At 68.6% G+C, this 53,946-nt stretch carries 50 protein-coding genes; 18 read left to right on the top strand and 32 right to left on the bottom strand.

The window, feature by feature from the left end; translation table 11 throughout:
* The 6 genes from FJV41_RS14995 to FJV41_RS14970 all read right to left on the bottom strand — a co-directional run.
* Positions 1-1,683: complex I subunit 4 family protein (locus tag FJV41_RS14995; protein ID WP_141643160.1), on the bottom strand; the 1,683-nt coding region annotated here is incomplete at its 3' end.
* On the bottom strand, positions 1,680-3,908 hold the full coding sequence (nuoL, locus tag FJV41_RS14990; RefSeq protein WP_141643159.1) for an NADH-quinone oxidoreductase subunit L: 2,229 nt from the start codon (positions 3,906-3,908) through the stop codon (positions 1,680-1,682). The genes FJV41_RS14995 and nuoL, both read right to left, overlap by 4 nt.
* 22 nt (positions 3,909-3,930) lie before the next feature.
* A complete protein-coding gene (gene nuoK, locus FJV41_RS14985; RefSeq protein ID WP_141643162.1) occupies positions 3,931-4,233 on the bottom strand; it encodes an NADH-quinone oxidoreductase subunit NuoK in 303 nt (100 codons plus the stop codon).
* A 76-nt stretch (positions 4,234-4,309) separates the two neighbouring features.
* Complete coding sequence (locus FJV41_RS14980) at positions 4,310-4,819, bottom strand: NADH-quinone oxidoreductase subunit J family protein (protein WP_141643158.1); 510 nt, start codon at positions 4,817-4,819, stop codon at positions 4,310-4,312.
* Positions 4,816-6,156 (bottom strand): NADH-quinone oxidoreductase subunit NuoF, encoded by a 1,341-nt coding sequence (gene nuoF / locus FJV41_RS14975; RefSeq protein WP_141643157.1) that lies wholly within the window; start codon positions 6,154-6,156, stop codon positions 4,816-4,818. Before nuoF ends, FJV41_RS14980 begins: the two co-directional genes overlap by 4 nt.
* Positions 6,157-6,191: 35 nt before the next feature.
* Positions 6,192-6,680, bottom strand: a complete 489-nt coding sequence (locus FJV41_RS14970; RefSeq protein WP_141643156.1) for an NADH-quinone oxidoreductase subunit NuoE family protein — start codon at positions 6,678-6,680, stop codon at positions 6,192-6,194.
* Between the two features lie 105 nt (positions 6,681-6,785).
* Between FJV41_RS14970 and FJV41_RS14965 the strand changes: the two genes are divergently transcribed.
* The 3 genes from FJV41_RS14965 to serB all read left to right on the top strand — a co-directional run bounded on the left by FJV41_RS14965 (position 6,786) and on the right by serB (position 10,443).
* Positions 6,786-7,535, top strand: coding sequence for a TIGR02266 family protein (locus FJV41_RS14965; protein WP_141643155.1), 750 nt, complete (start codon positions 6,786-6,788; stop codon positions 7,533-7,535).
* 67 nt (positions 7,536-7,602) lie between these two features.
* Positions 7,603-9,174, top strand: coding sequence for a serine/threonine-protein kinase (locus tag FJV41_RS14960; RefSeq protein ID WP_141643154.1), 1,572 nt, complete (start codon positions 7,603-7,605; stop codon positions 9,172-9,174).
* Between the two features lie 69 nt (positions 9,175-9,243).
* Entirely contained in the window at positions 9,244-10,443 is a 1,200-nt protein-coding gene (gene serB, locus FJV41_RS14955) for a phosphoserine phosphatase SerB (RefSeq protein WP_141643153.1), read from the top strand.
* A gap of 3 nt (positions 10,444-10,446) precedes the next feature.
* Here the strand turns inward: serB and FJV41_RS14950 are convergent, their stop codons facing one another.
* Entirely contained in the window at positions 10,447-11,316 is an 870-nt protein-coding gene (locus FJV41_RS14950) for a GspE/PulE/PilB domain-containing protein (protein WP_141643152.1), read from the bottom strand.
* 81 nt (positions 11,317-11,397) lie between these two features.
* On the opposite strand from FJV41_RS14950, the gene FJV41_RS14945 reads away from it, so the two are divergent.
* Positions 11,398-11,592 carry a CPXCG motif-containing cysteine-rich protein gene (locus FJV41_RS14945; protein WP_141643151.1) on the top strand — a complete coding sequence of 65 codons (195 nt, stop codon included), beginning with the start codon at positions 11,398-11,400 and terminating at the stop codon, positions 11,590-11,592.
* A 249-nt stretch (positions 11,593-11,841) separates the two neighbouring features.
* The gene (locus FJV41_RS14940; RefSeq protein WP_141643150.1) at positions 11,842-12,294 is read left to right on the top strand and encodes an Hsp20/alpha crystallin family protein; all 453 of its coding nucleotides are present in this window, start codon (positions 11,842-11,844) and stop codon (positions 12,292-12,294) included.
* 114 nt (positions 12,295-12,408) lie between these two features.
* Here FJV41_RS14940 and FJV41_RS14935 read toward each other — a convergent pair whose 3' ends face one another.
* From FJV41_RS14935 to FJV41_RS14910, 6 genes are all read right to left on the bottom strand, one after another.
* Positions 12,409-13,029, bottom strand: a complete 621-nt coding sequence (locus FJV41_RS14935) for a response regulator (protein ID WP_015346747.1) — start codon at positions 13,027-13,029, stop codon at positions 12,409-12,411.
* A gap of 35 nt (positions 13,030-13,064) precedes the next feature.
* On the bottom strand, positions 13,065-13,646 hold the full coding sequence (locus FJV41_RS14930; protein WP_141643149.1) for a KdsC family phosphatase: 582 nt from the start codon (positions 13,644-13,646) through the stop codon (positions 13,065-13,067).
* A 32-nt stretch (positions 13,647-13,678) separates the two neighbouring features.
* Positions 13,679-14,518 (bottom strand): 3-deoxy-8-phosphooctulonate synthase, encoded by an 840-nt coding sequence (gene kdsA / locus FJV41_RS14925; protein ID WP_141643148.1) that lies wholly within the window; start codon positions 14,516-14,518, stop codon positions 13,679-13,681.
* Complete coding sequence (gene pyrG / locus FJV41_RS14920; RefSeq protein WP_141643147.1) at positions 14,515-16,149, bottom strand: CTP synthase; 1,635 nt, start codon at positions 16,147-16,149, stop codon at positions 14,515-14,517. Before pyrG ends, kdsA begins: the two co-directional genes overlap by 4 nt.
* A gap of 84 nt (positions 16,150-16,233) precedes the next feature.
* Positions 16,234-16,467 carry a hypothetical protein gene (locus FJV41_RS14915; RefSeq protein ID WP_141643146.1) on the bottom strand — a complete coding sequence of 78 codons (234 nt, stop codon included), beginning with the start codon at positions 16,465-16,467 and terminating at the stop codon, positions 16,234-16,236.
* A gap of 316 nt (positions 16,468-16,783) precedes the next feature.
* On the bottom strand, positions 16,784-18,550 hold the full coding sequence (locus FJV41_RS14910) for an ABC transporter ATP-binding protein (RefSeq protein WP_141643145.1): 1,767 nt from the start codon (positions 18,548-18,550) through the stop codon (positions 16,784-16,786).
* 94 nt (positions 18,551-18,644) lie between these two features.
* On the opposite strand from FJV41_RS14910, the gene FJV41_RS14905 reads away from it, so the two are divergent.
* Positions 18,645-19,493, top strand: coding sequence for an aldo/keto reductase (locus FJV41_RS14905; RefSeq protein WP_141643144.1), 849 nt, complete (start codon positions 18,645-18,647; stop codon positions 19,491-19,493).
* Here FJV41_RS14905 and FJV41_RS14900 read toward each other — a convergent pair.
* Together FJV41_RS14900 and kdsB are read right to left on the bottom strand one after the other, a co-directional pair.
* Positions 19,486-20,379, bottom strand: a complete 894-nt coding sequence (locus tag FJV41_RS14900; RefSeq protein ID WP_141643143.1) for a hypothetical protein — start codon at positions 20,377-20,379, stop codon at positions 19,486-19,488. The genes FJV41_RS14905 and FJV41_RS14900 overlap by 8 nt on opposite strands.
* A 2-nt stretch (positions 20,380-20,381) precedes the next feature.
* Positions 20,382-21,122: a 3-deoxy-manno-octulosonate cytidylyltransferase gene (gene kdsB / locus FJV41_RS14895; RefSeq protein ID WP_141643142.1), complete on the bottom strand. Its 741-nt coding sequence runs from the start codon at positions 21,120-21,122 to the stop codon at positions 20,382-20,384.
* 105 nt (positions 21,123-21,227) lie between these two features.
* Here kdsB and wecB point away from each other — a divergent pair, with 105 nt between their 5' ends.
* The 3 genes from wecB to FJV41_RS14880 all read left to right on the top strand — a co-directional run bounded on the left by wecB (position 21,228) and on the right by FJV41_RS14880 (position 23,827).
* Positions 21,228-22,358, top strand: a complete 1,131-nt coding sequence (gene wecB, locus FJV41_RS14890; protein WP_141643141.1) for a non-hydrolyzing UDP-N-acetylglucosamine 2-epimerase — start codon at positions 21,228-21,230, stop codon at positions 22,356-22,358.
* A gap of 100 nt (positions 22,359-22,458) precedes the next feature.
* Complete coding sequence (locus FJV41_RS14885) at positions 22,459-23,502, top strand: RluA family pseudouridine synthase (protein ID WP_141643140.1); 1,044 nt, start codon at positions 22,459-22,461, stop codon at positions 23,500-23,502.
* 88 nt (positions 23,503-23,590) lie between these two features.
* Positions 23,591-23,827: a hypothetical protein gene (locus FJV41_RS14880; RefSeq protein ID WP_141643139.1), complete on the top strand. Its 237-nt coding sequence runs from the start codon at positions 23,591-23,593 to the stop codon at positions 23,825-23,827.
* Between the two features lie 185 nt (positions 23,828-24,012).
* Here FJV41_RS14880 and purF read toward each other — a convergent pair whose 3' ends face one another.
* Positions 24,013-25,401 (bottom strand): amidophosphoribosyltransferase, encoded by a 1,389-nt coding sequence (gene purF / locus FJV41_RS14875; protein WP_141643138.1) that lies wholly within the window; start codon positions 25,399-25,401, stop codon positions 24,013-24,015.
* Between the two features lie 144 nt (positions 25,402-25,545).
* On the opposite strand from purF, the gene FJV41_RS14870 reads away from it, so the two are divergent.
* Positions 25,546-26,856, top strand: a complete 1,311-nt coding sequence (locus tag FJV41_RS14870; RefSeq protein ID WP_141643137.1) for a neutral/alkaline non-lysosomal ceramidase N-terminal domain-containing protein — start codon at positions 25,546-25,548, stop codon at positions 26,854-26,856.
* Between the two features lie 151 nt (positions 26,857-27,007).
* Positions 27,008-27,796 carry a crotonase/enoyl-CoA hydratase family protein gene (locus FJV41_RS14865; RefSeq protein ID WP_141643136.1) on the top strand — a complete coding sequence of 263 codons (789 nt, stop codon included), beginning with the start codon at positions 27,008-27,010 and terminating at the stop codon, positions 27,794-27,796.
* Between the two features lie 21 nt (positions 27,797-27,817).
* Here the strand turns inward: FJV41_RS14865 and yhbY are convergent, their stop codons facing one another.
* The 3 genes from yhbY to FJV41_RS14850 all read right to left on the bottom strand — a co-directional run bounded on the left by yhbY (position 27,818) and on the right by FJV41_RS14850 (position 31,995).
* Positions 27,818-28,108 (bottom strand): ribosome assembly RNA-binding protein YhbY, encoded by a 291-nt coding sequence (gene yhbY, locus FJV41_RS14860; RefSeq protein WP_141643135.1) that lies wholly within the window; start codon positions 28,106-28,108, stop codon positions 27,818-27,820.
* 62 nt (positions 28,109-28,170) lie between these two features.
* The gene (locus tag FJV41_RS14855) at positions 28,171-30,183 is read right to left on the bottom strand and encodes a J domain-containing protein (protein WP_438616743.1); all 2,013 of its coding nucleotides are present in this window, start codon (positions 30,181-30,183) and stop codon (positions 28,171-28,173) included.
* 999 nt (positions 30,184-31,182) lie between these two features.
* Positions 31,183-31,995 (bottom strand): hypothetical protein, encoded by an 813-nt coding sequence (locus FJV41_RS14850; RefSeq protein ID WP_141643133.1) that lies wholly within the window; start codon positions 31,993-31,995, stop codon positions 31,183-31,185.
* Between the two features lie 144 nt (positions 31,996-32,139).
* Between FJV41_RS14850 and FJV41_RS14845 the strand changes: the two genes are divergently transcribed.
* Complete coding sequence (locus FJV41_RS14845; RefSeq protein ID WP_141643132.1) at positions 32,140-32,913, top strand: TSUP family transporter; 774 nt, start codon at positions 32,140-32,142, stop codon at positions 32,911-32,913.
* Positions 32,914-32,936: 23 nt separating this feature from the next.
* Here the strand turns inward: FJV41_RS14845 and FJV41_RS14840 are convergent, their stop codons facing one another.
* Both FJV41_RS14840 and FJV41_RS14835 read right to left on the bottom strand, forming a co-directional pair.
* Positions 32,937-33,452: a YfbM family protein gene (locus FJV41_RS14840; protein ID WP_141643131.1), complete on the bottom strand. Its 516-nt coding sequence runs from the start codon at positions 33,450-33,452 to the stop codon at positions 32,937-32,939.
* A 110-nt stretch (positions 33,453-33,562) separates the two neighbouring features.
* Entirely contained in the window at positions 33,563-33,979 is a 417-nt protein-coding gene (locus FJV41_RS14835; RefSeq protein WP_141643130.1) for an EamA family transporter, read from the bottom strand.
* Positions 33,980-34,080: 101 nt separating this feature from the next.
* On the opposite strand from FJV41_RS14835, the gene FJV41_RS14830 reads away from it, so the two are divergent.
* Both FJV41_RS14830 and FJV41_RS14825 read left to right on the top strand, forming a co-directional pair.
* Positions 34,081-34,563, top strand: coding sequence for a hypothetical protein (locus FJV41_RS14830; protein WP_141643129.1), 483 nt, complete (start codon positions 34,081-34,083; stop codon positions 34,561-34,563).
* 72 nt (positions 34,564-34,635) lie between these two features.
* Positions 34,636-36,723, top strand: a complete 2,088-nt coding sequence (locus FJV41_RS14825) for an MXAN_5453 family MXYO-CTERM-anchored protein (RefSeq protein WP_141643128.1) — start codon at positions 34,636-34,638, stop codon at positions 36,721-36,723.
* Between the two features lie 77 nt (positions 36,724-36,800).
* On the opposite strand, the gene FJV41_RS14820 is transcribed toward FJV41_RS14825, so the two are convergent.
* Positions 36,801-37,079, bottom strand: a complete 279-nt coding sequence (locus tag FJV41_RS14820; RefSeq protein ID WP_141643127.1) for a hypothetical protein — start codon at positions 37,077-37,079, stop codon at positions 36,801-36,803.
* Positions 37,080-37,349: 270 nt separating this feature from the next.
* On the opposite strand from FJV41_RS14820, the gene FJV41_RS14815 reads away from it, so the two are divergent.
* Positions 37,350-38,978: an LVIVD repeat-containing protein gene (locus FJV41_RS14815; RefSeq protein WP_141643126.1), complete on the top strand. Its 1,629-nt coding sequence runs from the start codon at positions 37,350-37,352 to the stop codon at positions 38,976-38,978.
* 186 nt (positions 38,979-39,164) lie between these two features.
* Positions 39,165-42,266 (top strand): amino acid adenylation domain-containing protein, encoded by a 3,102-nt coding sequence (locus FJV41_RS14810; RefSeq protein WP_141643125.1) that lies wholly within the window; start codon positions 39,165-39,167, stop codon positions 42,264-42,266.
* Here FJV41_RS14810 and FJV41_RS14805 read toward each other — a convergent pair.
* The 8 genes from FJV41_RS14805 to FJV41_RS14770 all read right to left on the bottom strand — a co-directional run bounded on the left by FJV41_RS14805 (position 42,263) and on the right by FJV41_RS14770 (position 49,495).
* On the bottom strand, positions 42,263-42,898 hold the full coding sequence (locus FJV41_RS14805) for a hypothetical protein (protein ID WP_141643124.1): 636 nt from the start codon (positions 42,896-42,898) through the stop codon (positions 42,263-42,265). The genes FJV41_RS14810 and FJV41_RS14805 overlap by 4 nt on opposite strands.
* A gap of 69 nt (positions 42,899-42,967) precedes the next feature.
* Positions 42,968-43,774 carry a hypothetical protein gene (locus FJV41_RS14800; protein ID WP_141643123.1) on the bottom strand — a complete coding sequence of 269 codons (807 nt, stop codon included), beginning with the start codon at positions 43,772-43,774 and terminating at the stop codon, positions 42,968-42,970.
* An 87-nt stretch (positions 43,775-43,861) separates the two neighbouring features.
* Entirely contained in the window at positions 43,862-44,152 is a 291-nt protein-coding gene (locus FJV41_RS14795) for a hypothetical protein (RefSeq protein ID WP_141643122.1), read from the bottom strand.
* A gap of 135 nt (positions 44,153-44,287) precedes the next feature.
* The gene (locus FJV41_RS14790) at positions 44,288-44,797 is read right to left on the bottom strand and encodes a biotin/lipoyl-containing protein (protein WP_141643121.1); all 510 of its coding nucleotides are present in this window, start codon (positions 44,795-44,797) and stop codon (positions 44,288-44,290) included.
* A 27-nt stretch (positions 44,798-44,824) separates the two neighbouring features.
* Complete coding sequence (gene accC / locus FJV41_RS14785; RefSeq protein ID WP_141643120.1) at positions 44,825-46,348, bottom strand: acetyl-CoA carboxylase biotin carboxylase subunit; 1,524 nt, start codon at positions 46,346-46,348, stop codon at positions 44,825-44,827.
* Between the two features lie 94 nt (positions 46,349-46,442).
* The gene (locus tag FJV41_RS14780; protein ID WP_141643119.1) at positions 46,443-47,054 is read right to left on the bottom strand and encodes a hypothetical protein; all 612 of its coding nucleotides are present in this window, start codon (positions 47,052-47,054) and stop codon (positions 46,443-46,445) included.
* A gap of 120 nt (positions 47,055-47,174) precedes the next feature.
* Positions 47,175-48,737: an acyl-CoA carboxylase subunit beta gene (locus tag FJV41_RS14775; RefSeq protein WP_141643118.1), complete on the bottom strand. Its 1,563-nt coding sequence runs from the start codon at positions 48,735-48,737 to the stop codon at positions 47,175-47,177.
* 50 nt (positions 48,738-48,787) lie between these two features.
* Complete coding sequence (locus FJV41_RS14770; RefSeq protein WP_141643117.1) at positions 48,788-49,495, bottom strand: Coq4 family protein; 708 nt, start codon at positions 49,493-49,495, stop codon at positions 48,788-48,790.
* 276 nt (positions 49,496-49,771) lie between these two features.
* Between FJV41_RS14770 and FJV41_RS14765 the strand changes: the two genes are divergently transcribed.
* On the top strand, positions 49,772-50,932 hold the full coding sequence (locus FJV41_RS14765) for a site-2 protease family protein (RefSeq protein WP_246137215.1): 1,161 nt from the start codon (positions 49,772-49,774) through the stop codon (positions 50,930-50,932).
* 66 nt (positions 50,933-50,998) lie between these two features.
* Here the strand turns inward: FJV41_RS14765 and FJV41_RS14760 are convergent, their stop codons facing one another.
* On the bottom strand, positions 50,999-51,733 hold the full coding sequence (locus FJV41_RS14760; RefSeq protein WP_141643116.1) for a laminin G domain-containing protein: 735 nt from the start codon (positions 51,731-51,733) through the stop codon (positions 50,999-51,001).
* Between the two features lie 260 nt (positions 51,734-51,993).
* On the opposite strand from FJV41_RS14760, the gene FJV41_RS14755 reads away from it, so the two are divergent.
* Positions 51,994-53,184: an NADase-type glycan-binding domain-containing protein gene (locus FJV41_RS14755; RefSeq protein WP_141643115.1), complete on the top strand. Its 1,191-nt coding sequence runs from the start codon at positions 51,994-51,996 to the stop codon at positions 53,182-53,184.
* A gap of 27 nt (positions 53,185-53,211) precedes the next feature.
* Here FJV41_RS14755 and FJV41_RS14750 read toward each other — a convergent pair.
* Positions 53,212-53,946, bottom strand: a 735-nt coding sequence (locus FJV41_RS14750; protein WP_220137859.1) for a hypothetical protein, incomplete at its 5' end; no start/stop codon positions are given.

The following is a 53,946-nucleotide window of genomic DNA, read 5'->3' as shown; positions in this document are numbered from 1 at the left end:
GCTCGGAGCAGCCACGGTGGGGTGGGCCGGCAGCGCCATCACCTCCACGCGCACCTGGTCCTCCTGCACGGTGGCTCCCGGGGTGCCCACGCGAGCGCGGGCGAGGAAGCGGCCAGTGGACGGCTCGATGCGGTCGAGGAACGGCTGCGGCATCAGGCCCATCACTCCGACGAGGATGATGAAGGGCAGCACCGTGAGCATCTCCCGCAGGTTCATGTCGGTCAGGTGCTGGTTCTCGCGGTGCGTGAGGCCGCCGAAGAACACCTTCTGCACCATCCACAGCATGTACGCGGCGCCCAGGATGACGCCCAGGGTGGCGAACGCGCCGAACACCATCGTCAGGTGCGGGTTGCCGGCGGCCGCGCCCAGGTCCGACTTGAACGTGCCCAGCAGGACGAGGAACTCACCGATGAAGCCGTTGGTGCCCGGCACCGCCACCGACGAGAAGGTGATGATGACGAAGGCCACGGTGAACACCGGCATGACCTTGGCGATGCCGCCGAAGTCCGCCATCAGTCGCGTGTGGCGCCGCTCGTAGAGGAAGCCGAACAGGAGGAACAGCGCGCCCGTGGAGATGCCGTGGTTGAGCATCTGGTACGCGCTGCCCGTGGCACCCTCCGCCGTCAGGGCGAAGATGCCCAGCATGCAGTAGCCCAGGTGGCTCACGGACGAGTAGGCAATCAGCTTCTTGATGTCCCGCTGCGCCAGACACATCAGCGCGCCGTACACGATGCCGATGACGGCCAGCGTCGCCAGGAAGGGCCGGGCGTTCTGCGCGGCCACCGGGAAGAACGGAATCGCGTACCGCCAGAAGCCGAACGTGCCCATCTTCAGCATGACGCCAGCCAGAATCATGGAGCCGGCCACCGGCGCCTGCACGTGCGCGTCCGGCAACCACGTGTGCACCGGCCACATGGGCACCTTGATGGCGAACGCCAGCGCGAAGGCGGCGAAGAGCCACGGGCCATAGGTGTGCAGCGTCGCGGCCAGTCCCGTGAGCGAGTCACACGCTCCGGGGGGGCCCGCGTTGCAGGCGGACAGCTGACGGTTCGCGTCCAGCAGGCCGTTGTACATCGTGGAGTAGTCGAACGAGCGCGCGCCCGCGGGCGAGCTGATGAAGTACACGGCGATGAGCGCCACCAGCATCAGCAGCGAACCGACCAGCGTGTAGAGGAAGAACTTCACCGCCGCCATCTGGCGGTCCTCGGCGCCCCACACACCCACCAGGAGGTACATGGGGATGAGCATGGCCTCGAAGAAGATGTAGAAGAGCAGCACGTCCAGCGACACCAGCGCGCCCAGCATCGTCGTCTGGAGCACCAGCAGCGCCAGGTGGAACTCCTTGATGCGGTGGCTGATGTACGTGGTGGAGGCCATCACCACCAGCGGGCCCAGGAACACCGTGAGGAGCAGCAGGCTCACCGCCAGGCCATCCACGCCCAGGTGGTAGCTGAGCCCGAACTCCTTGAACCAGGACACCCGGTACTCGAGCTGGAACTCCGGGCCGCCCGGCTCGAAGCGCATGTACGCCCACACGCCGAACACGAGGTCCACCAGCATGGCGATGAGCGTGACGGTGCGAATCTGTCCCGACTCGCCCGCCGGCAGCATCAACACCAGCACCGCGAAGATGAGGGGCAGGAAGACGACGAGGTTGAGCAGGTGGGTGTCGAAGAAGCTCATTGCAGCACCTGGATGAGGGCGTAGGCGACTCCGCCCAGCAGGGCGAGGGCCATCACTGCGGCGTAGGCCTGGGCGTCGCCCGACTGGACGTAGCGCAGCGCGCTGCCCACTCGCGCCGTCACCCACGCCGTGCCGCGGACCGCCACGGTGTCGATGAGGAGCGCGTCCACCACGCGGAAGAGGATGAAGCTCATGAACTTCACCGGCCGGATGATGGCCAGCTCGTACAGCTCATCCACGTAGAACTTGTTCTGCGCCGTGCGGCGCACCGCCCGGGCGAACGCGGGAACCGGCTGGCCCACGCGCGCCGGGAAGAAGCGCAGGTACAGGAAGCCCGCCAGCGCGCCGCCAGAGACGGCGACGAGCCACGCGAAGACGTAGTCGCCCATGGCGGGGACGCTGGTGTCCAGCTCCACCGTCTTGCCCGACGCCACGATGCGGTTCATCGCCGCGAACACCGGGCTCAGGAAGTTCTCGAACACCGGCTGGGGCCGGCCGTCGCCCGGCGCCTTCATCAGCGGCCACGCGTACACCGCGGACACCACGCTGAGCACCGCCAGCACCACCAGGGGCAGCGTCATCTGCCACGCGCTCTCGTGAGCGTGCGCCAGCTTCGCCTCCTTGGAGCGCTGACCCTCGAAGGTCAGCAGGTACACGCGCGTCATGTAGAACGCGGTGCAGGCGGCGATGAGCAGGCCCAGGTAGTAGACGACGCTGGACACCCAGTGCAGCCCTTCCAGGTGGTTGTGGTGCACTCCGTGGAAGATGGCGTCCTTCGAGAAGAAGCCGGACAGCGGGATGATGCCGGTGATGGCCAGCGTGGCGACGAAGAACGTGCCCCACGTCCACTTCATCTCGTGGCGCAGGCCGCCCAGCTTCTTGATGTCCGTCTCGTCCCCGTTGCCGTGCATCACGCTGCCGGCGCCCAGGAAGAGGCAGGCCTTGAAGAACGCGTGCGTGACGAGGTGGAGCACCGCCGCCCAGAACACGCCCATGCCCACGCCCATGAACATGATGCCCAGCTGGGACACCGTGGAGTAGGCGAGCACCTTCTTGATGTCGTCCTGCGCGAAGGCGATGAGCGCCGCGAGCAGCGAGGTCAGCGCGCCGATGATGGCCACCGTGGCCATGGCCGTGGGGCTGAGCACCAGCAGCGCGGACATGCGGCTGAACAGGTAGATGCCGGCGGTGACCATCGTCGCCGCGTGGATGAGGGCGGAGACGGGCGTCGGGCCCGCCATCGCGTCCGGCAGCCAGACGTAGAGGGGCAGCTGCGCGCTCTTGCCCGCGGCTCCCAGCAGGAACAGCAGCATCGCCGCCGTCATCACCCCGCCGAACGTGTAGCCCTCCAACGGGCCCGCGGCGATGGGGGTGGACAGCGTCACCTTGCCGCCGCCCTCGGGCAGCGCCTCGGCCATCTTCTGCAGGCCCAGGAAGGTGACGGGGCCCTTGTCCTGGAGCGCGGACGCGTAGCGCTGGCTGCTGCTGCCCGCCACCGTGTAGTCGCGCTCGTCGGCCTGCTTGTTGAAGGCGCCCACCAGGAGCACCATCAGGAACGTGGCGATGAGGAACGCGAAGTCACCGATGCGGTTGGTGACGAACGCCTTGCGGCCCGCCCACGCCTTGGCCGGGTCCGTGTACCAGAAGCCGATGAGCAGGTAGCTGGCCATGCCCACGCCTTCCCAGCCCACGAAGAGCAGGACCAGGTTGTCGGCCAGCACCAGCGTCAGCATCGCCGCGACGAACAGGTTCAGGTACGCGAAGTACCGCCAGTAGGACTCGTCGTGCTCCATGTAGCTGGTGGAGTACAGGTGGATGAGGAACCCGACGCCGGTGATGACCAGCAGCAGGGTGCCCGACAGGTGGTCCACCATCAGCCCGAAGTTCACCCGGAAGTCGCCCACGGCGAACCAGGTGCCGTAGTCGTGCGCCAGGGCGTAGCGCACGTAGTCGCGCTCGTTGCCGAACGGGTTCACGAGGAAGGACAGGAGCCTGCGAGTCTCCGGGTCCGTGGCGCTGGTGGCCCAGAAGGCCAGCACGCTGAGCACGAACGCGCCGCCCACCGCCGAGCAGGCGACCAGGTTCACGTTGGCCCGGCCCAGCATCTTGCCGAACACGCCGCAGATGAACGCGCCGAGCAGCGGCAGGGCGATGATGAGCCACAGGGAGGGCGCCATCACGTCGGGAGCGACGGGCGCCGTCGTCAGGAATTGCGAGAGGGTCATGACAGGGCTCCTGGCGGGTCCGTCAGTGCTTCATGGTCCGGATGTCTTCCACCAGGACGCTGCCTCGGCTCCGGAAGACGGCGATGACGATGGCGAGGCCAATGGCCGCTTCCGCCGCCGCGACGGCGATGACGAAGAAGGCGGAGACATGGCCAACGCTGTCTCCGTGCATTCGGGCGAACGCGAGGAAGGTCAGGTTCGCGGCGTTGAGCATCAGCTCCACGCACATGAAGATGACCAGCGCGTTGCGGCGCACCATCACGCCAAACATGCCCATGCAGAACAGGGCGGCGGCAAGCAGGAGATAGTAGGAGATGGGGACCATGGGCCGATTCGGGGCCTCGCGGGCGACGACCTGCGCCGCCATCTAGCACAGAAAGTTGGGGGGGAGTCGGCAGCGATCAGATTCGCGACTTGGCCACCACCACGGCGCCCACCATGGCCACCAGCAGCAGCAAGCTCACCGCTTCGAAGGGAAGCAGCCACTGGGTGAAGATGACCTGACCCAGGGTCGCCATGGTGCCGAAGGTCGCCTGCCCCTCCAGTCCCAGCGAGGGCGGCGGCCCGGAAGGCAGCTTCGACAGGGCGATGCCCAGCACCACCAGCAGGCCCACCGTGGAGGCGCCACCCACGATTCGCGCCAGCGTGGGCCGGCCCCGCGTGGGGGACTCCCCCAGGTTGAGCAGCATGATGACGAAGAGGAAGAGCACCATGATGGCGCCCGCGTAGACGAGCACCTGGAGCACCGCCACCGTGTGCGCCCAGAGCAGGATGTACAGGCCCGCCAGGAAGAAGAAGGTGGAGACCAGGGCCATGGCGGAGTTGATGGGGCTCCGCGCGAAGATGACCGTCCCGGCCGACAGCAGCGTCAGGAGCGCGAACGCCCCGAAGAGGATGAGCTCGATGTTCAAGACCAGTCTCCGAACGAACCCCAGGGCTTGTCGCCGAACGGGCAGCGGTGCTCGCGGATGTGGGCCTCGAACTCGTCCTTGTACCGCATCAGGAACGAGTGCGTGGGCAGCGCCGCCGCGTCACCCAGCGCGCAGATGGTGTTGCCCAGGCCGATGGGCGGGTAGGGGGCAATCGAGGACGCCACGTTGGACAGCATCTCGATGTCGCCCGGCTCGCCGCGGCCTTCTTCAATCTTGCGCAGAAGCCGCGTCTGCCACGGCGTGCCTTCGCGGCACGGCGTGCACTGGCCGCAGGACTCCTCCGCGTAGAAGCGCGCCACGCGCCACAGGCTGCGCACCATGCAGGTGGAGTCGTCCATGACGATGACGCCGCCGGAGCCCGCCATGGTCTGCTTGACCTTGAGGGCCTCGAACTCCATCGCCACGTCCAGCTCGTCCGCGCCCAGCACCGGCGCCGAGGACCCGCCCGGAATCACGGCCTTCACCTTGCGACCCGCCGGCATGCCCCGGCCGAACTTGTCGTCGTAGATGAGTTCCGCGAGCGTGGTGAACATGGACACTTCGTAGACGCCGGGGCGGTTCACGGAGCCCGACAGGCAGACCAGGCGCGTGCCGCCCGACTTGTCCGTGCCCAGCTTCGCGTACCAGTCCGAGCCCCCCGTGAAGACGTGGGGCACGCTGGCGAGCGTCTCCACGTTGTTCACCACCGTGGGGCTGCCGAACAGGCCGACCACCGCGGGGAAGGGGGGCTTGAGGCGCGGCCAGCCCTTCTTGCCCTCCAGGCTCTCCAGCAGGGCCGTCTCCTCGCCGCAGATGTAGGCGCCAGCGCCACGGACCAGGTAGCAGTTGAGCTCGAAGTCCTTGCCCAGCATCTTCTTGCCGAAGATGCCCGCCTTGTAGGCCTCGTCGATGGCCGCCTGGCAGCGCTCCGCGGGGAACTTGAACTCGCCGCGCAGGTACACGTAGCAGGTGTGCACGCCCAGCGCGTACGACGCGATGGCGATGCCCTCCAGCATCATGTGCGGGTCGTCTTCCAGGATGTAGCGGTCCTTGAAGGTGCCCGGCTCGGACTCGTCGCCGTTGACGGCCAGGTACTTGGGCTTGGGGCTGTCCTTGGGGACGAAGCTCCACTTCAGGCCCGTGGGGAAGCCGGCGCCGCCGCGCCCTCGGAGGTTGGACTTCTTCACCTCGTCGATGATGGCCGCCGGCTGCATCTCCAGCGCCTTCTTGAGGCCCTCGTAGCCACCGCGCTTCTTGTAGCTGTCCAGGGTCCAGGACTGCGGCTTGCCCCAGGCCGCCGAGATGATCGGGTCGATCGTCTTTGCCGTAGCGGTCATGTGATGACGTCCTACCTGAGTGAAAAAGGGTGGGGCTAGCTCAGCTTGGCCAGGATGGCGTCCAGCTTGGCGCGGGTGAGGCTCTCGTGATGATCCTCGTTGATCTGCAGGCACGGTGCGGTGCCGCAGGAGGCCAGGCACTCGGTCTCGCGCAAGGTGAACTTCTCGTTGGCTTCACCTGCCTTGAGGCCGAGCTTCTCCTCCAGGTAGGCGAGCATCTTCTCCGCTCCCCAGAGCGAGCAGGACAGGTTCGTGCAGACGTCGATGACGTACTTGCCCGGCTTCTTCAGGTGGTACATCACATAGAAGCTGGCGACCTCGTAGGCGCGCTCCGGCGTGACTTCCAGGCTCTTGGCGACCAGCCGCAGTCCCTCGGGCGGCAACCAGCCCTTGATCTCCTGGAGCACGCGCAGCGCCGGGAGCATGCCCGCGCTTTTGCGATCAGGGGGGTAGTGGGAGATGATCTCCGCGATACCCGCGTCGAACTTCTTCTGCTCTTCAGGAGTGAACAGGGGCTCCGCCATGGCGGGGGGCTACGTATTGCTCCCATGGCCGCGTTGTCAACATAAACCCTCGACGGTACACTGGGCCGCCATCAGCAAATTGCCGAGCGATTTCAACCCCTTGTTATGACCCCGGGCCCAGAGAACAAGCGCCAGCACCCCCGGATCCCGGCCGTGCTGAAGGTGGAGTACGCGGACGGACGCCATGCGCGTGACGTCACGGAGAACCTGTCCCATGCGGGGCTCTTCGTGCAGACCGAGCAGGCCTTCACATTGGGGGAGGACGTCCGGCTCGCACTTTCTTTCCCGGGACTGCTGGATCCGGTAGAAGTCAGCGGCATCGTGGCCTGGGTCAGGCCGGCGAGCTTCGATCAGCCCGGAGGTGTCGGCGTCCGAGTGGAGCGCGCAGAAGACCGGCGGAGACTGGGTGACATCTTGAGTGCGGCAGGTCCAGACAGCCAGGAGTCCACCGGCGAGCACGAGGGGTACCGTGTGCTCATCGTCGAGGACAACCCGCACATCATCGAGATGTACAGCTACGTCCTGAAGAAGCTGGCCAGCGGGGAGCTGCACGGGAAGGTGCCCCTGGAGGTCCACTTCGCGCCGGACGGGCACCACGCGCTCCTGATGCTGCGCGAGGGCCGCTTCAGCCTCGTCATGACGGACCTGTACATGCCGGTGATGGACGGCTTCGCCCTGGTGGAGCGCATCCGCGAGGAAGAAGCGCTCCGGGCCATCCCCGTCATCGCCATCTCCGCGGGCGGCAAGGAGGCGCAGGACCGCGCCCTGCAGCTCGGCGTCGACATCTACCTGCGCAAGCCGGTGAAGTTCGTCGAGGTGCTGGAGACGGTGAAGCAGCTCTTGCGCATCAAGTAGCCGGCCCCCGGGTTCTGGCAGTCCCACGTTGAGTGAGGACGGGGGGACGTCGTAGAGTCGCCCACCCATGCCGAAGGCCGCCATCAACCGCGACGCCGTCAGTGGCGAGGCGCTGTTCATCCTCCGTAACCTGAGGGAGAACGGCCGACTTGGACGCTCGAACAAGCTGGCCGATGTGAAGGCCGCTCTCGAACCGTCCGTCTCGCTCGAGTTCGACAACTACTTCTTCTTCCTGCGCAAGTTCCACTACATCGCCATGGACCGCGAGGCCCAGCTCAAGCTCACCGACCAGGGTGAGCGCGTGGCGGGCGGGGAACTTGGGGACAAGTTCTCCACGGAGGTGGGCGAGTTCTTCGCCGAGCAGCTCGCCTCCGCCGAGGACGAGCCTCCGGTGGCCCAGGGCACCGAGGAGCCCATGCAGCTGCCGCCGCCCCCGCCAGAGCTGTTGCTGGACGAGGCGGAGGTGGTGCCCACCGCGGCCACGCAAATCGCGCCGCCTCCCTCGCCTCCGTCCATGGCGCCCATGCGGGCCGCGCGCTCGGCCATGCCCGCGCTGGAGTTGACACCCCCGCCCGGGGCGGCGCAGGTGCCGTCGTCCGTCGGCTCGCCTTCGCCCGTGGCGCTCATCACCCCCGCGGTCCCCGAGCCTCGCCGGGAGACGTCCATCGGCCCCGCTCCCGTCGCTCCCGCGCCGCTGCCCTTCGCTCCTCCTGCGTCGTCCGTTTCCTCCATGCCCCCTCCCGCCGCCACTCCTGTCGCCGCCGCGCCCGTCGCTTCCAAGGGCACCGAGCTGGACCTGCGCTACCAGAAGTTCGACCCCATTGGCACGGGCCCCCTGGGCACCGTCTTCAAGGGTCGCTTCACGGCGCTCGGGCTGGACATCTGCCTGAAGGAGCTCAAGGACATCTTCGGCTACTTCTCCTTCCTGCAGCGCGGGGAGGTGCTCAAGCGGCTGAAGAAGGAGCTGTGCGCGCAGGCCCAGGTGCGCCACCCCGGCATCGTCCAGGTGGTGGATCAGAACGTGGACGCGAGCCGGCCCTACTTCGTGCTGGAGTTGATGAACGGCAGCCTGAAGGAGCGGCTGGAGGCGGGCGGTGGCAGCGGCGTGCCGGTGCCCTTCGCGCTGCGCACCTTCCTGCAGATGGCCTACGGCCTGCGCGCCGCGCACGCCACGGGCCTGACGCACCACAACCTCAAGCCGGAGAACGTCCTCTTCGACGCGTACGGCAACGCGAAGCTCGCCGACTTCGGCCTGGGCCGCGTGGTGGAGGTGGACTCCACCAAGGGCATGCCCCAGGTCTTCGTGGGCACCGGCGGAATGCCCTACATGGCCCCGGAGCTGATGAACCGCGGCGCCAAGGAGCCGGGCCCGTCCGCGGACGTCTACGGGCTGGGCATCCTGCTCTACGAGATGCTCACCGGGCAGATTCCCGGCCGCCGCTCGCCCCTGCCCTCGGAGGTGAACCCCGAGGCGCCCAGCGGCCTGGACCAGCTCTTCGACAAGGCCACCCAGGACAAGCGCGAGCAGCGCTACCCGGACGTGGATGCGATGCTCGAGGACTTCTACAAGGCCTTCCCGGACAAGGAGTTCCTCGTCCGGGGCGACCTCGTCCTCTCCTCGGACGCGCCGCAGCCGTGATTCACCGGTGGGCGCGGGCCGCATGAGGCCCGCCCCGCCCGCGTGCGGTCGTGGCATCGTCGGGGGGACATGACCCCGACTTCTTCCGGCTGCGTGCTCGTCACCGTCACGGGCAAGGACCACCCTGGCATCACCGCCCGCCTCACCGGCCTGCTCGCGGAGGCGGGCGCGGAGCTGCTCGACGTGGAGCAGGTGGTGGTGCAGGGCCGCCTCACGCTCTGCCTGCTGGTGCGCCTGCCCGACGCGCGCGGCATCCCCAGCGCGCTGCTCTTCGCCGCCCGGGAGCTGGGCGTGGACCTGGACTTCCAGGCGGTGGAATCGCCGGACGCGAGCGCCCCCGCGAAGTCCGCGCCCGCGCGCTACGTCGTCACGGCGGTGGGCCGCGCGCTGGGCGCCCGCGAGCTGCATGCGTTGTCCTCGCACCTGGCGGGGCAGGGCGCGAACCTGGAGCGCATCGTCCGGCTGACGCACACGCACCTGGGCTCGGTGGAGCTGCACGTCACCCTGTCTGACTCCGTGGAGCCGGAGGCGCTGAAGCGCTCCCTGCTGGCGCTGTCCATGCGCGACAACACCTTCGACGTGGCGCTGCAGCGCGAGAGCCTGTTTCGCCGCAGCAAGAGGATGGTGGTGATGGACATGGACTCCACGCTCATCCGCATCGAGGTCATCGACGAGCTGGCGCGCGCGCACGGCGTGGGCGAGCAGGTGTCGCGCATCACCGAGCGCGCCATGCACGGGGAGATGGACTACGACGAGTCCCTGCGCCAGCGCGTGGCGCTGCTGGCGGGGCTGGACGTGGCCGTGCTGCACCAGCTCGCGGCGAACCTGCCGCTGACGGAGGGCGCCCAGACGCTGGTGCGCGTGCTGCGGCGCCTGGGCTACCGCACCGCGGTCATCAGCGGAGGCTTCTCCGTGGCCGCCGAGGCGCTCAAGGCGCGCCTGGGCATCGACCATGCCTTCTCCAACGTGCTGGAGGAGGAGGGCGGGAAGCTCACCGGGCGCACCGTGGGGCCCATCGTCAACGCGCTCCGCAAGGCGGAGCTGCTGGAGCAGCTGGCGAAAGAGGAGGGCATCCTGCTCGAACAGGTCATCGCGGTGGGCGATGGCGCCAATGACCTGCTGATGCTGGAGCGCGCGGGGCTGGGCATCGCCTTCCGCGCCAAGCCCCGGCTGCGCGAGGCGGCTGATACCTCCATCTCCGCCGGCGGCCTGGACGCCATCCTCTACCTCTTGGGGCTCACCGGTCGCGAGCTCGAGGAAGCCGGCTGACGACTACAGCCGCATCTTCGCGGCCAGCTCCCGCTGCTGCAGCTTGCCCTTCTCCAGCAGCAGCTCCAGCAGGGCGCGCAGAATCTTGGAGCTCTTCTCCTGGTTCTGCTGGAGCGTCTGCAGGCGCTGCAGGTCCTCGTCCGTCCACTCGGAGGCCGGGACGCCGCCGGCCAGGATTTCATCCAGGATGTCCGCCGCGCTGGAGGAGCCATTGGCCACGGGCGGTGCGGGCTTGTCGGCGGCACGGGGCGCGGGCGCGGTGGCGGGAGAGCCCGGCGGGACGATGTCGGCGATTCGCTTCACCACCGTGTTGCCGCTCATGTCGACGACCTTGAACTCGTCCTCCTCCTGCTGCTCCTCGTCGACGGTGGAGGGCGTGTTGGCGGACTGGCTGCGCGATGGTGCGAAGCGGCTGCTCGCCACCGGCTCCTGGTTCCGGTAGTGCCGCAGGATGGCGTGCTCGATTTCGCGCTCGCCCGCCACCATGGGCACCACGCGAGCGCGGCTGCGGGCCGCCACCTGGTCCAGCGTGGCCAGGTCCGTGGGGTCCGCCATCGCCAGCACCAGCGTCTTGCCGTTGTCCTTGAGCGACACGGGGAAGACCGCCTTCTGCTCGGCCAGGCCCACCTCCACGCGCGCCAGCGCGCTCGCGTCGCGGCTGATGTTGCCCAACTGCACCCGCTGCATCCCCAGGCCCTGGCAGATGGCCTCCGTGACGATGTCCTCGCTGGCCAGCCCCAGGTCCGCCACCACGCGCGACAGCCGCCCGCCCCACTGGTCCAGGGTGGCCATGGCGCTGCGCAGCTGGAGGTCGTCGATGACGCGGGCCTTGACGAGGATGTCACCAATACGATTGCGGGAAGGAGAAGCCATGGCTCGGGAGTCTACCGTCTGAATGCGCGGACGCTCAGTCCGCGACGCAATCGCCCGCTTCGAGGGCGAGGAGGCACCACCATGCAGCCCTTCGCGGAAACCGCCATCCAGCAGTGCCCCTACTGCGGCGAGGAGGTAGAGGTCGACGTGGACCCCATCGGCGCCAGCGCGGAGCACTACATCGAGGACTGCCCCGTGTGCTGCCGTCCCTGGACGGTGCACGTCGCCCGTGACGAGGAAGCCGTCTCCGTGTCCCTGGGCCGCGAGGACGACTGACGCCGCGGTACCCGTCCTGGAAGGCGCCTTCCCGGTGCATAGGAGGGCAGGCAGGCGGGCTTGTGGGGACGGGCGCGGCGGGGCCGGGGGCGTTGCTTGACACGTCCCGGAGCATGGTTCTCTTGAGTCTTGTGAGGCGGCGCTGGAGTGGAGCCCCGATGGGGCCCCCGAGGCGACCGCCAACTACGACAACGTCTGTGATTCACACATCGTGCACCCTGCCCAGGGTGGCACGCACAGGAGAAGACCATGCAAAGCCGAAACCCGTTCAACTCCGCCGTGGTGGTGAACCCCCTGATGCGCGACTTCGACGCGCTCTTCCGTGAGCTGGGGCAGCCGGGCTTGTTCCGTCAGTCCGCGCGGAGCACCGAGCGCGCTCCCGCGGCCGACATCCTCGAGTCCGAGGCCGGCGTCACGTTGCACCTCGACATCCCTGGCGTGGACGTGAAGGACATCCAGGTGACGGTGGAGCGCGACGTGCTCACCGTGAAGGCCGAACGCAAGGCGCAGCCGCTCGCCGAAGGCGTCAGCGTGCGTCGTCAGGAGCGCGGCCAGGGCAGCTTCACGCGCTCGTTCTCCCTTCCGGAGACCGTGGACGCCACCCAGGTGGAGGCGCGCTACGAGCAAGGCGTGCTGACGCTGACGCTGCCTCGGCGCGAGGAGTCCAAGCCCCGAGTCATCGAGGTCAAGGTCCAGAGCTGAACCGCGCGCACACCCCTCCTGGGAGGCCGCTGTTCGCCGAAAACGGCGCGGCTTCCTGCTGACTTCACCCCTGTCGAGGGCTTCCGCGAGGGGGTGGCGGAAGCCCTCCGCGCTTCAGCGCTTGGCGCTGAGCGAGATGGGCACGCGGAACAGCTCCAGCACCTGCTGTACATCCAGCGGCTTGGCGAGGCACGCGAGCGCGCCGGCCTGCTTCGACTGCTCCACCACATCGGCGGTGTGCACGGACGTCATCGTGATGAGACGCACGCCCTCCATCTGCTTGCGCTGACGAATGCGACGGCACACCTCCAGGCCATCGATGTCCGGCATGTTGAGGTCGATGATCATGCCGTGCGGCTTCTGCTCGGACACCAGCAGCAGCGCCTCCACGCCACTGGTCGTCGTCTGCAACTCCACCTGCGCCGCGAACGGCTTGAACGCGCGCTTGATGGCGTCCAGCACCGCGCGCTCGTCGTCCACCACCAACAGGCGCACCGTGCCGCTGCCCAACTCCTCAGGCACCGGCATCTGGTGGGTGATGAGGAACGTGCGCAGGTCCGCCGACCGCACCCGGCGGTGACCGCCCGGCGTCCTGAAAGCCATCAGGATGCCCCGGTCAATCCACTTGCTCACCGTGGACGGATCCACCTGAAGCAAGCGACTGATGTCGTGCGTCGTGTAGAGCTGGTCCGTCATCGCCGTACTCCCCTCTTGCTGCATCATTCCGCTGCCCATGGAATCAACCACCTACCTTGAATACGGGGTTTCCTTCAACCTCTCTGCGCACTGCGTCCATCAGTCCCCCTCATCAGACCCACGGCGTTCTCCCACCGTCCACTGGCCTTGAGGCACAGCTCGACGAGCTCTCGGGCGGCGCCACGGCCGCCCGGACTCTGGGTGATGAAGTGAACCTCCTGACGCACCTCGGGAACAGCATCCGCGGGACACGCGGACAAGCCCACCCTCGAAAGAGGGGCCAGGTCATTGTGGTCGTCACCCATGTAGGCACACGCCTCCAGGGGAACGGCCAGTTGCTGGAGCAGCTCGTCCAGTGCGGCACCCTTGTCGCGGCGGCCTTGAAACACAGCCGCCAGCCCGAGCTCCCTCCCGCGAGCCTCCACGATTCCTGAGGTGCGGGCGGTGAGGATGGCGGCGGGCAGGCCCGACAACCGGGCCATGACCAGGGCGTGGCCATCCTTCACATCGAAGCGCTTCATCAGCTCCCCGCCGTCGCCGTAATACAGGCCGCCGTCGGTGAGCACCCCGTCCACGTCGAAGACAAGCAGCCGCACGCGTGCCGCGCGAGACGTCAGCTCTTCCTTTCCAGGCTTGGAAGGTGCTTCCGTCGACATGACTCGCTCGGCTCCTCCCCTCGTCGTGTCCATCAACCGGGCTCGTGTCCCAACACCCGGCGGATGTTCAGCACATTTCGTACCACGTCCTCGAACATCTGTGGATTGAGGGAGCACGGACCGTCACACAGGGCACGATCAGGGTCCTCATGGACTTCCGTGAACAATGCATCAATCCCGGCCGCCGCGGCGGCATGGGCGAGCAGTGAGACGAACCTGCGCTCGCCCCCCGTCACTCCGTCGCCGGAGCTGGGCTGCTGCACGGAGTGCGTGGCGTCGAAGCACACGGCCAGGCCCGCCTCGCGCATGTGGGCGAGCCCTCGCATGTCCACCACCAGGTTGTTGTAGCCGAACGTGGACCCCCGCTCCGTGACGAGCACGTTGGGGTTGCCCGACTCGAACGCCTTGCGCGCCGAGTGGACGATGTCCCTGGGGGCTACGAACTGTCCCTTCTTCAAGTTCACGCCCTTCCCCGTGCGAGCCACGGCCTCCACCAGGTCTGTCTGCCGGCACAGGAACGCCGGTATCTGGATGATATCCACAACTTCCGAGGCAGGACCTACGTGGCTGGTTTCATGGACGTCCGTGAGGACCGGGACGCCCACTTCATCCCTGATACGCGCTAGAATACGCAGCCCTTCCCGGAGGCCAGGACCTCGGAAGGACTTCCCGCTTGTCCGGTTGGCCTTGTCGTAGGAGCACTTGAACGCGTAGGGCACGCCCAGTCGGCTGGTGATGCCCTTGAGCAAGTGAGCATGTTTCAGCGCCATCTCCTCGGACTCGATGCTGTCCGGGCCGGCGATGACGAAGAGCTTCTGCCCGGGGCCGACCTTGTAACCACACAGGTTGATGGGGAGGCTGCTGGCGCTCATGCGCGCACCTGACCGGCCGTGGCGTCACGCTGCTCGAGCGCCGCCTTGATGAAGCCGGAGAAAAGGGGGTGAGGAGCAAAGGGCTTGCTCTTGAACTCGGGATGGAACTGGCAGCCGACGAAGTACGGGTGGTCCGACAATTCAATCATCTCCACGAGGTTCAGCTCCGGATTATGCCCGGAGATGACGAGTCCCGCCTCCTGAAGCCGGCCCCGGTAGGCGTTGTTCACCTCGAAGCGGTGGCGATGACGCTCCTGGATGGTGTCCTGGCCATACAGTTGGTGTGCCCGTGAGCCGGGCTTGAGCGCGCAGGCGTAGCTGCCCAGACGCATGGTGCCGCCCTTGTCCTGCACCGTGACCTGGCTCTCCATGAGCGTCACGACGGGGTGCGGGGTGTGCTCGTTGAACTCCAGGCTGTTGGCCGCGGGGAGGCCCAGCACGCTGCGGCTGAACTCCACGACGGCCATCTGCAGGCCCAGGCAGATGCCGAAGAAGGGGATTTTCTTTTCCCGCGCGTAGCGGACCGCGGCGATTTTGCCCTCGGTGCCACGCACGCCGAAGCCGCCGGGCACGAGGATGGCGTCCACGCCCGCCAGCAGCTTCTCCGGGCCTTGCGCCTCCACGTCCTGGCTGTCCACGAAGTGCAGGTTCACCTTCACGTCGTTGGCGATGCCGCCGTGCAGCAGCGCCTCGTTGAGGCTCTTGTAGCTCTCCGTCAGGTTCACGTACTTGCCGACGATGGCGACCTGGACCTGGCCGCGCGCGGGCTCGTACACCTTGCGGATGATGTTCTCCCAGCGCTCCAGGTGCGGCGCGCGGCTCCAGATGTTGAGTACCTCCGCGAGCCGGTCATCCAGACCCTGGCGGTGCAGCTCCAGCGGCAGCTCGTAGATGCTGCGCACGTCCGGCGAGGTGAACACGTTGCCCGTGTCCACGTTGCAGAACATGGCGATCTTGTCCTTGATCTCCCGAGACACCTCGCGGTCCGTGCGACACACGAGGAAGTCGGGCTGGATGCCAATCTCCCGCAGCTTCATCACCGAGTGCTGCGTGGGCTTGGTCTTCACCTCGCCCGCCGCGCCGATGTACGGCAGGAGCGTCAGGTGCACGTAGACGGCGTTCTGGCTGCCCACGTCGTAGCGCATCTGCCGGATGGCCTCGAGGAACGGCAGCGACTCGATGTCGCCCACCGTGCCACCGACCTCCACAATCACCACGTCCGCGTCCTGGGCCGCCTGACGGACGCTCGCCTTGATTTCATCGGTGATGTGCGGAATCACCTGCACCGTCTTGCCCAGGTACTCGCCGCGGCGCTCCTTCATGATGACCGCGTGGTAGATGCGGCCCGACGTGAAGTTGTTGAGCCGGCTCATCCGAGCGTTGGTGAACCGCTCGTAGTGGCCCAGGTCCATGTCCGTCTCGCCACCATCCTCCGTGACGAAGACCTCGCCGTGCTGGAACGGGCTCATCGTGCCCGGGTCCACGTTGATGTACGGGTCCAGCTTGAGCAGCGTGACGGCGAGCCCACGGTTCTCGAGCAGGGCGCCGATGGATGCCGAAGCGAGGCCCTTGCCGAGGGAGCTGACCACTCCGCCCGTCACGAAAATGAACTTGGTTTTCTTGGAGCGCATATCCCGTTCTGCCAAGTAGGGCAGGGATGCGTCAATTATTCTGAGTAGGACGTGCGGCCGGTCGGCGCCCCGGCTGACACCTTCTCAGTTGCCGTCCCAACCACCCGGGCGAGACACGGCGAACTCCCGGACGTCGGGTTGTCCGACCCGGAAGGCGCGCAGATCGCAATTGCGGCAGCTCCACCCCTCCCAGCCGCGCTTGACGACCATGTGCAGGCAGGCGTCGTAGTTGGGGCAGTAGAGGTTGCGCTGCGCATCGACAGCCTCTTCGTCGCGCAGGGCGGTGGGCAGAGGGCTGGGGCACGGGGTGATGGACACGGCGAATCTCCCGGATGGGTACGAAAAGGGTCGGCCACTCCCCCCGGCGGGTCGGAACAGGTCGCTTACGACTCCATTCCCGGGAGAAAGTAAAAGACCCGTCCCCGCGCGAACGCGGAAACGGGCCCTTGAAACCTTCAGCGTCTGCCACCGCCGCGGTGACCCTCTTCAGGCCGCCGTGGCGGAGGTGGACGCCTGATTCTTGCTGTCAATCAAGGCATCACCTCCTTTCTTGAGGATGGAAGAGCTAATCACCGGCTTGATTCCGCGCCACTTTCCAGAGCGATAAGCGCGGGCTCGGGTGGTGGCCAGCCGTTCAGGCGGCGACGAACTGGCGCTCCACCAGCCGGCGGTAGAGGCCCTCCTGGCTCATGAGGCTCGCGTGGGTGCCGCTCTGGACGATGCGGCCGCCCTCCAGCACGAGCACCCGGTCCACGTTGGCCACGGTGGACAGGCGGTGGGCGATGATGAGCGTGGTGCGGCCCTTCATCAGGCGCTCCAGCGCGTCCTTCACCAGGTGTTCGCTCTCCGCATCCAGGGCGCTCGTCGCCTCGTCGAGGATCAGCAGGCGAGGGTCCTTCAGCACGGCGCGGGCGATGGCCACGCGCTGCTTCTGGCCTCCGGAGAGCTGGACGCCGCGCTCGCCCACCTGGGTGCCGTAGGCTTCCGGGAAGCGCTGGATGAAGTCGTGGGCGTTGGCGGCGCGCGCGGCCTCTTCCACCTGGGCGTCGGTGGCGTCCGGCTTCGCGTAGCGGATGTTGTCCGCGATGGAGCAGGAGAACAGCTGCGGCTCCTGCGCCACCATGCCGATGTTGCGGCGCAGCCACTCCGGCTCCAGCGTGGTGAGAGGGTGTCCGTCCAGGGCGACGGCGCCCCCTTGCGGGTCATAGAAGCGGGACAACAGTGACGCGAGGGTGGACTTGCCCGCACCGGACGGACCCACCACGGCGACGACCTCGCCGGGCCGCAGCTCCAGGTCCAGGCCCTGGAGCACCGGCACGTCGGGGCGCGTGGGGTAGGAGAAGCGCACGGCGCGGAACTCCACATGTCCCTTCACCGAGGCCAGCCGCTCGCCTCCGGCGGGAATCGCGGGCTCGCGGTCCACCAGCTCGAAGACGCGCTCGGCGGCGCCGGTGGCGCGCATGACGTCCGCCCACACCTCCGTCACGGCGCTCAGCGAGAGCGCCACCAACGAGGTGTAGATGAGGAACGACGTGAGCGCGCCGGCGCTGAGCTCGCCGTCCACCACCATCCGGCCGCCGTACCAGAGCATCGCCGCGGTGGAGCCGTACATGGCGATGGAGGCGCTGCCCATGAAGAGCGCACCCTGCCGCGCGCGCTCCTTCGCGAGTTGGAGCGCCCGGTCCACCGCCGCGCCGTAGCGTTCGACTTCATGGCTCTCCGCGGCGAAGGAGCGCACCGTGCGGATGCCGGAGAGGTCCTCCTCGGCCACCTCGCTGGAGGCGGCGAGCGCGTCCTGTGCCGCCTTGGCGAGCACGCGCACGCGACGGCCATACACCACCGCGCCAATGGCCACCGCGGGGATGAGGGCGAGCATCACCATCGTCAGGCGCGGGGACGTCAAGAAGAGCAGCACCACGCCGCCGAGCCCCTGGCAGGCGTAGCGCAGCATCATGGAGACATTGGTGGTGACGGTGCTCTGCAGGATGCTCGTGTCCGAGGCGAGCCGGCTGGTGAGCTCACCGGTGCGGCGCTCGTCGAAGAAGGCCACCTCCTGGGAGAGCAGGCTCTGGAACAGGCGCTTGCGCAGCCGCGTCACCACGCGCTCGCCCGCGTTGCTGAAGAGGTAGACGCGCAGCGCCATGGCCACCGACTGCACGACGAAGACGCCGAACATCACCAGGGCGATGGTGTCGAGCCGCGAGCGATTGCGGGCGCCGAGCGCCTCGTCCACCAGGTCTCCGATGGCGCGCGGAAACACCAGCGTGGCCGCGCTGCTGACGAGCAGGAAGAACGTGCCCACGACGAGCGTGGGGACCTCCGGCTTCGCGAGGGTGAGCAGGCGGCCCAGCGTCAACCGCGAGGGGAGATGGGGCTTGGAGGCGGTCGAGGTGGGGGACACGCGCGGAGACTAGCGCGGAGCCCCTCGCTTCGCACGGTCGCGGGCTGTCGGAGCGGGTGGGAGGTGCTAATCCTTCGGGGCACGGAGGTAGGCCATGGAGCAGCGTGTTTTCGGTGGCACCGGGAAGCAGGTCCCCGTCCTCGGTCAGGGCACGTGGCAGATGGAGGAGGATGACCGCGAAGAGGCCATCCGCTCCCTGCGCGCGGGGTTGGACCTGGGGCTCACCCACGTCGACACCGCCGAGTTGTACGGCCACGGCCGCGTCGAGGAGTCCATCGTCTCCGAGGCCATCGCCGGACGACGCGAGGAGGTCTTCCTCGTGTCGAAGGTCATGCCCTCCAATGCCACCTACGCGGGCACGCTGACCGCGTGCGAGCGGAGCCTGAAGCGACTGCGCACCGACTGGCTCGACTGCTACCTGCTGCACTGGCCCGGCTCGCACCCGCTGGCGGAGACGGTGCGCGCCTTCGAGAAGCTGGTCGCGGACGGGAAGATTCGCTCCTGGGGCGTGAGCAACTTCGCGGTGTCCGATTTGGACGAACTGCTGACGCTCACGAAGCCCGAGCGCATCGCCTGCAACCAGGTCCTCTACCACCTGGAGGAGCGGGCCATCGAACACGCCGTCCTCCCGTGGTGCGAGGAGCGCGGTGTGGCGGTGGTGGGCTACAGCCCCTTCGGCAACGGCCGCTTCCCCAAGCCCCAGAGTCCGGGAGGGCGCGTGCTGGAGGCCATCGCCCGGGCGCATGACGCCACGGCCCGGCAGGTGGCGCTCCAGTTCCTCGTGAGGCGGCCCTCGTTGTTCGCCATTCCCAAGGCGAGCCGCGTGGCCCACCTGCGCGACAACGCGGCCGCCGTGTCGCTGAAGCTCTCCGCGGACGAGCTGGCGCGCATCGACGCCGCGTTCCCCAAGGGCGCCTACAGCGACGCGCTGCCAGTCATTTGAGGCCGGAGGCGAAGGCCTTGCGGAAGGCGGACACGGTGGGCTCTCCCTCGCCCACCGTCACCGTGCCCGTCTCGCCCTCCAACGCGGCTCGCATGCCCTTGCCCCGGACGAAGCGCACCGTGGCGATGCGGCGCATCACCTCGCGTCCCTGCTCCTGCGCGAGCGCGCGCAACGCGTGGCCCGTGACATTCACCGCGGCCTCCAGCGCGCGACGTCCGGGCTCGTCATCCAACCCCACCCAGTCCACCTCGAAGCGCAGCGGCCTGCCACCCAGCGCCTTCTCGCCCGGCCAGAACTGCTCGGTGAGGGCGTGCGGCAGCTTCTCCACCAACGTCACCACGTCCTGACGCGTGGGCGTGGGGCGCACCAGTTGCGTCAGCTCGAGCAGCTTGCTGGCCTGGCCCACCGTCACCGCGACCACCGTCGCCAGGTCCACGTACGTCACCGACTCCGAGCCGAGCAGGCCCTCCTTGCCGAGCGCCAGCAGCACCGAGTCTCGCGGCGCGTAGTCCACCACCGTGCCCGTCACGGTGTGCCCGTGGGCCAGGTGCAGCGTGACGGTGACGGTCGGGACCTCCTCGCCCGTGCGGGCTCGTATCGCGAGCGTCCCGAGCTGCTCCAGCACCCGCTCCACCTTGCGCGACACCAGTCGCTGCACGCCCTCCATCTGGTGCTCCTCGTCGTCCGCCCACTTGCGTCGGCGCGGGTCGTTCTTCGGCGTCGGTGCGGGCGCGGGCGTTGGCGCGGGCGTCGGTGCCGCCGCCGCGACGTGGGGATTCGCGGGGACTTCCTTCGCGGGCTCCGGGGGCGTGGCTGCGGGGGCCTCCGGCGTCTCGTCCTTCGCCTTGGTGTCGTTTCCGCCGAACAGGTCCTGGAAGATGCCCATGGCTACAGTCCTTTCTCGCGCATGACGGCTTCAACCTTCGCGACGTCTCCGGGGACATCCACCGCGACCGTGCGCCAGGAGACTCGGGCGCAGCGGATGGAGATGCCGTGCTCCAGCGCGCGGAGTTGCTCCAGCTTCTCCGTCTCCTCGAGCGGCGTGGGCGCCAGCTCCGCGAGCCGCAACAAGACGTCCCGCCGGTAACCATACAGGCCGATGTGGCCCCAGCGGGGGACGGGAGTCCCGGTCTCCCGCGCGTGGGGAACGAGGCTGCGGCTGAAGTAGAGCGCGTCGCCGTTGAGCGCGAGCACGGCCTTCACCACGTGCGGGCTGTCGGCTTCGTCCGCCTCCAGGGGCCTGACGAGTGTGCCCATGCGCACGGTGGTGTCCGTGAAGAGTCCGGCGAGCGACTTGAGCGCCTCCGGGTCCACCAGGGGCTCGTCACCCTGGACGTTCACCCACACGTCCACGTCGGGCCGCTCGCGCGCCACCTCCGCCACCCGGTCCGTCCCCGTGGCGCAGGCGGGGCTGGTCATCACCGCGCGGCCTCCGAAGCCCTCCACGGTGGCGCGGATGCGCTCGTCGTCCGTGGCCACCCAGACCTCGTCGAAGACGCCCGCCTCCTGACATCGGAGCCACACGTGCTCCACCATGGTCTTGCCGGCGATGAGGACGAGCGGCTTGCCGGGGAAGCGGGTGCTGGCATGACGGGCGGGGATGACGGCGATGGTGCGTGAGGAGGGCATGGCACACTCGGTCTATCAGATTCAGGACGGACGCTGGCTCCGCGGAGGCGAGTCGCCCCGCAGCCACTAGGCATCCGACTCGCCGTGCCTAGCTTGGCTGGCGACATGAAGAAGGTCATCCATATCGTCGGTGCGCGGCCCAATTTCATGAAGGTCGCGCCCATCCACCGGGCCATCGCCGCGCGCACCCCGCTCCAGCAGATCCTCATCCACACGGGGCAGCACTACGACGTCAAGATGAGCGACGTCTTCTTCTCCGACCTGGGCCTGCCCGCGCCGGACGTGCACCTGGGCATCGGCTCCGGCAGCCACGCACAGCAGACGGCCCGGACGATGGTGGAGCTGGAGAAGGTCTTCCTGGAGCACAAGCCGGACCTCGTCTCCGTCGTGGGTGACGTGAACAGCACTGTCGCCGCCGCGCTCGTGTCGTCGAAGCTGGCGATTCCCCTGGCCCACGTCGAGGCCGGCCTGCGCAGCTACTCCCGGCACCAGCCGGAGGAAATCAACCGCGTCGTCACCGACCGGCTGGCCGACCTGCTCCTCACGCCCTCGCGCGATGCGGATGCCAACCTGCTCAAGGAAGGGCTGGAGCCGGACCGCATCCACTTCGTGGGCAACGTGATGATCGACTCACTGCTCGCCTCGAAGGAGCGGGCGGAGCAGTTGCCCGTGCTGAAGAGCCTGGGCCTTGCGCCTCATGGCTACGCGGTGTGCACGCTCCACCGGCCGTCCAACGTGGATGACCCGCGCGTGCTCGGCGGGCTGCTGTCCGCGATTGCTCACGTGGCGTCCCGAATCCCGGTCGTCTTCCCGGTGCACCCGCGCACTCGGAAGATGATCTCCGAGCAGGGCCTGGGCTCCGCGTTCGAGCGCAATCCGAACCTGCGCCCCGTGGACCCCATGGGCTACCTGGAGTTCCTCGCGCTGACGTCGCAGGCCCGGCTCATCCTCACCGACTCGGGCGGCCTCCAGGAGGAGACCACGGCGCTGGGCGTGCCGTGTCTCACCCTGCGCGAGCAGACCGAGCGCCCCATCACCGTCGAGGAAGGGACCAACGAGGTGGTGGGCACCGACCCGGACCGCATCCGCGAGGCCGCCGACCGCGCGCTCAACGGGCAGGGCAAGAAGGGCCGCGTGCCGGAGTACTGGGATGGTCGCTCGGGTGAGCGCATCGCGGACCTGTTCTCGCGCTTCCTCTCCGTCGAGCAGGGCTCGCTTCGCGCTGTCTCCGCTTGAGGGATGTGACGAGGGGGCCGCGACACCTGTGTGACGGTGCCTCGCGGCCGTGCTCGTTCCGACTGTGCGTGCTTCCGCTCCATGTTAGAGCTGGGAGGTCATGCGCGGCGATGAGGACGCATCGGCGGAGGTCTCCGCCTCCGAGAAGGACCCGGCCCCCGAGGGCTTCGTCGACATCCCCTTCGTCGTCGAGCCCAACTATGCGGGCTGGCGCCTGGAGGACTACCTGGGCCAGAAGCTGCGCCGCATGCCTCGGGAGCGCCTGGCCGGAATCATCCTGCGCGGTGTCCGGTGCGACGAGCAGCGGCTGAAGCCCTCCACGCCCGTGTATCCCGGCATGGCCTTCCGACTGCGCCGTCCCGGTACCGAAGAACCCGAGACGCCCACGACGCTCCCTGTGGTCTTCCAGGATGACTGGCTGCTCGTGCTCGACAAGCCCGCGGGACTGCCCATCCATCCCACCGCGCGCTACCACAAGGGCACCCTCGTCTCCATCCTGCGCGAGCGCTTCGGTGAGCGCTTCGCCGAGCCCGCGCACCGACTGGACCGGGAGACCAGCGGGCTCGTCGTCTGTGGACGCACCACCGAGTCCTGCCGGGTGCTGGGACGACTCTTCGTCTCGCGCGACGTGCACAAGGAGTACCTCGCCGTCTGCGAGGGCCATCCCACCGAGGACTCCTTCGTTGTCGACGCGCCCATCGCCGAGGGCACCGAGCTCATCCGCATCGCCGTGCGCATCGACCCCGTGGAGGGCAAGCCGAGCCGCACCCGCTTCCAGGTGCTCCAACGCTTCACTCGCGATGGCGCCCCCTTCGCGCTGCTGCGCTGCTTTCCGGAGACAGGGCGTCAGCATCAGATTCGCATCCACCTGCACGTCGCGGGCTTCCCGCTGGTGGGCGACAAGATGTACGGGCCGGACCCCGGCTACTTTGATCGCTTCAGCAAGCACAGCCTGGAGCCCGAGGCGTGGACCCGGCTGCGGCTGCCTCGACACGCGCTGCATGCCGCGCGCATCGTCTTCCCGCATCCCGGCACCGGTGTGGAGGTTGCCTTCGAGGCTCCGCTTCCCTCCGACCTCACGGACTTCATCGCGGGGGCTTCGCTGCCGCCCGCGCCTCCCGTGAAGGGCGGCGGGGAGGTTTAGCCGGGGCCCGCAACTTCCGGGCGGCTCCTGGGTTCCAGAGGGAAACACCCTCCTCGCGTCACTGACGCGCCCTCCTCGGGAGCCTTTCATGCGCCGCACCATCCTCGCCGCCACTGTCGCTTTCTTCCTCGGCGGTTTCGTCAACCAGGCCCAGGCGGAGCGTCAGCCGCGCATGCGTGACGCCATGGTCCATCTGGAGAAGGCGCTCTCCACCCTGAAGAACGCGGCCCCCGACAAGGGCGGCCACCGCGTGAAGGCCATCGGCCTCACCGAGCAGGCGCTTGGCGAGGTTCGCGAGGGCATCCAGTTCGACAACCGCCACTGACGCGCGAAGTACTCGGCGCCTCGCTGGCGTGGAGTCTCGACTGACGCCCGGAGCGACCACGGCCCTGGTCCATGGGCGTGGGGCCTCGCTGAAGCGAGGTCGCGACCGCCACCTGGAACGAGCAAGGCCCCCGACCCGAAGAGAGGGCAGGGGGCCTTGTGCTGGTACGTCCCGTCAACGCCCGGTCAGGCGGTGAGCTTGTTTGCTTCCGGCATGGAGGGTGACAGCTCTCCGATGAGGTACTCGCCCGAGAAACACGCCGTGCAGAAGCTGCCTCGGCTGGGGTCTCCCACCGCCGTGCCCAGCCCCTCCAGCGAGATGTAGCCCAGCGTGTCCGCCGTGACGTACTTCGCGATTTCGTCCGTGCTGTGCGTCGCCGCGATGAGCTCCTGACGGCTCGGCGTGTCGATGCCGTAGAAGCAGGGCCACTTCGTCGGCGGCGAGGAGATGCGCAGATGCACCTCCAGCGCTCCCGCGGCCTTGATCATCTTCACGATTTTGCGGCTCGTGGTGCCCCGGACGATGGAGTCGTCCACCACCACCACGCGCTTGCCCTTGAGCACGTGCCGCACCGCCGACAGCTTCAGCTTCACGCCGAAGTGACGGATGGACTGCTGCGGCTCGATGAACGTGCGGCCCACGTAGTGGCTGCGGATGAGGCCCACGTCATACGGAATCCCGCTCTGCTGTGAGAAGCCGATGGCCGCCGCCACGCCCGAGTCCGGCACCGCGATGACCAGGTCCGCGTCGGGCGCCGGCTGCTCGCGCGCAAGCTGCATGCCCATCTGCTTGCGCACCTCGTACACGCTGTTGCCGAACAACACCGAGTCCGGACGCGCGAAGTACACCTGCTCGAAGATGCAGCGCCCCAGGCGCGGAGGCTCCGCGAAGGGCCTGCTGGTGCGCAGCACGCCGTTCTCGATGACCAGCAGCTCGCCCGGCTCCAGCTCGCGCACCACATCCGCTTCGATGAGGTCCAACGCGGTCGTCTCGCTGGCGACCACGTACGCGCCTTCCTTCATCCGCCCCAACACCAGCGGCCGGATGCCCAGCGGGTCCCTCACCGCGACCAGCTTGTTCTGCGTGAGCACCAGCAGGCTGTAGGCGCCTTCCACCTTGCGCAGCGCCTCCACGAGCTTCTGCTCGAAGCTCACCTGCTTGGAGCGAGCCAGGAGGTGCATGATGACCTCCGTGTCCGCGTCCGACTGGAAGATGGCTCCGTCGGCCTCCAGCTTCTCCTTCAGCGCTCCCGCGTTCACCAGGTTGCCATTGTGCGCGACGGCGACCTGTCCTCCCGCGTACGCCACGAAGAGCGGCTGAGCGTTCTTGAGCTGGCTGCCACCGGCCGTCGAGTACCGCACGTGTCCGATGGCCGACTGGCCAGGCAGGCCGGCGAGCACCGGCGCGTCGAAAATATCAGCCACCAACCCCATCTGACGGTGCGCCCGAAGACCGTGGCCGTCGGAGGCGACGATGCCAGCGGACTCCTGACCGCGGTGCTGCAGGGCGTGCAGCCCCAGGTACGTCAGGTTAGAGGCCTCGGCGTGTCCCGTGATTCCGAAGATGCCGCACATGGCGCGGTGCCTTACTCCTTTCGGGCGATGAGCGGAACAGGAACGCACGCCCCTCTGGTGGGTATTCCACCCGCCACCGGAGTCGGCCCATGTGGGCACACGAGCCTCGCGGTACGAGCACCGTCCCGTTAGTCTCGCCACCGCATGGCTTCCCCGCGACGAGCCTCCTGGCGTTCCCTGTTTCCCCTGGTCCTGCTCACCGTGGGTGCCGCTTATTCATTGGGTTCATGGAACTGGTGTGGCACCTGGGCAGAGCGCGCGCCCGTGCTGCTGTCTCAGGTGAAAACAGAAGGTGCGTTGCGCGCGGGCGCGGCGAAGGTGCCGCTCGTGCCGCCGTTTCCGGTGGTGGTCGCGGGGTACTCGCCTCCGCGTCCGGATGCGAGCCAGTCCGACCCGCCGCTCCATGCTCGCGCGGTGGTGCTGGAGTCGGGGAACACGCGGGTGGGGTTGGTGTCGCTCGAGTTGCTGCTCGTCACGGATGCGGTGACCGCCAAGGTGCGCGAGCGAGCGCTCGCCGCCGGACTGCAGGACGTGCTGGTGCTGGCCACGCACACGCACTCCTCGCTGGGAGGTTATGACAGCCGCCTGGTGTCACAGCTCGTCGGGACGGGGCGCTACCGGGAGGACTCGCTGGAGGCCGTCGTCGCCGCCGCGAGCGCCGCGCTGCAACAGGCCGCCGCCGCGCTCACCGACGTGACGCTGGAGCTGGGCGAGGCGAAGGAGCCCTCCTTCGTCTACACGCGCAGCGGTGGCACCGCGCCGGATGGCTCCTTGACTCGCGCGGTGCTGCGCGGCGCCTCGGCCCCGGTGGCGGAGCTGCTCTTCTTCGCCGCGCATCCCGCGATGGTGCCCCGGCAGCGCGCGTACGTGGACCCGGACTACCCGGGGCGACTCAGCTCGCTGCGCGAGTCCGAGGGCAGCGGCGTGACGCTGCTGTTGCAAGGCGCGGTCGGCAACGCCTCGGTGGCCTTCTCCGAAGGGCAGGGGCTGGAGCGTGTGTCCGCCTTTGCTCGGGCGTTGTCCGACCTCGCGGGCAAGGTGCCCATGGCTTCCGTGGGGCCTTCGGTCCGGCTGTCATTGGTGCGCGCGGAGGCGGTGATGCCTCGGCCGGATGCGTCGCGGCTGGTGCCGTCATTCACTCGCGCCGCGGGTGACAACCTGCTGTGCGGTTCCTCCGAGCGCGTGGCGGAAGTGGCGGCGTTGGTGCTGGGGCCGCTGGAGCTGGTGACGGTGCCGGGTGAGCCCACCGTCGACGCGGGCGCGGTGCTGGTGGGACGCACCGGGGCCTCGGGGGTGCTGGGGCTCGCGGGTGGATACGTGGGCTATGTGGAGACGCCGGAGTTGGTGCGCGTGAGCGGCGGTGAGTCGCGACGGCAGTACTTCGGTCCCTCGCTGCTGGAGCGACTGGGCGAAGCGGCGGAGCTTGCCGCCAGCACCGCGGGCTTCACGCGCTGACGTCGCCCGCGGTGGTTGGATGCACGGGCCTTGTCGGCGGCCTGTCGGGACGGTCCTGAACGTCCTTTGCTGGACGGCGGGGCGAGCGCGATGGCGTCGCCAGGGCCGCATGGCGGAAACTGGCGCTCCCTTCTTCACCGTGGAGCGCCCCATGAGCCCATCGGATCCTCGCATCACCCTGGAAGTGCGCGGTCACCTCGCCCTCATCGGCATCCACCGGCCGGAGAAGCGCAATGCGTTCGATGTCGGCATGTTGCGGGGACTGTCGTCCGCGGTGACCGAGGCGGACCGTCATCCGGACGTGCGGTGCATGGTCATCTTCGCGGTGGGCGACCACTTCTCCGCGGGCCTGGACCTGGCGAGCGTCGCGCCCGCCCTCTCCAGTGGCGAGCCGCTCTACTCCGAGGGCGCCATCGACCCGTGGGGCATCCAGGGAGCGCTGAGGACCAAGCCGCTCATCGTCGCCGTCCAGGGCCTGTGCCTCACGCTGTCCATCGAACTCATCCTCGCGGCGGACATCGCGGTGGCCTCCGAGGACGCACGCTTCGGACAGATTGAAATCAAGCGCGGCATCTTCCCGTTCGGCGGCGCCACCCTGCGCTTCCCGCAGCGGGCGGGATGGGGCAATGCCATGCGCTGGCTGCTCACGGGCGACGAGTTCGACGCGCGCGAGGCCTACCGGATGGGACTGGTGCAGGAAGTCGTCGAGCGCGGCCGTCACCTGGAGCGCGCGCTGGCCCTGGCGGAGACGGTGTCGAAGCAGGCGCCGCTGGGGGTCCAGGCGACGCTCGCGTCCGCGCGACAGGCGGTGCACGAGGGGCCCGAGGCGGCGGCGCGCGCGCTGCTGCCCCAACTGCTGCGGCTGGCGGGAACGGAGGACGCCGCCGAGGGCGTCCAGTCCTTCCTCGAGCGCCGCGAGGCCCGCTTCACCGGCAAGTGAGGCGGCCCCGGGCGCGGTCCGTCAGAACTTCTCGAACTTGGAGTCCTCTTTGCGCTTCTTGAAGAACAGGGCGGTGCGGCCCAGGAGCTGGGCCTGGTCGGCGCCCGTGCCCTCGGCGATGCGCGCGGAGGCTTCCTGGCGCGTCTCCGGACCGTCGTTGATCTTCACCTTGATGAGCTCGTGGTCATGCAGCGCCTGCTCGACGGCGGCGATGACGCCCTCGGTGACGCCGGATTGACCGACGATGACCACCGGCTCCAGGTGGTGTCCGAGCGCGCGCAGATGGCGGCGTTGCTTCCCGGTGAGCGGCACGTTGCTATCTCCTTCGACTCGTCCGGCGGGGCCCCAGGCCCCTCCCGGACGGGGGGCGCACCCTACTTCTTCTGGGCCGCCATGCGAATCTCCCGCTGCGCGTCGATGTGGTCTGGCTGAAGCTCCACTGTCCGCTTGAAGTGCTTGAGCGAGCCCGGAACGTCCCCCGACAGCTTCGCAATCACCCCGAGGAAGTAGTGCGCGGGCGCACAGCGCTCATTGCGCTTGATGGCGTTCTGGATTTCCCGGAACGCCTCTGGCTGCGCCGCCTTCTTGTCCGCCGCCGTGAAGAACCGCGCATAGCCCCGCCACGCGTAGAACTCAGCCTCCTCCGCGTTGAGCTGGATGGCCTCGTTCAACATCTTCACGGCCTCGGGGAACTTGCGCGCCTTCACGAGAATGCACGCCTTCTGGAAGAGCTCCTCGGCCTGGAGGATGGCGTTGATGTCGACTTCCGCTCCCGCGCCGCCGCTCTTGACCTCCTCCAGATAGGACGCACGGCTCTTGTCGTCGGACAGCATCCGGTAGGCATCGCCGATGTAGGCGAACACCTCGGCCTTGAGCTTCTCCAGCTCCGGAGGCGCGCCCTGCGGCAGCGTGTCCGGGTGGTAGAGCTTGGCGAGCCGGAAGTAGGCGACCTTCACGGCACTTGAGTCCGCCTGCTCCGAGAGCCCCAGCCGCTGGAAGTGGTTCTGCTGCTTGAGCGCCATGACGAGCTGGCGCAGCGACGGAATCTCGTCCGAGCCCGGGGCATTGGCGGTGACGGTGGGCGGCGCCGGACGGGCCGTGCCTGGGCCCGCCGTGGGCGCCGCTGAACCGACGACCGGAGGACCCGCGGGACGGGGCGCGGCTCCTGGGGGATTGCCGGGACGCGCGGCTCCAGCGGCGGCGGTGCCCACGCCGGGAGGATTGCCAGGGCGAGCGGCTCCAGCCGGGGCCGCTCCAACGCCTGGAGGATTGCCGGGACGGGCGGCTCCGGCCGGGGCTGCTCCAACGCCTGGAGGATTGCCGGGACGGGCGGCTCCAGCAGGCGCGGTGCCCACGCCTGGAGGATTGCCTGGGCGAGCGGCTCCGGCCGGGGCTGCTCCAACGCCGGGAGGATTGCCAGGAGTCGCCGCTCCCGAAGGGGCGGTGCCGACGCCGGGAGGATTGCCAGGACGGGCCGCTCCAACACCTGGAGGGTTTCCGGGACGAGGCGCCTGGGCCGCCGTGGGTGCGGGACCGGTCGGGGCGGCTTGTGGACTCGCGGCAGCAGGACCGGGGGGCGTACCGGCTCCTGGCTGCGGGGCCACGGCGGCGAAGGACACGGCGTCCAGCTCTCGCAGCAGGAACGCGAGGCGCAGCAGGTGGTCGGCGTCCTGCGGGAAGTCGGTGAGGAGCTGGTTCACCGAGCGCACGCCGTCGATGACGGTGAGGGCCCGGACTTCATGCGGGGTGAGGCGCAGCTCGCTCGCGGCGACCATGCCCCCCGACTTCATGATGGGCAGCTGGAGCACCGGCATGAGCCGGCGCTTGAGCTCCGTGGACGGCATGCGGCGCACGGTGTCGCTGAGCACGGCCCACCGGTTGCCGAGCGGCATGGCCTTGTTGCCAGCCAGCTCGCGGACCTCGAAGGTGAACGTGCCCGCCTCGGTGCGCAGGGCCTTGAACAGGATGCTGGCGGCGCGCTGCGCCAGGATGGCGAACGCGCTGGCGGGTTGCAGCAGTCCCAGACCAAAGAGCGCGGCGAGCAGGTCTCCACCGAAGCGGTCCTTCGCGGACTCGGCCTGCTGGAGCTGCTCGGGCGTGAGCAGTCGCCCACCCATCAGCGACGTGCCCAGCGCATCCTCGGGATGGGTCGAGTCGACGAACTCCGGGTTGCCCTTGCGGAAGTGAATCAGGGCAACGCGGTCCGAGAGCGTCAGCGTGAGCAGGCCCGTCTGCTCCGCCATGGCGACGCGCCCGTAGAGGTTCAGCGGCGAGGTCTGCTCCAGCTGTCCCTGGGCTGGCACCGCGTAGGGTGCGGCCTCCGTTGCGACGGCCGCGACGGGGCGCGCGCCAACAGCGGGAACTCCCGCCTGAGGAGCGGCTCCCACGGGGGCCTGCTGCGCTCCGGGAGTTGCGGGGGCCTGCTGCGCTGGTGCCGCGGGGCGCGCGCCGGTCGCGGGCACACCTGCATGCGGAGCACCGCCGCCGGGCGGTTGCGGTGCACCGGCGGGACGGGCGCCAGCAGTGGGAGCTCCCGCCTGCGGAGCGACCCCGGGCGCCTGCGGTACTCCAGGCGCAGTGGCCATGGGTGGCCGCCCGGGGGCCGTTGCGACGCCGGGCGGGACTCCCGGAGCAGGACGCGCGGCGACGTTCGGCGCTCCGGGGGCGGCGGCACCCGGAACTCCGGGGCGTGCTCCCTGTGGTGCGCCAACGCTCGGGTTGCCTGGGGCGCGAGGATCTCCAGGCCGCGTCCCGGGCCCTGCCATCGGAGCCGACCCAGGCGCGTTTCTCGCGACCGCCCCGGGTCCCGCCATATGCGCGGTGCCCGGACCGGCCATGGGCATTCCGCCAGGATTCGCACCCGGGCCCGCCATCGGCATTCCACCGGGATTCGCACCGGGGCCCGCCATCGGCATTCCACCGGGATTCGCACCAGGGCCCGTCATGTGCGCGGTGCCCGGACCGGCCATCGGCATTCCACCCGGATTCGCACCCGGACCGGCCATGGGCATTCCACCGGGATTCGCACCGGGGCTTGTCATGGGCGCGCTCGGCGCTTGCTGGGGCGCGTCGGGCGCTCCGTCACCCCAGAGCTCCCGGGGGAAGGTGTCGCGGGCCTCGGGGAATCGCCAGGGGAACGCGAAGTTGCGCCCGTCCTCGGAGACCTGGAGCTTCCCCTTGATGGAGCCGCTGTCGATGAGCAGCTCGATGGTCGGCAGGGTGAGGGGCCCCCACAAGGTGCCCCTGTCGTTGCGAACCCAATATTGACGGACGTCACCCTCCGCCATGTGCGGTTCTACTCCGTTCGAGCTGCGAGAAGATGGAACCCTACCGCTCTCCCCGGAAGGGTCAAAGCAGACGACGGGGCAGAGTGCTCATACAGGGCGTCAGGGCGTGGCGCCGTCGAGGGTGGCCAGCCCCAGCACGGACAGGCACGCCGCGTCCGCCTGCTGCTCGGCCGGGGGGTCGAAGCAGAACACCTCACTGTCGAAGACCTTGCACAGCCCCGCCGGCGTGGACGCACAGGCCGACTTCGAGAACGCGGTGGTGCACCCGTAGCCACACACCGGCCCGGACTCGCTGTTGCGGCACTCGGGCGCGGGCAAGGTGCGCTTCCAGGCGCAGAGCGCGGCCGGAGACGGGTCGAAGCAGGTGATGCGGCCACTCGCCATCTTGCACACTCCCGCGGGCGTCTTGTTGCAACGCACCCCCTCCGGGACGTTCAGGCAGTTGTAGCCGCACGTCAGCTCCACGCTGTTGCTGCGGCAGTCCGCGCGGGGCGTGTCCTTGCCGTAGACGGCGAAGACGATGGCCGGTGGGTCGAAGCACTCCACCTCGCCGCTGCGACCTCGGCACACCCCGGCCGGAGACTTCGCGCACTTCACCCGACCCGGCTGCGTCGCGCAGTTGTAGCCACACGCCACCACGCCATCGATGGCCTTGCACTCGGGGTCCGGCAGCGAGGCGCCGTACGCCTTCACCACGTAGGCCGGCGGGTCGAAGCACACCGCCTGGCCGTCCACCACCTGACAGCGCCCCTGCGGCGTCTGCGCACACCGGGCCCGGTTCGAGTCCGACTTGCACCCATAACCACAGGCCACCTGGCTGTTCATGGAGCGGCAGGAGGGGGCGTTGGGGTCCTGCGACGGCGGTGCCGAGGCCAGCGTGAGCGCCAGCAAGGTGACGAGGGAGGCGAGCATGGTGACCTCGGAAGCAGGGGAGTGTCGCGAGGGCATTGACGCCCAAGGCGCGCGGTGACGCAAGAAGCGGGCGGGCGCGACGGCGCTTCAGGCGCGTGGTACCCAGGCGCCGTTCGAGCCGAGGGAGACACCCAGGTGGATTTCATGGTGGACGTCAGTGCGCAGCAACTCCTCCTGCTGTGCGTCGCCGCGCTGGTCGCGGGCCTGGTGGACGCCATCGCGGGAGGTGGCGGGCTCATCACCCTGCCCGCGCTCCTGACGGTGGGGTTGCCGCCCCACGTGGCGCTGGGCACCAACAAGGGGCAGTCCGTCTTCGGCTCGTTCGCCGCGCTGGTCCGCTTCTCGCGCTCGGGGCTGGTGGACTGGAGGCTGGCGCGTGTGACGTTCCCCTTCGGCCTGGGAGGTGCGTTCGCTGGCGCCGCGCTGGTGCTGCTGGTGAAGCCGGAGGTGCTCAAGCCGCTGGTGCTCGTGCTGCTCATCGCGGTGGCCGTGTTCCTCGCGTTCCGGCGGACGCCTGCCTCCGGGGCCAGGACGGAGCCCTCACCCCGGCCGCGCGCGCTCGCCATCGGCGGGCTCATCGCGCTGGCCGTCGGCACCTATGACGGGTTCTTCGGTCCGGGGACGGGCACCTTCCTCATCGTCGGCTTCAACACGCTGCTGGGCCACGGACTGGCCCGCGCCTCCGCCGACGCGAAGGTGGTGAACTTCGCCTCCAACCTGGCGTCCATGGCCCTCTTCGCCCTCAATGGCGTGGTGCTCTGGAAGGTGGCGTTGCCCATGGCCGCCGCGCAGTTCACCGGCGCGTGGCTGGGCGCGCACCTGGCGGTGAAGGGCGGCGACACGCTGGTGCGCAAGGTGGTGCTCGCCGTGGTGCTGGCGCTGGTGCTGAAGCTGGGGCGCGACGTGGTGATGGGCTGACGTGGGGCGCGCCCCCGGTGGCTTCAGCCGATGTGCACCAGCAGCGCGTCCCCGCGCTTGCCCATCTGGGCCATGAACTTCTGGAGCTCGTCGAAGTAGGAGACCATCTCCTCCAGCGGGTCCGAGTCGTCGGGCGGCTCTTCCCACGTGCCGGGGTAGATGTCCTGGGCCTGCATCTCCACCGCGTCGTAGCGGCGGCGCAGCGTGTTCTCGGACACCTCGCGCAGCGCGGAGGCGAGCACCTTCACCTGCTCGGGCGAGAAGACGCGCGCGGTGCCTTCATCCGAGGGGATGTCGCCCACGTCCACGCCGCCGCGCACCAGGAAGTCCAGCGGCGCGCTGCCCTCCCAGGGCGTCCCGGTGAGCAGGTACTGGAGGCCGTGCCAGGCCTCGCCGATGTCCAGTTCCAGGAATGCTCCGCCCTTCGGGTCTCCGAAGTCCTCCTCGTCGTCGAGGAAGTCGTCCAGGCGCTTGGGGGCCTGAAGCAAGGCGTCGCGCTGCGCCTCCGTGACGCTGCGCAAGGTGCAGAGCATCTCCATGCGGGGGACCTCGTGTGCCGCGGAAGCGGGGGGAATCGTGAGCGGCGAGGGACCCTACCAGTCCCGGGTGATGTCGCGGAATTTCGATGCGGGGCCGGGTGCTCCATCGTTCAGCGGAGGGTCAGCAGGGCGCCCGCCACCATCAGCGCCACGCCCGCCCCCAGCTTCCACGAGAGCGGCTCGTGCAGGAGGACGACGGCGAGGAGCACGGTCAGCGGCAGGCTGAGCTTGTCGAGCGGCGCCACGCGCGAGGCCGGCCCGAGCTGGAGAGCGCGGAAGTAGGCCAGCCACGACAGGCCGGTGGCGATGCCCGACAGCGCGAGGAACAGCAGCGTCTTGCGGCTCAAGGACGGCAGGGCGGCGTGTTCTCCCCGGGCCAGGGAGATGCCCCAGGCGAAGACGAGGACGACGCAGGTGCGCAGGGCCGTGGCGAGTGTGGAGGGAACACCCTCGACGCCGACCTTCGCCAGCACGGCGGTGAGCGCCGCGAAGAGGGCGGAGAGCAAGGCATAGACCCACCACGACATGAAGACCTCCCGACCGCGAGCGCACTCTGGAACCGCGATGTTAGTCTTTCGAGCGTCGACCGCCGCGCTCTCGCAATGGTGGTCCCAGGAGAGACCACCGGATGGCACCAGGGGGTCGATGGACTGTCGCCATCGTGGGAGTCGTGCTGTCGCTCTCGCTCGCGGCGTACCTGCGGCGTGAGCTGAGTCCTCCGACTCCGCACCGCGTGGTGGAGAAGGCCCCGCCGCCCGTGGAGCCGCCTCCCGACAAGGTGCTTCCTCCGCCTCCGCCGTCCAGGCCGGAGGCGCTGGGGCGCGTTCATGTCCGGGCCCTGAAGAGATGGAGTGGGCATCCGCTGCGAGGCGTGACGGTGGGCATCATGCGGGAGACGAGGCCCCGCGTCGTGCATCCGGAGCAACTGCGGACGGACGCGAACGGCATGGCCGAGTTTGTCGCTGTCCCCTCGGGGCGGTTGACCGTCTGTGCTCGCGGGGCGGGCTACATGGAGTCCTGTTTGACGAGCTCGCTCGCGGCGGGCGGTCTGCTCACCATCGACTTGAGCATGTCGGAGGAACCGGCGAGCGCTCCACTCGCAGTCCCATGAGACCAGCCCCTGAGTGGTAGCCTTCGCGCCCTACAGGCAGCGGGGGTTCCACCCATGTGTGACGTGACGTGGATGCGACGAGCACGGACGTTGCTGCGCCAGACCGCGGTGTCGTTGGGGATGGGAGTGCTGACGCTGGCTCCCGGTGCGAGAGGGGAGTTGCCGGAGCACTACACGCTCCAGCTTCAGGCTCGCACCAACATGTTGGGCAATGCATCCGGTGCCTACAACCTGAAGCCGGGCAATCTGCTCGCGGGGAGTCTTCAGGTCCCGGTGGTCTCGGATGGGAGGGTGGCGTTCCGGTTGTCGATTACCCCCGAGGGGCCCAACGCCATCTGGTGGGGAAGCGACGCCGCGGGCCATCACCGTTATCTATTGCCGGACCTGGGGGAGGATGCGCGCGCGAGCGACCCGGGGTTCAACTCGGCGGGGCTTGTCGCGTTCGCCGTCACGGGGGCCAGTGCCGTCACGAGCAATGGCATCTATCTGCTGCGCACCGAGGCGCCGAACGACGTGCGCATCATCCGCGAGCCGCTCGGGGCGTCGGACTGGTCCAGCCTTGCGCTCAATGATTCGGGGCAGCTCGGGTTCCGAGCCAACTTCAACTTCGTCGGCCGTGGCTACGTGGTGCTGACGCCGCAGGGTGCGGGTTGGACGACGACGTATCTGGCGAAGGAGAAGACGCTCGACGACACGAGTCCCTACGAGTTCCTCTACTCGCCAGCGTTCAACGACCTGGGACAGATGGCGGGCGTGGGAGACGTGGCGCCTGGAGGGTCTGAGTACTACCAGGAGTTGCGAGTCTTCAGCGCGGATGGCACGTCCCGGCTCATCGCGCAGTCGCGGGGCCGGGATGCGGGCTCGCCCATCTACCGGTTTGCTTCGGTGCAACCCGCGTTCGACAACCTGGGGCGTGTCGCCTTCATCGCGACGGCGAGGGTTGGGGCGGGACCGAACCTCACGACTGTTTTTCTGTGGGATGGCGCGGAGCTGCGGGTGGTGGCGCAGAACGGGCAGGGAGGCATCAAGGAGGTGGAGTTCTTCCCTCCGGACATGAACGACGAGGGGCTCATCGTCTTTCGCGCCATCGACAGCAACAGTCGGCGCGCGGTGTGGGTGAGCGATGGGCGAACGCTCAAGCGGGTGGTGTCGGAGCACGACATCGTCGATTCGGACCAGGGGCCGGCGCGTGTCGACCAGGAGACGCCGAGCAACCCGGTGTTCGCGGGAAGCGTGAGCATCAGTCCGAGAGGAGATGTGTCCGTCGTCGCGGGGTTGGCGCCACCGGAGAATGACCAGGAGGAGTGGGGCACCGCCATCTTCGTGGCACAGGCGTACTTCGCGCCGCCCGCGGATGGTGGCGTGGATGCGGGACCTGGCGAAGAACCGGACGCTGGCTGCGACGGAGGCGAGTGCCCCGGCGAGGGAGACAGTGGCACTCCGAGCTGTGACGGCGGTGAGTGTCCCAGTGAGGGAGACAGTGGCACTCCGAGCTGCGACGGAGGCGAATGCCCCGGCGAGGGAGACAGTGGCACTCCACGCTGCGACGGAGGTGAGTGCCCCGGCGAGGGAGACAGTGGCACTCCGAGCTGCGACGGCGGCGAATGTCCCGGCGAGGGAGACAGCGGAACTCCACGCTGCGACGGAGGTGAGTGTCCCAGTGAGGGAGACAGTGGCACTCCAAGCTGCGACGGCGGTGAGTGTCCTGGCGAGGGAGACAGTGGCACTCCAAGCTGTGACGGCGGTGAGTGCCCCGGCCAGGAAGACAGCGGAACTCCAAGCTGTGACGGCGGTGAGTGCCCCGGCCAGGAAGACAGCGGAACTCCAAGCTGCGACGGCGGTGAGTGCCCCGGCCAGGAGGACAGCGGAACTCCAAGCTGTGACGGCGGTGAGTGCCCCGGCGAGGGAGACAGCGGAACTTCAAGCTGCGATGGAGGCGAGTGCCCCGGCCAGGAAGACAGCGGGACTCCACGCTGTGACGGAGGCAGGTGTCCGAGTGGTCAGGACGGCGGAGCCGTGGACGCGGGCGGTGCGGGGCCCAGGCCCGACAGCGGCGGCTGCGGTTGCCAGTCGACGCCTTCCTCCGTGCTCCTGCCGTGGATGTTCCTCGGCCTGGCCTGGTTCGGTGCGCGCCGTCGAAGAGGTCCGCGCGGTCACTGAGACGGTGGACCTCTTCTGAGGTCATGACGCCACGCCCGGGTGGGCAGCTCACCTCACCCGGGCGGCGGTGCTCCGACTCAGCAGGGCAGCCAGGGGCCGACGCCGCGGTTGCATGAGTCGTAACAGATGGAGATGGCCGCGGCGCACCGCTCGCTCGTCGCCTGACACTGGACCTCGCACCAGAAGTTGGCCTGGTAGCACTCGTCCGCGCAGGACATCTGGGCCTGGGTGGAGGCCTCGCTGTCGGTCGTCTCCGGGCTCACGGCCTCGACCTCGGGAGCGCCCACGCCACAGGCCAGAAGGGCCATCCCAGACAACGAGGCCAGGACGAACGAGCGGATGCGGCGAGCATTCATGGACAGCTCCTTGCTGTGAAAGGGGACCACGGGCTCAGCGTAGCCCGACGTCTCGGTGTGTCGCGGGAGTACCCAGACTGCTCTTGTCTCAACGGAGTTCTGGGGCTCAGGCTGCAATTCCAGGACCGGAAGCCGTCTCCTCGGCTGTGGCTCGAGCCCAGGTCGGGAGATGGGCTTCATCTGACAAGCATTGGCCCGGCGCCTCCGAGTGGGGCGACCGTGAATGACACAGGCTTTCGTACCCCGACAGTCCCCTCACCGAGGTGTCTCATGACGTCGTTGGTTCGCGCCCGTGTCTGGTTGTTGTCGTGTCTGCTGGGAGGGAGCGTCCTGTCCGCCTGTGACGACACTCCGAAGGGGACCCCCGATGCCGGAGTGGAACCCGGCGCCTGGGATGGGGGCGCCACGCCACTGGAGGAGCATGGCAACTGGTCGGACCGGGGGCCGTACGCGCCCTGTTCCTTGCGTGAGCAGGGGACTCCCCTGCGGTGCGACGGCCTGGGGCTCGGGAGCTTCGACCTGTCGGCTTGTGACTCGGACGCGCTGGCGCTCGTGCCTCAGGAGGGCATCTACCAGGCGGGACAGCGCTACGAGTCGAGACTGGCGGATGGCGGGACGCAGGTGATGTTCGGCGTCGGCATCGGTTTCAAGCTGGACGGCGCGGGCGGCGGCACGCTGTCTTCGCGGCCGTTCATCACCCGGACGACCGAGGGCGGCACCTTCTTCATCACCTCGGGCTCGCGAACGGGCACCGCGGTGTCGCGCCTGTATGCCGGTTGCCAGCGGCCCACGCCAGAGACCCTCACCGGGTGCTACGTGACGTGCAACCTCGCGGGGACGGTGAGCCAGAGCGGCACCTTCGAGGCCCATCGCATGACCTGGCCCGTGGGCGAGCCGGAGTCCTCGGGAGGCCTGACGCTCGTCTCGGAGTCGCGCGTGCCGCTCGGCCGGCCGGTGGACATCTACGTCACCAGGAACCACGCCTATGTCGTCTCCGTGTCCGACTCCCTCACCGAACAGCCCGGTGGGCTCACCGTCTTCGACGTGACTGACAAGGCGCACCCGGTCCTCAAGACGTCCATCAGCCTGCCCGGAGACAACTACTGGAACGGCGTCTGGTCGAAGGGAGATGCGCTGTACATCGCCAGCGATGTCGCGGGCGTCATCGTCTATGACATCTCCAAGCCCGCGGAGCCGGTCTTCGTGCGGGGCCTGTGGGCGGGTGACTATGGCGTCCACACCGTCCTGGTCGAGGGCGACCGGCTGTACGCCACGTCCAACGAGGGCCGGACGGAAATCTACGACCTCACCCGTCCCCTGGCGCCGGTGCTGTTGCAGAGCATCTCCCTGTCGGAGGAACTCTCCGCGGGCGGCCCCCACGACACCTTTGTGTACGAGGGGCGGCTCTACATCAGCAACGCGCAGGGGGGCTATTCCATCATGGACATCACCCGGCTCGACGACGTGAAACACCTGGGTCAGTACAGCTACCCGGATGTGTACTCCCACCACAGCGCGGTGGGCACGTTCGCGGGTCGCACCATCGCCTTCGAGGGAGGAGAGTTCGCAGGCTCCCACCTGCGTGTGCTCGATGTCACAGACCCCGCCCACATCATCAAGATTGGTGAGCACCGCCTGCGGCCCGTGTCCTCCATCCACAACATGATTCTGAAAGGCACGCGCCTGTATATCGCCTGGTATCAGGAGGGCGTGCGAGTGCTGGACGTGGCCAATCCCACCCAGCCTCGGCAGGTGGCGCACTACAACGTCTTCCGAGAGGAGGATGCGACGCGCACGGACAGCATCTTCCAGGGGGCTTTCGGCATCCGCCTTCCGGGAGATGGCTTCATCTACGTCGTCGAGTCCGCACGCGGACTGCTCATCTTCAACGAACTCTGAGCCGCGGTGCTCCACGACGTCCCGACGAACGAAGCCCGCACCTCCAAGGCACTCCCGCCCGCAGCGGAGACAAAACAGGTTCGCGTGTCGGAAATTGACACGGCGAATATTGTGTTTGCATTTTGATTCCCGCGACTCTTTGAGTGGCGGTGCGGGCTTGGTTGTCTTTGATTCGTGGAGGGCTCGATGCCTGGAAAAGTATCGCCGCTGAGCGCGTCGCGGCTGGGTCGGTATGGAGTGTTTACGCGAGACGCGGGTCTGTCCGAGTTGTGGGCTCGCCAGGTCGAGGTCCGTCCGGAGGCCATCGCGTTGCAGCAGGGGATGAAGCGCGTCACGTATGACGCGCTGAACCGGCGCGCGAGTCGACTCGCGGGCGCGTTGCGGGAACTGGGGGTGGGGGAGGAGACGCCGGTCGCCGTGGGGCTGAGGCAGGGCATCGAGGCGATTGTCGCGCACGTGGCGCTCTGCAAGCTCGGCGCGACGTGTGTGCCCATCGACCTGGAGCATCCGCCGGAGCGCATCGGCTTCGTGGTGACGGACAGCGGCGCGGAGGTGCTGCTCACCGGGACGCTGGCGGACGAGGCCCGGTGTGGAGAGTGGCCCGCGACGCGGCTGTGTCTGGAGCGTGACGGTGAGCAGGTGGCGCGGCGGTCCGATGTTCTCGTGGCCCCGCTCGGGGACGGAGGGCGCCGCACCCATGTGTTGTACACGTCCGGGACGACGGGCCGGCCCAAGGGCATCGAGCTCGTCGCGCGTGGCATCCGCCGGATGGTGATTGATACGGATTATGTGTCCATCGACTCGACGGACCGCGTGGCGCAGATTTCCAACCATGCGTTCGACGCGGCGCTGTTCGAGGTCTGGGGCGCGCTGCTCAACGGCGCGTCGCTGGTGCTGCTGCCCAGGTCGAGCGTGCTGGATGCGTCCGCGTTCCGCGATGCCCTGCGGGAGACGCACGTCTCCGTGCTGCTGATGACGACGGCGCTGTTCAACCTGGTGGCACAGGGTTGTCCGGACGCCTTCGGGACGCTCAAGTATCTGCTGGTGGGCGGCGAGCGAGCCAATCCCCGCACCTTCCGCGCGGTGTTGGAGCGCGCGCCTCCCGCGCACCTGCTGAACCTCTATGGCCCCACGGAGGGGACGACTGTCACCACCACGCACGAGGTGCGGCCGGGGGATGTGCTGTCGGGCTCGGTGCCCATTGGCCGGCCCATCCGGCACACCCAGGTCTTCGTGCTGGGGCCAGACCTGCGTCCGGTGGAGCCGGGGGTGATGGGGGAGCTGTGCATTGGTGGAGAAGGACTGGCGCGCGGCTACCTGAACCGACGGGAGCTGACGGAGGAGCGCTTCCCCGTCGTCCCCGAGCTGGCGCCCGGGCCCCCTCTTCGGATGTACCGGACCGGAGACCTGGCGCGGTGGCGGGAGGACGGCACGCTGGAGTTCCTGGGGCGCGCGGACCACCAGGTGAAGCTGCGCGGCCATCGCATCGAGCTGGAGGAAGTGGCCCGGCTGCTGTTGGAGAGCGGCCTGCTCTGGGATGCGGTGGTGACGCTCCAGGAGCATGAGGATGGAGAGAAATCGCTGGCGGCCTATGTCGTCCCCAAGTCGACGGGCACGGGCTCCGCGCTCCAGGATGCGCTGAGGGCGCGCGTGCCGGAGTACATGGTGCCCGCGCGCATCATCGAGCTGGAGCGCCTGCCCACCACGGTGAACGGCAAGGTGGACCGGGGGGCGCTCCCGGTGGAGGTGTCTCCGCGAGGTGCCCCAGGGCTCGCGACGTCGGGCTGGGCTCCGGAGGATGCCGTGGCGTCGGAGGTGGGCGCGGTGTGGGCCGAGCTGCTGGGGCTGAAGTCGCCCTCGCTCGAGGATGACTTCCTGAGGCTGGGTGGCAACTCCCTGCTGGCGGCGCGCCTGGTGATGCGGCTGCGCGAGCTGTATGGCCTGACGCTGTCGGCGTATTCGCTCTACGAGGCGCGCACGCTGGGGGTGTTCCTGGATGTGGTGCGGCGGGCGCGTGCCGGCCAGCAGGACTCCGGGCGCGCGGCGGACGGGCCGGAGGCGTGGCGGGCGGACGCGAAACTCCCCGAGTACCTCCGGCGGGCCCCCGTGCAGCCCGCGCCTCGCGTCGTTCCGCTGGAGTCCATGGAACTCGTCTTCCTCACGGGGGCGACCGGCTTCCTGGGTGCGTTCCTCTTGAGGGACTTGCTGCGCATGACGCGTGCTCGGGTGGCCTGTCTCGTCCGCGCACGAGACGTGGACTCGGGACATGCGCGGCTGCGGCAGGCGCTGGAGAAGTATGACCTCTGGGAGGACTCGTTCGCGGAGCGACTCCGTCCGGTGCTCGGGGACCTGGGCGCGCCCTCGCTGGGCTTGTCGCCCCAGGTGTTCCAGGAGTTCGCCACGCGCGCGGAGGCGCTGTTCCACCTCGGCGCGCACGTGAACTACGTGCAGCCCTACTCCGCGCACCGGGCCGCCAACGTGGAGGGGACGACGGAGGTGCTGCGTCTGGCCATGCAGGGCCGGCCCAAGCCCGTGCACTACGTGTCCACCATCGCCGTGTTCGGCCCCACCGGTTACTTCAATGGCCGTGCGCACGTGCGCGAGGGCGAGGGGCTCGACGAGCACCTGGAGTGCTTGCGCTATGACATCGGCTACTCGGCAAGCAAGTGGGTGGCGGAGAAGCGGGTGTGGGCGGCCGCGTCGCGCGGTGTCGCGGTGAATGTCTACCGGCCGGGCTTCATCATGGGCGACAGCCACACGGGCGTCGGGAACGCCGACGACTTCGTGGCCCGCTTCATCCGAGGCTGCATCCAACTGGGGACCTGTCCGGACCTGCCGCGTCAGCGCAAGGAGTTCGTCCCGGTGGACTTCGTCAGCCGGGCCATCCTGGGCATCGCCTCACGCGAGGGCGCGGTGGGCAAGGCGTATCACCTGGTGCCGCCGCGTCCGGAGGACTCGGTCGACATCAACGACTTCTACGCGCTGCTGGCCCGGTGCGGGTATCCCCTCTCGCGCGTGCCCTACAAGGAATGGGTGGAGCGGTTGATGCGCGACGCGCGCGTGGCCGACAACGCGCTCTGCCCGCTGGTACCCATGCTGTACGAGCAGGTCTACGCGGGCGAGACGACACGCTGGGAACTCCATGAGGACATGCCCGTCTACGACGCCCACAACACGTTCCACGCGCTCGAAGGGCGAGACGCCGGCTTCCGGAAGATGGATGCCGGGCTCCTGGGGCGCTACCTGGCGCACTGGCGACGTCTGGGCCTGCTCGCGGCGCCGGGCTAGCGGCAGATGCTCGACTTCATGGGGCACGGGAAGTCGAAGGTGCCCGCGACCTGGATGTTGCGGACGGTGGCGCCCGGCTTGTTCGCGGAGCTGTGCGTCGTCGCGCTGAACTTGAACGTGCCCGCGACGCCGGTGCCGTCGAACTTCGTGAGCACCAGCACGCCCGGCTTGGTCAGCATGTAGTTGGTGCCCTTGAGGCTCAGCGCCACGGGAAGCTCACCGGGCTTCTCGTCGAAGGTCACGAGCGAGTACGTGCCGGGCTTGAAGGGGATGGTCGCCTTCGTGTTCTTGCCAGGCAGGATGCTGAGGCTCGCGGCCATCGCGCCGCTCCCGGGGCTCATGCAGTGCAGGGACAGGGGCCCCGCCATGGTGCCCCCGCGCGCCAGCTGCTTCTCCATGGCGGCCTGGGCCTTCTGGGAGGCCTTCGCCCTGCTGGAGGCCTTCGTGAGGAGCTGGCGCACTTCCTCGGGGGTCATCCAGTGGTCCGAGGCGGCGGCCTGGGTGCCGCCCTTGCCGGTGAAGGTGAGCGGAAGGCCCACGGTCACCCGGACCTCGCAAGTGCCCTCGCGCCTCGCGGCGAGCGCGGGCAGACTGAAGAGGAGCGCGATGGCGACGACGGCGGCGTGTCGCATGACGGCGAGCCCTGAGAAGGGGGCGACCGGGATGGCCCGGTGCCCAGTGGAGTTCAGGACTCTAGAACGTCAGGGCGCCGGTGAGGCGCTCTTCGGGGCGCTTCCATCCGGAGGCCGGTCGATTTCCTCGGCGGGGAAGTTGGCGGCGGCCTCCAGGTAGCGAGGCGGCTGGACCTTGCGGCGATCTCTCCGGTTGAGTCCCTCCGGCTCCACGAACGTCGGCTCCGCTCCGCTGCGTTGCTCCACGCGGGCCCCGTCGCAGAACTGCCATGTGGTGCCGCCGTCCAGGCCCTGGCGCGCGTAGAACACCGTCGCCTCGCCCACCTTCGGGTCCGCCGTGCACCAGGTGCCGCGCGCGGTGCTCTCCCGCTGGGGCGACTCCTCCTTCCACTTCTCCTGGGTCGTCCGCACGGCCGCCGCCGCGAGGACCGCGTCGGACTCCGCCAGCCGTGTCCGCGCTTCCTTCAGCAGCTCCTGGCCCCGGCGCGAAATCTCCGGGAAGGCGCCCCGGTCCTTGAAGCCGCACCGCGCCAGACCTCGAAGGTTGGCCTCGTGGATGTCCAGCACCCGGGGCAGCGAGCCCTGGGCCTCCTTCACCAGCTCCACCTGCTGCGCGTGCTCGGGCGCCTCCGGCGTGGCGAGCTTCTCCGTGCCGGTGACGAAGCGCGCCAGCAGGCCGTTGACCGCGGTCAGCTCATCCGACAACCAGCGCGGCTCCGCTTCACAGGGGTCGGACTTGGCGCCGCCATAGTCCCGGTAGTCCGCTCGGGACATTCCCAACGAGTAGTGCTGCACCGGGGGCGCGGGCCGTGACGCGCACGCCGACAGTGCCGTGCCCAGGGCCGCGAGCAGGACTCTCCGACGAAATGACTTCATGGCGCTCCACTCTGCCATGTGGTTTGCGTCCAAACAAACCAGGACGGAGACTGGAGCGCCGGCCGTACTGCGAGTGTACGGGAGTGGTTAGTACGGGCAGATGATGGGGCCGCCGCGGCCGCTGCAGATGTTCCGCTCGATGTAGTAGCCCACCGAGGCGTCCCAGTACGCGTACATGTTCATGCCGCTCCCGCAGCGGACGGAGCTGGTGCGGACGACACAGTGGAGGGCCTCGTCGTAGGCCGGGTAGAGCATCCCCTGGACCTGTCCGTGCTCGGGGGCGGGCTGCGCGGCCGGCTCATCCGTTCCTGCCTCGGTGCCGCCACAGCCCGCCAGCAGCGCGCCGGTGACCATCAGTCCCTTCAGCCAGTTTCGCATGAGTCTCTCCCGGTGAAATACCTTGGGGTTTCTCAGGTACAAAAGTGACTGGAGTGCATTTGTCGCAAGCGGCATCGCGGACCCCTCCTGGGGGCGGCGCGCGAGCAATGGGCGCGCCGCTCCCGACGAAGGCCGCTACTCGACGATGACCAGCTTCGCGTTGTTCTCCACGGTGGTGCCTTCCTTGGCGAACAGCTCGGTCACCTTGCCCGCCTTGGGGCTCTTGAGCTCGTTCTCCATCTTCATGGCCTCCACCACGACGAGGCCCTGGCCTTCCTTCACCTCGTCGCCCACCTTCACCAGCACCTTCACCACCTTGCCGGGCATGGGCGCGGTGACCAGCTGCTTGCCCTCCACGGAGAAGGCCGCCGTGCCCGCGCGCAGCCGCAGCCGACGCTCGTCCGCCACGTCGAAGCGGCTCACCTGCCCGCGCAGGAGCACGCCGACCTCATCGCCGCTCTCCTCGAACTCGGCGCTGTAGGACTGGCCGTCCACCAGCATGCTCATGGTGCCGTGCTCGAGCGCCAGCGCGTCCACCTGATACGTGACGCCGTTGACGGTCAGCTTGTACCTGTCGCCCCCCAGGGCCTCCAGGTCCACCGGCACCGCTTCCTTCTGTCCCTGCTGCTTCGTGAAATAGCGCATGGAAGTCTCGTGAGCTCGGAGGTGGGGTTACCGGCGGCGGGAGCGCAGCGCCAGGCGCCACGGGCTGATGCGACCACTGCTCGCGTCGGCCGCGCCCGCCTTGCCACCAGGCATCGTCCGGGCGCGCTTCGCGTCACGCTGGTGCGCGTACACCGCGCTGGCCAACAGGGCCATCTCGCTCAGCTTCGGGTCCTCCACGCCTTGCAGCGTCGTGTGCTCGCGGCCGAGGAAGCCCGTGTCGTAGTCACCCTCGACGAACTCGGGGTGCGCGAGAATCGCCTTGAGGTAGCGGATGTTGGTGGTGATGCCCTTCACCACGTACTCGGACAGCGCGCGCTGGGCCCGGGCAATCGCCTCGCGCCGCGTGGGAGCCCACACGGACAGCTTGGAAATCATCGGGTCGTAGAAGTTGGGCACCGTGTAGCCGGGGAACACGCCCGAATCGTCACGGACGTTGGGGCCGCCCGGCACGCGCAGGTACGTAATCTTTCCCGGGCTGGGCATGAAGTTGCGCGACGGGTCCTCCGCGTACACGCGCACTTCAATCGAGTGGCCGCGCGGCGTGGGCGCCTCCAGGAGCGGCAGCTTCTCGCCCTCGGCGACCTTGATTTGCAGCGCGACGAGGTCCAGCCCCGTCACCCACTCCGTCACCGGGTGCTCCACCTGGAGGCGGGTGTTCATCTCCAGGAAGTAGAAGTTGCGGTGCACGTCGACCAGGAACTCCACCGTGCCTGCGCCCACGTAGTTGACGGCCTTGGCCGCCTTCACCGCGACCTCGCCCATCTGCGCGCGAAGCTCCGGCGTCAGGATGGGGCTGGGCGTCTCCTCGACGACCTTCTGGTGCCGGCGCTGTGCCGAGCACTCGCGCTCGTTCAGGTGGATGACGTTGCCGTGCGTGTCGGCGAACACCTGGATTTCGACGTGGTGTGGCTTCTCGAGATACTTCTCGATGTAGACGGCGTCGTTGCCGAAGGAGTTGAGCGCCTCGCTCTTGGCGGAGCGCCACGCGGACTCGAAGTCGCCCATGCCTTCCACCCGGCGCATGCCCTTGCCACCGCCACCGCCGGCGGCCTTGAGCATGATGGGGAAGCCAATCTTCTGCGCGTACTCGCGAGCCTCGGCCTCGGTGGCGATGGGCTCGGTGGTGCCGGGGACGACGGGCACGCCGACCTTGATCATGTTGGCGCGGGCGCGGGTCTTCTCGCCCATGGCGTCCATGGCGGCGGCGGGCGGGCCGATGAAGGTGATGCCGGCGGCCTCACAGGCGCGCACGAAGGAGGCGTTCTCGGAGAGGAAGCCATAGCCAGGGTGGATGGCGTCCGCGCCGGCGGCCTTGGCGGCGTCGAGGATGCGCTGCTGGACCAGGTAGCTCTCGCGGGAGGGCGGCGGCCCGACGAAGAAGGCCTGGTCCGCGGTGCGAACGTGCAGGGCGGAGCGGTCTGCTTCCGAGTACACCGCCACCGTGGCGATGCCGAGTTCCTTGCAGGTGCGCATCACCCGGATGGCGATCTCGCCGCGATTGGCGACGAGCACTTTGCGGATCTTGGGCATGGCCGCCCGTCTACCACGGGCCGCCCCGGTTTGCCTGGGTTGGATGGCGTTCACGCCCCTGTCAGGGGCGTGGTCATCCGATGCCCGTGACGACCTACTTCCGGGCGCTGCGGTACTGCTCCATATAGGCGCGCGCCTGGGTCAGCTTGGCCTCGACGAACCGGTCATCCTCGTCCGGCTCCGGGGGCTTGGCAGGAGGGGCGTTCGGCTCGCCACCGAAGTCCACCGCCGCGGCCAGGAGGTTGCGCGCGGTGTTGCCACCCCCCAGCATCCGCGCCAACAAGCCCGTCTCCACATCCAGCCAGCGAGCGGCCTGGCGCATGACGTCCAGCACCTCACCCTCCACGGCCTTGGCGGGCCGGCCCGGGCCGCTGACACACGTGCGGGCGTAGCTGTGCTCCCGGTCCACGAAGATGCCCAGCACGCGCTCCCGGAAGTCCTGGGACAGCGCCTGGGACATGGCGTCGAGCTGCTCCTCCAGGAAGGGCTGCTCGGACTTGCGGGCCTTGCGACCGGGGGCGGGGGGCAGGGCCACCTCGGCGGCGTGCCAGCCGCCATCGGCCAGTCCCTCCGGGGGTGACTCCACCCACTTCACCTCGGGCGTGGGCAGTTCCACGGCCTCGCAGACGCGTTTGAGCGTCTGGCGCACGGCGGTGAGGTTTCCTTCGACGTCGGCGAGAAAGAGAAGAAGTCGGCGGTGGGGCAAATGGGGGTTCCTTTCCTGGCCACCTGAAAGCCCGCGCGGCGCACGAGAATTTCCCGAGCGACGCGAGCCTGCCTGCTCTCCAGCCGGGGGAGAGCAGGCGTCCAGGGGCCTGAAAGGAGCCTACAGCGGGATGTTCCCGTGCTTTCGCGGCGGGTTTTCCTGACGCTTGTCTTTCAACATCTCCAGCGCCCGGATGACCTTGGTGCGGGTCTCCTCGGGGCGGATGACCTCGTCGATGTAGCCCAGCTCCGCCGCCTTGAAGGGGTTGGCGAACTTCTCGCGGTAGTCATTCACCAGCTTCGTGCGCTCGGCGGCGGCGTCCTTCGCCTTGAGCAGCTCGTTGCGGAAGATGATGTTGACCGCGCCCTCGGGCCCCATGACGGCGATTTCCGCGGTGGGGTAGGCGTAGTTGATGTCCGCGCGGATGTGCTTGGACGCCATGACGTCGTACGCGCCGCCGTACGCCTTGCGGGTGATGATGGTGATTTTGGGGACGGTGGCCTCGGCGAAGGCGTACAGCAGCTTGGCGCCGTGGGTGATGATGCCGCCCCACTCCTGGTCGGTGCCGGGCAGGAAGCCGGGCACGTCCACGAAGGTAATCAGCGGGATGTTGAAGCAGTCGCAGAAGCGCACGAAGCGCGCGGCCTTCACGCTGGCGTCGATGTCCAGCACGCCGGCGAGGAACGCGGGCTGGTTGGCGACGATGCCCACGCTCTTGCCGTTCATCCGCGCGAAGCCCACGACGATGTTGCGCGCGAAGTGCTCCTGCACCTCGAAGAAGTGCTTGTTGTCGACGACGGCCTTGATGATGTCCTTGATGTCGTAGGGCTTGTTGGGGTTGCTCGGGACAATCGTCTTGAGCGACTCCTCGGCCCGGAACGGGTCGTCGTCACACGGCTGGGCCGGCGGGTCCTCCTGGTTGTTGGAGGGCAGGAAGGAGAGCAGCTCGCGCGTCATGACGATGGCGGCCTGCTCCGTCTCCGCGGCGAAGTGCGCCACGCCGGACTTCTGGTTGTGCGTCAGCGCGCCGCCCAGCGACTCCTTCGACACCTCCTCGTGCGTCACCGTCTTGATGACGTCCGGGCCGGTGATGAACATGTACGAGGTGTCCTTCACCATCATGATGAAGTCGGTGATCGCCGGCGAGTACACCGCGCCGCCCGCGCACGGCCCCATGATGAGCGAAATCTGCGGCACCACGCCGGAGGCCAGGGTGTTGCGCAGGAAGATGTCCGCGTAGCCGGCGAGGCTCTCCACGCCTTCCTGGATGCGCGCGCCGCCGGAGTCGTTCAGACCGATGACGGGCGCGCCCACGCGGGTGGCCATGTCCATGATCTTGCAGATTTTCTGGGCATAGGCGCCGGACAGAGAGCCGCCGAAGACGGTGAAGTCCTGGGCGAAGACGAAGACCTGGCGGCCCTCGACGGTGCCGTAGCCGGTGACGACGCCATCACCCGGAATCTTCTTGTCGCCCATGCCGAAGTCGGTGGAGCGATGGGTGACGAACTTGTCCAGCTCGCAGAAGGAGCCGGGGTCGAGGAGCAGGTCGATGCGCTCGCGGGCCGTGAGCTTGCCGGCCTCGTGCTGCTTGGCGATGCGGTCGGCACCGCCACCCAGCTCGGCCTGCTGCTCCATCTGCTGGAGGCGTGCGCGGAGGGGGTCCTTCTCGGAGGTCTCGTCCATGGGCCGCCCTCTAGCACGATTGAGCGGCTCGCGCGCTGTCCGGCTTCGCGTCAAGCCGCTCTGCGAGAGGGGTCCATCTTCACCGGGGGCGCCAGGGCGGGGAGCAGGGCGTCCACTGTTGGCAAATCCAGGCCGAAGCGTTGGCGAACGTCAACAAGGGGGACCTCCCACAGCTCGCGCCAGGGGGTGCCGAACACGGGCCGCGCCAGTCGCCCCAGCACCCAGCCCCGGGTGAGGGCCTGCATGCGCGCGTCGCGCTCGGAGAAGGCGTAGAGCAGGGTGTTGGCGAGGCCCCCGGTGAGGATGCCCAACGCGAAGGGGCTGCCCAGTTGCGCCAGGCTGAAGGCCTGCACGCCCAGCTCTCCGGCCACGTCGGTGCGAAAGCCGGTGAGCACGTGCCAGATGTCGTGCGACTCCAGCAGGTGGGCCCGGACGTAGTCCTCGTCGGTGTGGGCTTCCCGGTGGGGCAGGGCGTTCGGGTCCAGGCCGTTCTGGGTGAGGTGGTCGGCGAACGCGCGGCCGAGGGTGCCTTCGGGCAGCGTGCGCAGCGTGGCGAGTGGAAGCATTCCGACGCGGGGGCGCTCGACGAAGGCGCGCGCGGCGGTGGGGGATTGCATCAGCCGCTCCACCACGCGGCGCATGGCCATGGGCGGTGCGAGGACTCGGGCCAGGTCGATGATGTCCTGGAGACGATTCGGGTCCTGGAGCACTCGCACCATTCTCCAGGCTTCGCGTGCGAGCGTGAGGGGGTTGCGCATGGGTCCTCCGGGGGAAGGCGGACTCGGCCAGGGACCGAGCGGAGGAACGGTAGCCGGCGTTTCGCGCGGCGGGAGCGTGCGTGGTGGTGGGGTGCTCGTCGGTGGACATCCGGGGGCCTGGAGGCCCGGGAGCGGACACTCAGGAGGCAGACGGGCGAACGAGTCATTCCCGGCACCGTGCGCGCATCGGGTGCGGGACGGACCTTGAAGGAGGCGAGCAGGGGGCGCAGGCCGTGGGAGTGCCCTCGCGGTGCTGGCGCCCTTCGCGAGGAGGCGATGATGCGCGAGTCACGGGGTGCATTGAAGGTGGGCTCGCTGCGAGGCATCCCCATCCGGGTCCACTACTCGCTGCTGCTCGTCCTGCCGTTGCTGGCGTATCTGTTCGGCGGAGCGTTCCGGCGGGCGGCGGAGGTGGCCGAGGTCCCTCCGGAGCAGTTGATGGGCTCGCCCATGTTGTGGGGGTTGGGCGTGGCGGTGGGGTTGTTCGCGTCGGTCTTCGTGCACGAGCTGGCGCACACGTTCTATGCGCTGGCGCGGGGCGGGCAGGTCCGCTCGATTACGCTGATGATGGTGGGCGGGGTGTCGGAGTTGTCGGAGGCGCCGCCCCGGCCTCGGGACGAAGCCTTGATGGCGCTGGTGGGGCCGCTGACGAGTCTGGCGCTGGCGGGATTGTTCGGCCTGGCGACATGGGGCGTGGAGGGGACGACCTCGTTCAACCTCCAGTTCGCGTGTTTCTATCTGGCGAGCCTCAACCTGTTCCTGGGGTTGTTCAATTTGCTGCCGGCGTTCCCGATGGATGGCGGGCGGATTCTGCGGGCGGTGCTGTCGGGGCGGATGGGGCCGGTGCGGGCGACGCGGGTGGCGTCGCTGGTGGGGCGTGGTTTCGCGGTGCTCTTCGCGTTGTGGGGCGTGGTGTCGTTCAACCCGTTCCTGTTCGTCATCGCCTTCTTCATCTTCATGGGGGCGGAGGGCGAGTCGCGGCAGGTGCGGATGAAGGCCCTGTTGGAGCGGGTATCTGTGTCGGAGTTGATGTCGCCGCGTGGGGCGGGGGTGGAGGCAGGGGCGTTGTTGGAGCAGGCGCTGTGGGATTTGCGACGCGAGCGGCAGACGGCGCTGCCGGTGACGGAGGACGGGCGGCCGGTGGGGCTGGTGGACGTGGAGGCGGTGCGCGCGGTGTCGGAGGCGGACCGAATCCATCGCCTGACGCGCGAGGTGATGCGGCCCGTGCAGGTGGTGCGGTTGGACGAGGATGGATGGCGGGCCGTGCGACAGCTGGCGGAGAACTCGGCGCAGCTGCTCGCGGTGGTGGATGCAGACGGGCGGCTGGTGGGGACGCTCGACGTCGATGACGTGCAGCGGGGGATGATGCTGCTGCAGACGCGCGAGGAGCGTGCCGAGCGCGATGCGCGGCGCTGGCGGCAGGAGCGGCCGGCGTGAGTGAGGGTCGAGCCTCCGAGGTGTTTGTGATTCGGAGGCTCGACGTGCCTTGGGGGGCGGTGGGGCTCAGTCGATGTTGAAGTAAACGTCGTCGATTTCGCCGTGGTACTGGTCGTTGTTGTTGCCGACGCTCTTGGCGCCCACGTTGACGGGCTGGCCCACGGGGTTGATGTCGTAGGTGGATGGGAGCAGCGCGCTGCCTCGCGCGACGTTGTCGACGAGGATGGTGAGCGTGGTGCTGGTGCGCTGGCAGGCGACCTTGTGCCAGGTGCCGTCGGCGACGCCCACGGACGACTTGACGATGATGACGTCCGCGCCGCCCGTGGTGCGCACGACGCAACTGGGTTTGCCGAGCACGGCGTCATCGAGCTGGAGCTTCCACTGGGCCGTGTTCGCGAGTCCCTTCTGTACGAGGTTGGAGCCGTGGACGGAGGAGAGGTCCGCGAGAGTGAGGCGCACCCGGGCGCCGAAGGTGAAGAGGGCGGTGCCGGGATTGAGGCTGGCCGAGTCGGGGGTGGTGACGTTCGCGAGCGGGCAGCCCGTGCCGTCACACACGGCGGGGAACTTGATGCCCAGGCCGTCAAAGCCCGTCACGGGGACGACGGTGGCGCCGTTCGCCATCTGCACGGTGCCGGTGCGTCCCTTGCCACTGTCGTCCACCACGGTGGCGACGGGGTTGGTCACCGCGTCGAACTTGTAGCGCAGCTTCTGGCTCACCGCGCCGGCCGCCACGGGGGCCAGCACGAGCATCGCGAGCGCGGTCCGCTTCGCCATCCGTCGAGGCTGTGTCGTCAGGGTCATGAGTGTTCTCGTTGTCGTGTTGGAGTGTGGGTACGGCGAGGCGAGGATAGCCTCTCGTTCCGGCACACTCGACGCGGGCGCGGTGCAGCGAATGAGGTGCCGCTGTCACCGACGTCAGCATCATCGTCACCATTGGCACTGCCCCGGATTCACGCCGTCCACGCGCATCGCCGTTCTTGTGAGGGTGCCGTACGATGGGCGGGAAAGGCCGCCGCTGAATGAAGGGCGGCGCCCGACGTCCAGAGCCCTGAGGAGCGTTCATGTCCGATGACAGCTGGAGGGGTGGCACGCGCTGGTGGGACCCGAGGGTCATCCTGGGCTGCGTCCTGCTGAGCACGGGGGCCTGGGGGCAGTCCGCCGAAGCGGGGAGGACGGAGGACGGAGGGCTGGGCCCATCCGGCGCTCCCGATGCCGGGCAGACCGTTTCGGGCGGCCTGGGCCCATCCGAGCCCGCCGACGCGGGGCAGGCCGCTTCGGCCGCACCAGGCCCCGCGGAGACTCCCGACGCCGGGCCGTCGGATGCAAGGCGGGTGGAGGTGAAGCTGCATGGCGTGTCCGTCACCGTGACGGCGTCATCGGTGCTGGTGGAAGGGAGGGAGCCCGGTCGCTATGGGCCGGCCAACCTGCTGGACGAGGACCCCGGCACCGTCTGGGCGGAAGGGGCGAAGGGCAGCGGAGCCGGGGAGTGGGTGGAGCTGAGCTTCCCACCGGACACGCCGGTGCATTCCTTCCTGGTGACGCCGGGCAACCCGAAGTCCGCGAAGCTCTACAAGGCCAACGCGCGTCCGAGGAAGGCGCGGCTGGAGTTGAAGCTCGCCGAGGGGCGCAAGCTGGACTACGTGCTGGACTTCCCCCGCGACTTCCCGGCGGGCGGGGCCATCTACGTCCATTACCGGCGCCAGTTCGCCGTGAAGTCCGCGCGGCTGACGGTGCTGACGGTATGGCCTGGGAGCAGGTACCTCGACCTGTGCCTGGGTGGCTTCGTCCCGGTGTTCCGAGGGCCCGAAGAGCGCTTCTTGCCGACGTTCCTGGGGACGCACCGCGAGCTGGCGCCCACCTTGGCGGAGTTCATGGCCAAGCCGAACCTGGTGTTCAAGCTTCTACCGCCTGAAAAAAGCGGGGTACCGGCTCGGCTGCGCGCCTACTCGCGGGTGCCCCACAACGGGCCGCTGCCCCCGCCCGAGGAGGAGTTCAACATGCATCACATCACGAGCGGGTGGAGTCGCTTTAGCCAAGACCTTGCCGGGAATACGGCCGGCGCGAGCGTGCAGCGCGAGCTGTTCCGTCTCGTCCCGGCACCCGGCGCAAAGGGCTATGTGTTCGACCCCATCGCTCCTCCGAAGAGACCGGACTCGTTCTCCAACTTCCGGGTCCACTGGGCACGTGTCGAGGACGGGTGGTACGTCGTGGGGGTGGATGTGCTGTACCGGGAGCAGACCGCCGACGATTGAATCTCTCGCGAGGCTCCAGGCTCAGGGCTACTTGGGTGCGCCGGCCGAGGGGGGAGGGGGCTTGTCCTTCTTCCCTGCTGACTTGGAGGGAGCCTGCTTCTTGGGCTTGGGGGATGGAGGTGGCGGGAGGGGCGCATCCTCGGGGAAAAGCGCATTCCAGTCCCGGCCACCCAGCTTCGACACGAAGGCTTCCATGTTGGCCCGGGTTGTCTCGGCCAGCATGTAGTCGAGCCTGAAGCCGCACGCGCCGAAGTCACAGGGCTCAAGGCCATCCTTCAGGTACCTCGCGTGCCTTCCATTGATCTGCAGGGTGTGTTGGGCCTTCGCCCAGGCGTCCTTTGTCTCCGTGAGCTTCGTCCGCAGGTTCTCCAGGCCTGTTTCGATGGCCATTTTGAAGGTCTTTTCCAGTGTCTTCTCGAAAGCCCTGGCTTCCTTCGGCACTGGGGGCGGGCCCTCGACGGCTTTCTGGACATCCTCCTCGGGGAGCAGCGCGGCGAGCACCTTTTTTCGCGTGTAACTCTTCAAGAGCGCGAAGTTCTCGGGGGGCTCGTACTTCTTGTTCAGGAAGACCTTCAAGAAGGTCGCTCGCACCTCCTTGTCGAAGTCCTTGTAGGAACGGCTCTCATCCAGGAGCTTCTCGACCGCCACCACGAAAAGTGGGTCGGGTGCGGGCTGTGGAACGACGGCCTTCGGGTCGGGCGCTGCGGGTGATGCGGCGGCCCCGGGCTCCGGTGGTGGTGTCTCGGTGAGGGGAGGGGGAGG

The organism is Myxococcus llanfairpwllgwyngyllgogerychwyrndrobwllllantysiliogogogochensis (genome assembly GCF_006636215.1).
Taxonomy (GTDB): Bacteria; Myxococcota; Myxococcia; order Myxococcales; family Myxococcaceae; genus Myxococcus; species Myxococcus llanfairpwllgwyngyllgogerychwyrndrobwllllantysiliogogogochensis.
Note: the sequence above shows the minus strand (reverse complement) of the source record. Positions and strands in the feature narration are given on the sequence as shown.

Coding starts and splice junctions, on each gene's coding strand:
- nuoK (WP_141643162.1), bottom strand. CDS start 4,233: ATGGTCCCCATCTCCTACTATCTCCTGCTTGCCGCCGCCCTGTTCTGC.
- FJV41_RS14815 (WP_141643126.1), top strand. CDS start 37,350: ATGACGTCGTTGGTTCGCGCCCGTGTCTGGTTGTTGTCGTGTCTGCTG.
- FJV41_RS14805 (WP_141643124.1), bottom strand. CDS start 42,898: ATGCGACACGCCGCCGTCGTCGCCATCGCGCTCCTCTTCAGTCTGCCC.
- FJV41_RS14835 (WP_141643130.1), bottom strand. CDS start 33,979: ATGTCGTGGTGGGTCTATGCCTTGCTCTCCGCCCTCTTCGCGGCGCTC.
- FJV41_RS14825 (WP_141643128.1), top strand. CDS start 34,636: ATGCGACGAGCACGGACGTTGCTGCGCCAGACCGCGGTGTCGTTGGGG.
- FJV41_RS14850 (WP_141643133.1), bottom strand. CDS start 31,995: ATGCTCGCCTCCCTCGTCACCTTGCTGGCGCTCACGCTGGCCTCGGCA.
- FJV41_RS14950 (WP_141643152.1), bottom strand. CDS start 11,316: ATGGCTTCTCCTTCCCGCAATCGTATTGGTGACATCCTCGTCAAGGCC.
- FJV41_RS14935 (WP_015346747.1), bottom strand. CDS start 13,029: ATGGGCAGCGGAATGATGCAGCAAGAGGGGAGTACGGCGATGACGGAC.
- wecB (WP_141643141.1), top strand. CDS start 21,228: ATGAAGAAGGTCATCCATATCGTCGGTGCGCGGCCCAATTTCATGAAG.
- FJV41_RS14830 (WP_141643129.1), top strand. CDS start 34,081: ATGGCACCAGGGGGTCGATGGACTGTCGCCATCGTGGGAGTCGTGCTG.
- nuoF (WP_141643157.1), bottom strand. CDS start 6,156: ATGACCGCTACGGCAAAGACGATCGACCCGATCATCTCGGCGGCCTGG.
- FJV41_RS14840 (WP_141643131.1), bottom strand. CDS start 33,452: ATGGAGATGCTCTGCACCTTGCGCAGCGTCACGGAGGCGCAGCGCGAC.
- FJV41_RS14770 (WP_141643117.1), bottom strand. CDS start 49,495: ATGCGCAACCCCCTCACGCTCGCACGCGAAGCCTGGAGAATGGTGCGA.
- accC (WP_141643120.1), bottom strand. CDS start 46,348: ATGCCCAAGATCCGCAAAGTGCTCGTCGCCAATCGCGGCGAGATCGCC.
- FJV41_RS14880 (WP_141643139.1), top strand. CDS start 23,591: ATGCGCCGCACCATCCTCGCCGCCACTGTCGCTTTCTTCCTCGGCGGT.
- FJV41_RS14800 (WP_141643123.1), bottom strand. CDS start 43,774: ATGAAGTCATTTCGTCGGAGAGTCCTGCTCGCGGCCCTGGGCACGGCA.
- FJV41_RS14765 (WP_246137215.1), top strand. CDS start 49,772: ATGATGCGCGAGTCACGGGGTGCATTGAAGGTGGGCTCGCTGCGAGGC.
- FJV41_RS14905 (WP_141643144.1), top strand. CDS start 18,645: ATGGAGCAGCGTGTTTTCGGTGGCACCGGGAAGCAGGTCCCCGTCCTC.
- FJV41_RS14885 (WP_141643140.1), top strand. CDS start 22,459: ATGCGCGGCGATGAGGACGCATCGGCGGAGGTCTCCGCCTCCGAGAAG.
- FJV41_RS14865 (WP_141643136.1), top strand. CDS start 27,008: ATGAGCCCATCGGATCCTCGCATCACCCTGGAAGTGCGCGGTCACCTC.
- nuoL (WP_141643159.1), bottom strand. CDS start 3,908: ATGACCCTCTCGCAATTCCTGACGACGGCGCCCGTCGCTCCCGACGTG.
- FJV41_RS14930 (WP_141643149.1), bottom strand. CDS start 13,646: ATGTCGACGGAAGCACCTTCCAAGCCTGGAAAGGAAGAGCTGACGTCT.
- FJV41_RS14900 (WP_141643143.1), bottom strand. CDS start 20,379: ATGGGCATCTTCCAGGACCTGTTCGGCGGAAACGACACCAAGGCGAAG.
- kdsB (WP_141643142.1), bottom strand. CDS start 21,122: ATGCCCTCCTCACGCACCATCGCCGTCATCCCCGCCCGTCATGCCAGC.
- FJV41_RS14795 (WP_141643122.1), bottom strand. CDS start 44,152: ATGCGAAACTGGCTGAAGGGACTGATGGTCACCGGCGCGCTGCTGGCG.
- FJV41_RS14960 (WP_141643154.1), top strand. CDS start 7,603: ATGCCGAAGGCCGCCATCAACCGCGACGCCGTCAGTGGCGAGGCGCTG.
- FJV41_RS14790 (WP_141643121.1), bottom strand. CDS start 44,797: ATGCGCTATTTCACGAAGCAGCAGGGACAGAAGGAAGCGGTGCCGGTG.
- FJV41_RS14760 (WP_141643116.1), bottom strand. CDS start 51,733: ATGACCCTGACGACACAGCCTCGACGGATGGCGAAGCGGACCGCGCTC.
- FJV41_RS14820 (WP_141643127.1), bottom strand. CDS start 37,079: ATGAATGCTCGCCGCATCCGCTCGTTCGTCCTGGCCTCGTTGTCTGGG.
- FJV41_RS14870 (WP_141643137.1), top strand. CDS start 25,546: ATGGCTTCCCCGCGACGAGCCTCCTGGCGTTCCCTGTTTCCCCTGGTC.
- serB (WP_141643153.1), top strand. CDS start 9,244: ATGACCCCGACTTCTTCCGGCTGCGTGCTCGTCACCGTCACGGGCAAG.
- FJV41_RS14755 (WP_141643115.1), top strand. CDS start 51,994: ATGTCCGATGACAGCTGGAGGGGTGGCACGCGCTGGTGGGACCCGAGG.
- FJV41_RS14970 (WP_141643156.1), bottom strand. CDS start 6,680: ATGGCGGAGCCCCTGTTCACTCCTGAAGAGCAGAAGAAGTTCGACGCG.
- FJV41_RS14810 (WP_141643125.1), top strand. CDS start 39,165: ATGCCTGGAAAAGTATCGCCGCTGAGCGCGTCGCGGCTGGGTCGGTAT.
- kdsA (WP_141643148.1), bottom strand. CDS start 14,518: ATGAGCGCCAGCAGCCTCCCCATCAACCTGTGTGGTTACAAGGTCGGC.
- FJV41_RS14940 (WP_141643150.1), top strand. CDS start 11,842: ATGCAAAGCCGAAACCCGTTCAACTCCGCCGTGGTGGTGAACCCCCTG.
- FJV41_RS14845 (WP_141643132.1), top strand. CDS start 32,140: ATGGTGGACGTCAGTGCGCAGCAACTCCTCCTGCTGTGCGTCGCCGCG.
- FJV41_RS14965 (WP_141643155.1), top strand. CDS start 6,786: ATGACCCCGGGCCCAGAGAACAAGCGCCAGCACCCCCGGATCCCGGCC.
- FJV41_RS14775 (WP_141643118.1), bottom strand. CDS start 48,737: ATGGACGAGACCTCCGAGAAGGACCCCCTCCGCGCACGCCTCCAGCAG.
- purF (WP_141643138.1), bottom strand. CDS start 25,401: ATGTGCGGCATCTTCGGAATCACGGGACACGCCGAGGCCTCTAACCTG.
- pyrG (WP_141643147.1), bottom strand. CDS start 16,149: ATGCGCTCCAAGAAAACCAAGTTCATTTTCGTGACGGGCGGAGTGGTC.
- FJV41_RS14945 (WP_141643151.1), top strand. CDS start 11,398: ATGCAGCCCTTCGCGGAAACCGCCATCCAGCAGTGCCCCTACTGCGGC.